Here is a 57671-nt window from a genome sequence, read left to right as displayed (position 1 = left end):
CCACAAGCGTCGGGTTTCCGGGTTGCACCGCTAGGGCCATCAACAAGTCAGAGCCGCTTTCCAAGGCGCGGGCGGTTGCCAGATGCAGGCTTCCCCCGCTGGCTGCGCGGGCGGCCTGAAGATCTTGAACCAATTGGGAGCGCACACTGTCCCGCGGTGCAAGCGCACGGCGCATCCGCCTCGAATGATGGCCAATCTCAATACTCGAAGCGCGCAGCGTTTCCGCTATGCCAACCTGAATCAGCGCCAGCGCAGCATCCAATTCTGCCCGCGTCGCCACGGGTAGGTTTTGCAACCTACCGGATTGAACAAGTACCGACATTCAGCAGAATTCCTTTGGCGAGCCTGGAACCGGGGCTCGCCCTATAGCTTGCAACATATGTTATGAACTCTCTTTCATTTCAATTGGCGGCTCCTTTAGCGTCTTCTCTGGGCACAGCGCGTTTTCCGCAAAGGAACTGACGGCTGCAAATCGATGGGGGGCTTGGGGTGGCGGGATTTGGAGGGCCGCATTGCTTTTGCCCCTCGCCCGCTCCCCCGTGGCGCACAGTACAGGCATCGCGCCCGACATTGCGCCCGAACCTGCAAAGGCACCCGACGGAGATGAAACCTGGTACAAATCAAACCTTGGAAAATCAAAACTCATTGGTTCTCTTTGCAGGCTCATTAAACTGGGCAACTCTCTTAAATGCCTCCATCGCAGTGCTTTCAGGTGCAAAATCTGGCGCCCAACGTCTGAAGTAGCCCCTTCTAACGCCGGTAGTTCAAAAAGCGCGGTCAGCGCGGCCAATCTGCGCTGGCGCAGCTGTGTTTGCCCATTATGAAAAAACCGCATTTTGCAGAGCACCGCAAAGAACAGAGCTGCAAAGACAGAGACCGCCCCCCATCCCGCCAGCTGGCCATATTGTGACAACTTGTCTGGGCCAGCCAATAGCATAGCTGTCGCCCCCATGCCGCAGAGACCGGCTCCAATGACCTTCCAGGCTTTTGGTTTCAGGTCCTGGGTCTGTTGGCCCTTTACCAGATCTTGGGCGAAATCAGATAGATTTCCTTCGTGACAAAACTCATCCAGTTCCGGCCCCAAACTATGTTCATAACGGTCCAGAATGAGCGTCATAGCCTCGAGGTTGGTCTGAAGCCGGTGACAGGTTTCAGCCTCTGCGACGGACACGCGCGCTTGCTGACAGGCCTGAAGCGCGTTTTGCAGCTGTTGAATGCCCTCTCGCGCTTTGGTGAGTTCAGCTCGCGCCAGTTGCATGCGCCTCAGGAGAGATTTTGCCGGAGGTACAAGTGCCAGTATCTCTTCTTTTAGCCGTTCTCTGGGTTTGCGCGAACTTTCGTTCCTGCCTGAATTCCGGATGGAGTACAAAACCGTTGAGATTGCGGCTCTCAAATCCTGGCTACAAAGTCTCGCGTAGCGCAGATGTGACATCCGTAAAGAACTTGGGTTCTGCCCCTTCTTTGGCTCTGCGGGTTCAAGAAAGAAAATGCGACGCGTCTCGACAAGCTGCTTGCAGTATTCACGGTCCCGTTTTCGGATCCTTCTCCCCAGAACCTCTGCCAATCGCCGCGCCGTTGAGACCTCACTGCGCTTGGCCTCGGCCAGTTCCGCCCTGAGCCAGGCCCGTCGCTGCGCGTTCCCACGCGTTTGCTTCAAAAAGCTTAGGCATTCTTCCAGATAGCCACTGCGCAACATGCTCCCACCGGGGCCATATCGCATTGCCGAAAGAAGTTTCGCAATTTCTGGGTCGAAGTAAGAAATACTCATACACCTACCCTCCTTGCGATCCGCTAGATGGGCAGTTTCTACCCGCTGCGGATTTGCCGCAGCAGACCGAAAAAAGCGCTCTGTAGCGCTGGTAGTTTGCCTTCTGGATAGGGACAGCCATCAGGACCCCCGGCTCACCTCATTTGCGTCCCCTTAATGCACTCGAATGCGTTGCCATTGCGCACAACAGGGGCTTTTCGGAAACAGGATGCGCCAGTCGCGTGATTTTTGCGTGATTTCAAAACCCTTCATCGAAAAACTGGAATCTGTAGACTCAGCATAACCAAGGGAGGATGCCGAATGGCCCATGCAAACAGCTCGAACTCGTCCAATAGCTCCAATTCTTCGAATAGCTCAAACTCCTCCAACAGTTCCAATTCCTCAAATAGTTCGATGGAAATGGCACATTCGGGACAGCCCAATTCGATGTTGCTGAGTGCAGCGCTGGATGCGACTGCAAAATCCCTAAACGCTGCCTGGCAGGCCAAAACCAGCGACGATCTGGAATGGATTGCAGCCACGCCGGATCATGTGCTGGATTTTGAACGGCTGAACAGCCGCCACCGCATGTCCCTGATCCAGAGCGCACTCACCGCAGACATTACGGTTGCTGCCAAAAACACAAAAGTGCTGGTCAGTGCCTCGGGCAGCGAAATCGCCAGCATCGAGTTGCACCGCGATGTCAGCGACCCGGCCGTAGCGCAGTTCTGGAATGGCCAGCTGGCCAAGGTCCATAATCGCAAGTGGCACCGGGATGAACGGCTGAGCGAGATTGTGCTTCAACAGACCGACATTCTGAGCTTCATGACTCTGCCCACAAATCTGGGTCCGACCACACATCCCTATACGCTGCTTTACCTGCAAGCAGTTCTGAAAGCGGTCTTTAAGGTCACATCCGAAGTGAAGCGTCATTTTCAACTGGTGCGCCCGGCGGATCTGGCACCTGAGATCAACCCGGTCATCCAGACACCGGCGCATAGTGCCTACCCCTCCGGTCATGCAACAGAGAGTTTCTCACTTGCGGTGGTATTGGAAACGCTTCTTTTTGACGGAGCAAGTACCGAGCTGAAATCCATCGCCGCTCGCATAACCGATAACCGCGCCATTGCAGGGGTGCATTACCCTGCCGATGGCCTGGCAGGTGCAACACTGGGGCTGGCGCTGGCCAGCACGCTTTTGTCGCGGACCTTTGATAAGGCCGGCGGAACCGGTAGCACGATTGAGCCCATCTTTGCCGAGCTGCACCACAGCCTGGATGCGGATGCGGTCACTGCGGGTCCGCAATCTGACGGGACAGTGCAGGTAACCCTTTGTCCGAACTCGGAAATCGAAGATCTCACGGGCGATCTGTTGCGCTTCCCCCACCCCGGCAACCTGAAACCCAACACTGGTGAAGGCCTGCCACAGCAGGCCCTGGCATGGTTGGCAGGTAAGGTCCTGAAAGAATGCGGTCTGGGGTAAAGAGGTGAGCCATGACACTCAAGTTTCAACCTCAAACCGGGGGGCAGGATTTTAGCCCCCTCCCGGAGAATTACCTGCCCGCAGCTTTGCCCTATCTTACCGGACAGCAAAATCTGCCCCCTCTGTTTCTGCTGGCACCTGAGCCGAAGCCGGGCAATTCGAAGCCGCCTGAACCGGTAAAGATCCCTGCAGAGGATCTGGCTGATCCTGCGCGTATGTTGTCCCACACGGAATCCGGTCGTGAAGGGTTTCTTTTGCCCCATGGCGAGCTTTCACAGATGACCCTCAGCAGTTTCGGTCCTGAGGTAGCCAATGGCCCTGTGACCGCTCTCATTGATACCGGCATCGCGTTTTGGAACCCCGCCTTTCGGCTGCCCGATGGCGGCAACCGGATCAAGGAAATCGCTTTTCTCGGTTTGGCTGGTGAGAGCCAGTCCCTCAGCCAAGAGGAGTTCGCCCCCTTTTATGCGCTGGCAGATGGCCCCGGCGGGGAGGCCCGCGTAATCGAGGCCCTTGGCCAGCGCTTTGAGGGCAGCCTCTATGAGGATGGCTTTAAACCCGGTCAGTTCTCTCATGGTACTGCGATGGCAGGCCTTCTGATCGAAGCAGAGGGTGCGGCGCCAGCCCCGCCACCGCTCTTTGCGGTGGAGCTGCCTGCCATAGCCGTTTTTGACCGCTCCGGTGCCAGCCTGCAGGCGGTGCTGCTGCAAGCTATTAAGACCTGCATCCAAGGATTTGAAGGCAGTGGGATTTCGCATCTGAATATCGTGCTGCCCTTTGCATTCCTGGGCGGACCACATGACCGCAGTCACCCTGGTCTGGACTTTCTGCATCAGGCCCTGGAACGGCACAAACCGGGCTTTGAAGTGAAGCTATTTCTCCCTTCAGGAAATCACCGTCAGGATCGCCAGCATGCGCGTTTTCCCGCACTCCAAACCGGATCGGAGCAGGCAATCACCTGGCGGCTGCACCATGGCGATCACAGCAGCAACTCTCTGGATATCTGCTATGCCGCCGAAGACGCCCCGACTCTAGAGTTGCAGGCCCCTGATGGATCTGTTGCGCAACTGAAGCTGACGCCAGGCAGCTATAGCAAAATACTTTTTGGCGACCGGGTAATTGGCGGAGCGCTTTTGCGCAGCACCTCCCAAAATCACCACAGACTCCGGCTGAGCTGTAGCGCCCCTGCCAGCAAAGACCTAACCGCGCCCCGCGTTCCTGCGGGCGATTGGCAAATCACCCTGAGGGCAATCAGTGGTGGCGTGGGAGAAGCCTCTCTGTGGATTCTGCGCGATGACAGCAACCTCCACCTCCTTGGTGAAGACCCGGTGCGCCCATCCGAATTTGTCGACCCCCACCATCGGGAGCGCTTATCCGGGGGTGAAATACCCCTGAAAGATCAGGATCTTAGCGCAATTCGACAGTCGGGAACGGCTTCGACACTCTGCGCAAGCAAACATCTTAGGGTCGTCAGTGTCAAAGCGCTGCATCAGCCCCATCCGGGCGGATCTTGCCGCGACTCCTGGTATAGCGGCCTCCCCCTACCAGACGGGGAAGATCTGCAGGGAGAACTGGTTGATCAGGGATGGGCGGCACCGGGTTTACGCCTGCTGGGCAATGGCAGTGCCCAAAGGTTTCGTGTTTCGGGTAGCTCCTTTGCTACGGCATTGGCTGCGCGAAAAGCTGGGATAGAGCAGAAACAGGCCCTCGCGGCCGCTCCCAGCACTTAAGAGAGCGAGCGGGGTGTGCGCTCTTCCAGCATCCCGCTCGCTCTCAAATCTCTCACATCCTGGCTGCTCGGGGGTGCTACTTGCTAGCTACTCAGAAGACCACTCAACTCGGAAATCATCCCGGTTCGCCGCAGGGTTTCCACCGGGTAGTCTTCCGTCAGCAATTGCGAGAAATCAAAACCTGGTTCCAGGCGACGGAGTTTCGCGGCGAAACTTTGTGCCGCGTCCCAATCCCCCTGCAAAAGGCTGAGTGCCACGAGATAGCGCAGAGGCGGTCGACAACTGGGCCAGCGCAAATGACTTTGCCAAGCAAAATCCCGAGCTTCCTCTAACTGGCCGACCCCTAGGGCTGCGAGACAGGCCTGAATATCCCAGTAATACTTGTTTGGCAGCCCAGCCGCGACAGAGCGCGCGGTTTTGGACAGCTGGTAGGCCTGATCATATTCCGAGCGGAAGAAATGCGCCTGACACAGAGCATTCAACGCATAGGGGTCATCGCCGCAATAGCCATGCGCTTCCTTGGCCAGGTAGAAGCCATAGTCAAAATCGGACCCGAGCTTCATATTAACGATCGACGCCAAAGCAATGACAACAGAATTTGACCGGCTATCAATCAGACTGTCATCCGCCAAGCTCAGCGCTTGCTGAGTCACTTCTGGTGAAAAGTCACCAAATTCAAGTGCTTGGGTCAGTTTTGCAAAGGAGCGCCATGCCGAAACCATGCCATCATTTTCCTCCCCCTGCAGCTTTTCCAGCAGAAGGTCGCCATGATCAATACGGCTGCGGTTGCCGGTGAAAAGCAACTCTGATGCCCGTTGCACCCGCAGACAGCGGGGCAAATCACTCTGTTGCCGTTGTGGCAGCCTATGCGCAATAGCACCTGCAGCCCGCGCTACAAAAGGCGCCAGTTCATTCCGTGTCATCAGCGCCGCCATATCCAGCTCAAGGCTCAGATGGTCAGCCCAAAAGCAGCTCCTGTGCTCCCCGCTCAATAGTCGGAGGTGAATACTCAGCCATCCGCCCAGGGCGTGGGAACGCAATTCGATTGTAGTGCTGAACGCGCTGGTCTCTTCGGCCTGCCCGCTTCCTTCAGTGACAATCTCAATCTCACCCAAAGTCAACAGCCGCTTTGTCAGGAGCATTGAAAGATGCTCCATCGCGAATGCCTCTATTCGGTCGTCAGGTTCGCCCAGGGATTGGATTAGAACCCGCAGGCGCGGCGCGCTTTGAACCGGAGCCGAAGGCTGGATGCGAAACAGCTCTTCCTCTGGTGGGTCCTGCTGGAGCTGCTGGTCCCTGCGCCAATCTTCGAACTCTGGGTCTTTGATCGTCAGGGAACCGCAGAACTCCGCCTCTGGCTGCGGAGGTGTTTGCTGAACCTCCACCTGTGCGGTTTCCAGCCAAATCGAGTTCCGATCCGACCCAACAACATCCGCCGCAGGCCCCAGGCTTTTCCGAAGGTTGGACAAGGCCCGACGCAGACTTCCCTGCGCTTGCGATGTTGTCCTGTCGGACCACAGCCGGTCTTGCAACCACTCACGGGAGCGATGCATCTGCGGCGAAAAGGCCAGCAGAGCAACAAGGCCGCTTTCCTTCATACCTTTGGGCGTGCAGACACCTTCAGCACTTTTCAGCTGAAACATGCCCCAGGGCTGGATCTGAAGTTTACCGGCCATATCTGCATCCTGCCTAGCAATCCCGCCGATTGGCAGGATCGGCGAGAACCGGCACATGCTAGCGTGAAAGCCCGCGCATAACCAAGGTGCAAAATGAGCCTTGGCCGCAACTTATTCCCCGAGTGAGGAGGTTTAACCGATCTGACGCGCTATCATTTGCAGAATGCGTTCCACAGTTTCCGGGTTCAGAACACGGCCCTTCAGCTCGATTCGTGTGGAATCCGCTGCGACCTCTGCACTCAGCGCGCCACCTTTGGGAAGCGGGCGGGCAGGCAGCCGGGTCACCTCTTGTGGTCTCCCCCCACGAGAGCGATCTTTTGGTACGGCTCCCGTTTGCTTAAGAGCCTTGTCGAGCAGTTGCCATTCGCTCTTGGCATCCACTGCTGTCCCCTGCCCCAGGGCATTTCGCAACCGGGCCTGGCCACCATCACGCAGCGCGGTGGCCAGCGCTAAACCCGCTTTTTCGCTCAATCCGGTTGGAAATTGCAACAGATCCCCCAGCGCCTCATGAACCACGGCAAAGCTGCGAACCTTGGACCGCTTCGCCTTAGAGGCCGCAGCAAAAAGAACGTTCACCGCCTCTTCAACCGAAGGGAAGACCCCCTGCCCTGCCGCCAGAACAGCAATGCGTCCACGCTCATAGTGGCTGAGATTGGCGCGCACCTCATTTTCTTCGACCATGGAAACATAGGCCGACTGCCCCGTGTTGCCAGATCGGACAAACGCCGGAATTCGATCTGACCCCTCGCCGCCATTTTGCAGCGCACGATAGGCCTGCAGGCGCCGATAGCCAGAGATCAGGCCATAGCCATCTTCAGTTCGGGTCACTTCGATTGGGGACCGCAGACCATGCTCCCGAATAGAGGAGATCAGTTCCTCCATCGCCTCGGGATCTTCTTTGATGCGGTCACGGCGGATGAAATCCGGGTCGATCTCGGCCAATACGATTTGCTGCGCAACCAGCCCTGCCCCTTCGGCCTCGCGCCAACGCGCCGCATCCCCCTGATCCTGGGCCAGTGCGACCCGGTCGGTGACATTGGTCATGCTATTGAGGCTCGCCGCCTCCGCCGCGACCTGCGCGATAGGCGGAACCGCAGATTTGGTTTCAAAGGGATTGGCCGAGGGTTTCGCGGCGAAACCTTCCTCCAGCTCCTGCAACTCGCTTGCATCCGGGGCGATCAATCTTCTGCGTTTAGCCATCTTGCATCTCTCCCATCTGTGCATCGCGCCACCAGCAGCCGATCAGCACTTCCTTGAACTCCGCATAGGTCCGATCAAAGGCTTCACGACCCCGAACATAGGTATCGCGGTTAAAGTCACGGTAGTCGGCCTCGTAGATCCCATTGACCTGCTCCCCGGCCTGCCCCACCAGCGCGGTGTAATCCTGCCGGTAGGCATTCATGAAATCGCCGAAATAGGCCTGGATCACATTGGCCATATCGGTCTGCTGGCTGGCGTCGAACCGGGTGACAATGGCCCGCACTACATCCCATTCGAACTTAATCTCCGGCAAACCCGCCGCGCGCTGTGCGGCGTTCTCACCGTCCTCGATCGAAGCGAAAGTGGTGTAGAGCATGTCAAAAAACCGCCCGGTGCTGTCGAACTCCAGATATGAGGCTCCAAGTGGCACCAACAGGATATCCGAAGCCGCCAAAGCATTGATCGTCAGATACCCCAGCGCCGGCGGCGTATCGAGAAAGACGATGTCGTACTGATCGAGGATCTTTTCATCCTCAAGGAAATTGGTCAGCCCGTCCCACAGCGGCCAGCTGCGCAGCCCCATGCGCCAAACCGGGATTTGAAACTCGGCCCAATATAGATTCAGCTGGGCCCCGATGAGGTCAATATTGGGCCAGTGGGTTTTCTGGATCACATCCTCGGGCGTTGTCTTCAAGGCCTCCTGTAGGGTTTCATCTAGGGGGATTTCCGGCTGACCCGCTGCTGCGCGCACCAGGTTCTCTTCTGTTACCGCTTTGGCGTAGTCTTTAGCCACCAAGGGAAAGACTGTCTGCCATTCATCCGCAACCTTGCCACCCATGATCGAAGTCATGGAACCCTGGCTGTCGAGGTCGATCACTAGCACCTTGTAACCATCGAGCGCGGCAGACATGGCCAGATGAGCAGCCGTTGAGGTCTTGCCAACACCACCTTTGAAATTCGCGACAGCTACAACCTTGGCCGGTTGACCCTCTGGCCGATAGGGCAGGTATTCTTTGGTGCTCACCCCTTCGCTGGCAAAATGCTGTCGCAGGGTAAGGACCTCTTCGAGGGTAAACCACTTTGACCCACCATCACCTTCGCCCTGTGGCAGGTCAGGGTTTGCCTTGAGCACCCGGCGTAAATGGGCGGGAGCAACAGGGATCAGATATTTGGTGATTTCCCAAGTGGAGAACTTGCGCAGACGCTTCTGCCCATCTGGCGCATAGCCGCGACGCGCCAGATCTTCGCGCCCTTTGCTACAGAAGGCCGCCGCTTTGGCAAAGCGCGCCGTTCCGATAGGATCAGGAAGTTTCTTCGCCGCGACCTCTGGATCGAGGTTAAGATAAGGGGGCAATGAAGAAGGTGGGGATTTGCTCACGGGATATGCCTCGCTTTGGGTGCCTCTGTTCATCCATCGGCATGTTCGCCTTTCCAGCGTATGTCAGGGAAACTAGCGAACATCTGTGGATCAATCCAGCATTTAGATTGGCACAGAGGGGAGAATAGCGTTTTCCAGTAGGTTTCGCGGCGAAACCTGCTTTTTGCGATTGAAATCAAAGAGAATTCGACAGCAACAAGGTTTATTTCTTTTAAGATTTTAGAATCTTTACTCAGGAAATCTGTTGTAAATACAAATGCTTGATCTATGTCGGGTACCTGTTTTCAGTATTAAGGGCACCTGTTTACGGGTTCAAAGGTACCCATGTGCAGGATAAAGGGGGCCAAGGAGCAGGGGGAAAGGTGCCGATTCTCGGGATTGTTGAAACCTCCTCGCTAGGCTCTATACAGCCGGTCTAGGCTCTACCGACCGGCCTTGGGAGTCTTTTGGTCGCCATTGACAACCGTGCTTCAGCGGTGCTCATAGGCGCGTTGAGGTGGGTATCGCAACGCGCGTGAGAATCGCCGATCCTGTATCCGGGTACCTTTAGTGACAATCCTCCAGGAACCCTTGGTGATTGAAAGCTGGGTACCTTTCGGGCAGTATCAAAGAAAAATGCAGGCCCATGTATGAGCGATTCCCAGATTGATATGGACCGGCTGTCAGGTGCGCTGCGCCGGGAGACGGTAAAGAAGAATGTGGCGGCGATCCATATCAGCGGCAAGCTGAGCCTGTTGCAGCGCAAGCTGTCGAATGTGCTCCTGCTCAATGCCTATGACGCGCTGACCTCGGCCCAGAGCCACACCATCGATGCCCGCACCCTGGCGGCCATCGTTGGCTATAACTCCAATGATTTTGACACCCTCCGCAGCAGTCTGCGCGCCCTGGCCGAGACCACTGCCGAATGGGACATGCTGGATGAGCAGGGGCGACAGGAATGGGGGGTTTCTTCGCTGCTGTCCTTTGCCAAGCTCAAGGGCGGGGTCTGCGAATACGGCTATTCTCCGGTCCTGGCGCAAAAGCTGCACGATCCGAAGATCTATGCGCTGATCAATGTCCATATCCAGCGTAATTTCAGTTCCGGCCACGGGCTGGCGCTTTATGAGAACTGCTACCGGTTTGTGCGCACCGGCTCGACCGGCTGGTGGAGCCTGGAAGTGTTCCGCAAGCTGATGGGGGTGGATGGCTCCAGCTACTACGAGAGTTTCAAGCATCTCAACGCCAAGATCATCAAACCCGCCGTGGCTGAGGTGAACAAATGCGCCGATATCGAGATCACACCGGAGTTCCAGAAGAAAGGCCGCTCGGTCACTGACATCCGGTTTAAGATCAAATCCAACCCGCAGATGGCAATGTTCCAGATTGATGACAGCGAAGGGCTGCGCAACCTTCCAGTCTACAAGGCGCTGACGGGGCAGGGGGTCTCTGACCGGCTGGCGCGGCAGTGGATTGCCGAACATGGCGAGGCCTATGTTCAGGAGAAACTCGACTATATGGCGGGGCAGGGGGCGGTGAAAAGCTCGGTTGGTTATCTCTCTGCAGCATTGCGGGAGGACTACCGTCCGACGCAAGCCGCGCCAAAGCCCGTTCCGGAACCCAGCCCGGAGGCACTGGAAGCCGCGCGTCTGCGGGTGGAAGAGCAGCGCCGCGAGGATGAGGCCTTTGCCGCGCGCCAGGCGGAGCGGGCCGGGCGGGCGCGACAGCTGGAAGTTGTCGAGACCTTGGTTTCGCGGCGAAACCCCACCCAGCGCGATGCCGACCGGCAGCTCTTTATGTCCGGCCTTGAAGATGATCTGGAGCGCGAGAATTTCCGCGCCCATGGCTGGCGCTCTGCCTTGAATGCCAGCGCCATTATTGCTTTCTGGCAAGAGCTGGAACCCGAGGCCTTTGAGAACTAGATCACCGGGGTAGGGGAGATGTGCATGATTACAGTGAATGACAGGATGCAAAGCGAATACCGCTACGCGCTTGACGCTCCAGAGGGGGCATCCTTTGATCCTGATTTCCAGCCGTTCCACAGCCCGGCCGAGATGCTGGCGCTTGGGGTTTTCGAAGGCAAATATATGAATGACTGCCGGGAGGAATTCCCGGAGAACTGGTTTGAAAAAGCCAAGCTGTCAGCGGTGGCGGATCCGGAGGTGAATTACTTTGGCATCAAGAGCCGCCAGCCGCTGAGCCATTGGCGCGACAAGGGCTGGATCCACGGGCCAGACCCGCGCGGCTGGTTCCAATGGTATTGCCGGTATTATCTGGGCCGCCGACTGCCGGAGGTGGACCAGATCCAGATCAAACGCTGGCGCGGCTTTGCCCGCCATGCAGGCCAGATCCGCGCCAATTGCCATCCGGGTGACCTCTTCTGCCGCCCTCGTCAGCGCCAGGCGCTGCTGCAATGGGCCTATGATCCCTTTCTCTAACACTGCTGGACAGGGGGCTCAGCCCTTGCCTTGGGGCAGATTGCCGGAGACCTGCGCCGAATAGTAATAGGCAATCGCCTGGGCGCGGTTCTTCACGGAGAGCTTTTCGTAGATGTTCGACAGGTGGAACTTCACCGTATTGGTCGAGATCTGCAGCGCCTTGGAAAGCTCGCGGTTGGACATGCCCTTTGCCAGGGATTCCAGAATGGCGCGCTCCTTGCGCGACAGGCTGTGGATCGGGTCCTGCTGCATCTTGCGCACATCGATAAAAGGAAAGACCATCTTCCCCGCGGCCACGTCGAGGCAGGTCTCCAACAGCCCCTCGGCCTCGCCGGAGCGCGGGGCAAAACCGGCCGCTCCGGCCTGCATCGCCAGCCGCGGCGCGTCGCCATCGGCATCGCCGTAGACCACCAGGCGCGGGGCGTTTTCATGCTCGCGTAGCACTTCGATCAGCTTGGCCGCCCCCAGGACGGGGAGGTTCCAATCGATGATCCCGACCTGAACTGGCACCCGCATCACGATGCCCAGAAACCCCTCCGCAGTGGCCGAAGTGGCGACAAGAGAGAATCGCGGATCCCTCTCGAAGATCTCTGACATTGCAGACAAAACCAGCGGATTGCTGTCAGCCAGCATGATGTCGATCGGGCGGCTTCCTGGATTAACCATTTGTTTTCAAACCTTGAATCGTCAAAAACTACCCATTTGGGTGGGATCATTTTTGGTATACGACTGCATTCTTACCAAATTGGGTAGGTAAACCCCCACCCAATTAGATGTCCAAAAGCAGTAGTAACTTACGTTGTGCGCGGCGGCAAGCTCGGGAAATCTGCCTGTCATCAAGAATTCACCGGGGCATCGGGCCCCGTTCAGCCAAAGGGTCAGCACATGACTGTAGAAATCTTCCCCAGCCTCGAGATCCCCGAGACGCTTGCCGCGGGCCCTGGCCCCGGCAATACCGACCTGCGCGTTTTGCAGGCCTTCTCCGGCGCCGGCGTTGCGGATCACATGCAGCCTGATGTGCTGCGCGGCATGGTCGAGTGCAAATTCATGCTGCGTGACCTCTGGGGCACCAAGAACACCTATACCTACGGGGTCGGGGGCACCGGTTTCTCCGCATTGGATTGCATGTTCAACGCGATCCTGCCCGGCGACAGCGTTGTGGCCTTCCAGAACGGCACCTTCTCTGGCGTTGATGCGCTGACCATCTGCATGAAAGCCGCCACCCGCGAAGAGCTGGCCGCCGATGCGCTGAACCCGCAGGCGGCTTCGGTCACCGTGGTGGATGTGCCCCATGGCACCTCTGTCACCGGCGAGATGGTTGAGGGCGTGCTGGCCGACAAGAAACCTAAATGGGCCTTCATGGCGCATTGGGAAACCGGTTCCGGCCGCATCAACGACATCAAAGGCTTCTCTGATGCCTGCGAAAAGCACGGTGTCATGGGCCTCATCGATGCGGTGTCGTCTCTGGGGATCGAAGATTTCTCGATTGATGACTACCCGGGTGTCGTGGGCTGGGCCTCCTGCCCGCAGAAAGGCGTGCTCTGCCTGCCGCTGACCTATGCGCCGGTCTCTTTCACCGACCGCTACATCGAAACCGTCAAGGCAAACGGCTGCGCATCCTATGTGCACAACCCGATCCTGGAAGCCCGCCACTGGGGCATCATGGATGGTGAAGACGTCGCTGCCGGCGCTTATCACCGCACTCATTCCGGCTATGCGGTTGCCGCCTTCCACGAGGCCCTGCGCATCACCCTGCAGCATGGCCGCGCCCAGAAGGCCCGCGACTATGCCTTCCACGAGCAGGCGCTGCGCGATGCGGTCACTGCCATGGGCTGCGAGGTCACCTCGAACATGACCAGCCTGGTGGTTCTGAACCTGCCCGGCGATCTGGCGGGCCGCGAGAAAGAGCTGGTCGGCAACTGCCGCGCCGTGGGCTTTGGCATCTGGCCGACCCTGTCGGAGCCGGTCCAGGTCCGCATCGGTATCCTGAACCAGATCAACCGCGCCGCCATCACTGACATCGTTAGCCGCTTCGGCAAAGCGATGAACGACCTCGGCGCCGGACTGGATCTGGAGGAGGTCCTGACCGGCCTCGACAATCACTACGACACAGCCCTGGCTGCTGAATAAGACCCGTCCATAGGGAGGAACACCATGGATATCCACGAGTATCAGGCCAAGGAAATTCTGTCGAATTTCGGCGTGGCGGTACCTTCGGGTGCGCTGGCCTATAGCCCCGAACAGGCCGCCTACCGCGCCCGCGAGCTGGGCGGCGAGAAATGGATCGTCAAGGCACAGGTGCATGCCGGCGGCCGCGGCAAGGCCGGCGGCGTCAAGCTCTGCGACAGCGAGGGCGAGATCTACGAGGCCTGCGAGGACATGTTCGGCCGCAAGCTGGTCACCCATCAGACCGGCCCTGAAGGCAAGGGCATCTACCGGGTCTATGTCGAAAGCGCGGTGCCTATCGACCGCGAGATTTACCTCGGCTTTGTGCTGGACCGCTCCAGCCAGCGGGTGATGATCGTCGCCTCCTCCGAAGGCGGCATGGAGATCGAGGAGATCTCTGCCGAGAAACCTGACAGCATCGTGCGCTCCACCGTGGAGCCTGCGGTGGGCCTGCAGGAATTCCAGGCGCGCGAGATCGCCTTCAAGCTGGGTCTGGAGCCGGGCATGGTGCAGCAGATGGTACGCACCCTGCAGGGCTGCTACGCCGCCTTCAGCGAGCTTGATGCCACCATGGTGGAGATCAACCCGCTGGTGATCACCGGCGACAACCGGGTGCTGGCGCTGGATGCCAAGATGAGCTTTGACGACAATGCTCTGTTTCGCCATCCGCAGATCTCAGAGCTGCGCGACAAGAGCCAGGAAGACCCGCGCGAGAGCCGCGCGGCGGACCGCGGCCTGTCCTATGTCGGTCTCGACGGCAATATCGGCTGCATCGTCAATGGCGCCGGCCTTGCCATGGCGACCATGGACACAATCAAGCTAGCCGGCGGCGAGCCTGCCAACTTCCTCGACATCGGCGGCGGTGCTTCGCCCGAGCGCGTGGCCAAGGCCTTCCGCCTGGTACTGTCGGATGACAATGTGCAGGCGATCCTGGTCAATATCTTTGCCGGCATCAACCGCTGCGACTGGGTCGCCGAAGGTGTGGTTCAGGCGCTGCGCGAGCTGGAGATCGACCTGCCGGTGGTGGTCCGCCTTGCGGGCACCAATGTGGAAGAGGGTCAGAAGATTTTGGCCAAATCCGGCTTGCCGGTGATCCGCGCCACCACCCTTATGGAAGCTGCCGAACGCGCCGTTGGCGCCTGGCAAAACGATCTCACCCAAGCGACCAAAGTGAGGGCAGTGAAATGAGCATTCTCCTGGACCGCAGCTCCCGCGTTATCGTGCAGGGCATTACCGGCAAGATCGCCCGGTTCCACACCAAGGATATGATCGAATACGGCACCAATGTTGTCGGCGGCGTTGTCCCCGGCAAGGGCGGCGAGGTGGTCGAAGGCGTGCCGGTCTTCAACACCGTGAAAGAGGCCGTCGAGGCCACCGATGCCGATGCCAGCATCGTCTTTGTGCCGCCGCCCTTTGCGGCTGACAGCATCATGGAAGCCGCAGATGCCGGCATTCGCTACTGCGTCTGCATCACCGACGGTATCCCGGCCCAGGACATGATCCGGGTCAAGCGCTACATGTACCGCTATCCGCGCGACAAGCGCATGGTGCTGACCGGCCCCAACTGCGCCGGCACGATTTCTCCCGGCAAGGCGCTCCTGGGCATCATGCCCGGCCATATCTACCTGCCCGGCAATGTCGGCATCATCGGCCGCTCCGGCACCTTGGGCTATGAGGCGGCGGCGCAGCTGAAGGAATACGGCATTGGTGTCTCCACCTCGGTGGGCATCGGCGGCGACCCGATCAACGGCTCTTCCTTCAAGGACATCCTGCAGTGGTTCGAACAGGACCCGGAGACTGAAGTCATCGCCATGATTGGTGAAATCGGCGGCCCGCAGGAAGCGGAAGCGGCCGATTACATCAAGAACCACGTGACCAAGCCGGTGATTGCCTATGTGGCAGGTCTGACCGCGCCCAAGGGCCGCACCATGGGCCATGCCGGCGCCATCATCTCGGCCTTTGGCGAAAGCGCCTCTGAAAAGGTCGAAATCCTCTCTGCCGCCGGTGTCATCGTGGCAGAGAACCCGGCTGTAATCGGCGAGACCATCGCCCGTGTGATGAAGAAGGCTGCGTGATGTCTGCAAAACCCTCTGTCCTTGTCACCCGGCGCTGGCCTGCCGCTGTCGAAGCGCAGCTGCAGGAGCGCTACAATGTCTCGCTCAACACCGGGGACCAGCCTATGTCCCCGGCAGAGATCCGCGCGGCCCTCAAAAACCATGATGCGGTGCTGCCAACTGTCACCGATAAGATCAGCGCTGAGGCGCTGGACGTCAGCGCTTCCAAGGCGCGCATCCTGGCCAATTACGGCGTCGGCTACAGCCATATCTGCGAGGCTTCGGCCCGCAATCTGGGACTCACCGTCACCAATACGCCGGATGTGCTGTCCGAATGCACTGCCGATCTGGCCATGACGCTTCTGCTCATGGTGGCCCGCAGGGCAGGGGAGGGGGAGCGCGAGGCGCGTGAAGGCCGCTGGACCGGCTGGCGCCCGACCCATCTGGTGGGCACCAAGGTGAGCGGCAAGACCCTCGGCATCATTGGTTACGGGCGCATCGGCCAGGAAATGGCACGCCGGGCACATCACGGCTTTGGCATGGAGATCCTGGTGCAGAACCGCAGCAAGGTGGCACCTGAGGTGCTGGCCCAGTGCAATGCGCGCCAGGTCGACAGCATCGAAGACCTGCTGCCGAAATGCGATTTTGTCTCGCTGCATTGCCCAGGCGGCGCCGAGAACCGTCACCTGATCAACTCGCGGCGGCTGGATCTGATGAAGCAGGATGCCTTCCTGATCAACACCGCCCGCGGTGAGGTGATCGACGAATTCGCCCTGGCGCAATCGCTGATGTTCGACATGATCGGCGGCGCGGCGCTAGATGTCTTTGACGGAGAGCCCCGCATCAATCCAACGCTGAAGCAATGCGATAATCTGGTGATGCTGCCCCACTTGGGCAGTGCCACCCGTGAATCGCGCGAGGCCATGGGCTTCCGGGTGCTCGACAACCTCGAAGATTTCTTTGAGGGCCGCGACCCCCGCGACCGGGTGATCTGAGGCGCAGCTTCCTGCCTTGACCAGAATGCCATCTCCGGCGCCGCTTTTCATGGGCGCTGGACACTCCAAATCTGACTAGAGATTAGCCATGACCATGACACCCCGCGACCTGAAGCCTGCCCGTCAGGACTTTTTCACCCAGCCGCTTTCCGAGCGTGACCCAGAGCTTTTTGGTGCGATCACCAATGAGCTGGGGCGCCAGCGTGATGAGATCGAGCTGATTGCCTCGGAAAACATCGTCTCCGCCGCCGTGATGGAGGCGCAGGGTTCCGTCCTGACCAACAAATATGCCGAAGGCTACCCCGGGCGCCGCTACTATGGCGGCTGCCAGTATGTCGACGTGGCAGAGAACCTGGCCATTGACCGCGCCAAGGAACTCTTTGGTTGTGAGTTTGCCAATGTGCAGCCGAACTCCGGCTCTCAGGCCAACCAGGGTGTGTTCCAAGCGCTGATCCAGCCCGGCGATACCATCCTCGGCATGGACCTCGCCTCCGGCGGCCACCTGACCCATGGCGCGCGCCCAAACCAGTCGGGTAAGTGGTTCAACGCGGTGCATTACGGCGTGCGCGAGGATGACAACCTCATTGACTACGATCAGATCCAGGCCCTGGCCACAGAGCACCAGCCCAAGCTGATCATCGCGGGCGGCTCCGCCATCCCGCGCCAGATCGATTTTGCCAAGTTCCGCGAGATTGCCGACAGCGTTGGCGCCTATTTCATGGTTGATATGGCCCATATCGCCGGTCTCATCGCGGCTGGCGAGCACCCCAGCCCCTTCCCGCATGCCCATGTGGCCACCACCACCACGCATAAGACCCTGCGCGGCCCCCGCGGCGGCATGATCGTCACCAATGACGAGGCGATTGCCAAGAAGGTGAACTCGGCGATCTTCCCCGGCATCCAGGGCGGCCCGCTGATGCATGTGATTGCAGGCAAGGCAGCAGCCTTTGGCGAGGCGCTGAAGCCCGAGTTCAAAGACTACCAGAAGCAGGTGCGCGCCAATGCAGCAGCGCTGGCGGACCAGCTGATCAAGGGCGGTCTGGACATCGTCACCGGCGGCACCGATACCCATGTGATGCTGGTGGACCTGCGCCCCAAGGGCGTGACCGGCAATATCACCGACAAGGCTCTGGGCCGCGCCCATATCACCACCAACAAGAACGGCATCCCGTTTGATCCGGAAAAGCCCACCGTGACCTCGGGCATCCGCCTCGGCACCCCGGCGGGCACCACCCGCGGCTTTGGTGAGGCAGAGTTCCGCCAGATCGCCGATCTGATCGTGGAAGTGGTCGACGGCCTCGCGGCCAATGGCGAAGAGGGCAACGGCGAAGTCGAAGCAGCTGTGCGCGCCAAAGTCGCCAAACTCTGCGCCGAATTCCCCCTCTACCCGAACCTGTAACCCTCAAAAGGAGTCTGAGACATGAGTTTCTTTCCCATCGAACAGGCGCCTGCGCGTCTTAACCGCAGTGAACTCGCCGTGCCCGGCAGCCAGCCCGGCATGTTTGAAAAGGCCGCGCAATCCGACGTGGATGTGATCTTCCTGGATCTGGAAGACGCGGTGGCGCCTGACGAGAAGGAACAGGCGCGCAAGAACATCATTCAGGCGCTGAATGACATCGACTGGGGCAACAAGACCATGTCAGTGCGCATCAACGGGCTGGATACCCATTACATGTACCGCGATGTGGTGGATGTGGTGGAACAGGCCGGCGAGCGCCTGGATCTGATCATGATCCCTAAAGTTGGCACCGCTGCTGACGTCTATGCCGTCGACATGATGGTGACCCAGATCGAAGACGCCAAGGGCCTGAAAAAGCGCATTGGTTTCGAGCACATCATCGAAACCGCGCTGGGGATGCAGAATGTCTCTGAAATTGCTGGTGCCTCCAAGCGCAACGAAAGCCTGCACTTCGGTGTGGCCGACTATGCCGCTTCGACCCGTGCCCGCACCACCATCATTGGCGGCGTGAACAAGGACTACTCGGTCCTGACCGACGCCGCTGCGGATGGCAGCCGTGAGACCCATTGGGGCGACATGTGGCACTATGCGCTGGCGCGCATGGTTGTGGCCGCCCGTGCCAATGGTCTGCGTCCCATCGACGGGCCATTCGGTGATTTCCAGGACCCCGAGGGCTACAAGGCAGCGGCCAAACGCGCGGCGGTTCTGGGCTGCGAAGGCAAATGGGCCATCCACCCCAGCCAGATCGCCCTGGCCAATGAAGTCATGAGTCCCTCGGACGAAGAGGTGACCAAGGCCCACCGCATTCTGGCCGCCATGGCGGAAGCGGAAGCCGCAGGCAAGGGCGCGGTTTCGCTGGATGGCCGGTTGATCGACTATGCTTCGATCCGTCAGGCCGAAGTGCTGGTGGAAAAAGCCCGCCAGATTTCCGGCGCCTAAATCGCCCGCCGTATCGGCGAAACCGCATTGGATAAATTACATCGGGCCGGGAAACTCTCGGCCCGTTTTTCTGCGTGCACCACTGTTTAGTAGGCCCGCCAGCTTCAGTAGTGTTTTGAGCCCTTTGGGCGCACACTGTTTTTGATCCCTTTTAGCAGGGTTTCAGAGGCGGTGATGTCATTTGAAAGATGTTCCAAGGCGTTGCGGGTCACGCCGTCGAAATCCTGTTCCGCGTTCAGTTCCGAGATCCTGGCATCCATATGCGCCAGTCGCTCAGCCAATTTGTCGGCTTGGGTCAGGCCACGCTGGTCAAAGCCATGGGACTGCGCACTCTTCTTGCGCATCTGACGAAGCTCTGAGGCCACGCGGGCGGCAAAGAGTTTGAAGAGATCCGCTTCACTGGTGCGGGGCTGCAGCGCGCCATCATGAAGAATGGCAAAATGCCCAAGCAGTGTACCATCCTCGGCGCGGATGTTTTGCCCGAGGTAGGACACCAGCTTTTGCGATCTGATGCCAGGGTGGTCCGGGAAGCGTTCTGGCAAACCATCGGGGATAAAAACCTGATCGCTGTTTTTCAACAAGTTACAGGGAGAGCCCTCATAGGGGCGCAATTCTCCCATGGCGCCCTGTTCAATGATCCCGTCCTGGCATTTGGACAGCAGGCGGTAGCAGCTGGGATCTTTATCATAGGTCTCGGATACGATGACCCAGCGCACTTTGAGTGCGGCCTGCATCTGTTCACACAAGAGGGCAATTGGGTCATTGCTTCCTTGCTGGTTGTGTCCCAAAGCAAGCGCGCTGAGAATGCGCATGGCGTGCAGTGTTTCCAGCTCGGCGCTGAGACGGAGAAGGAACAAACCTACCGTTTCCGTCAGATGATCGGCCTCCTCCTGGTCGATTTCGCGTCGCCATGCAGCCTGGATCAGGCCAATTGCGGCACCTTCCTTATTGGTCAGGGGGAAGCCGATATAGCTCTGAATATTCTCCTGGACGAACATTTCATCCAGTGGGTAGTCCTTTTGGATACCCCGCAGAAAGGTCTGTTGCCTTGCAGATTTGACCACATCCTGACAGGGTGTGCCACCGGCCTCATATTCCATCTCGCCCAGGGATTTGCTGTCAAAACTGCTGGCCAAGACTCTGATGCATTCTCGCTCCATCACCTTGAGCTCGCCAATTGTCACCAGATCTGCTTCGAAACAATCTGCCAGGATTTCGACAAAGCGTTGCAGAAATTCGAGGCCAGTCGAACAGGAGAGCACCATCAGTTCATCTGATGCGCCTTGGCCGTGTTCGTACTGTTCATTCATCTGCATTTTGCTGCGATCCTCGGAACATTTGCGATCGGTCTACTGTCTATTGCAGCTCACTTATTTTGCCACAGAGCGGTTAACAAAGTTACCTCACCGTAAAAACGCTGCCCTAGATCCCATGCTGCAGGGGGGATTGGTTACAATCAAGTGATAGATAGGGTGGTCGGAAGATGATTTCGAAACCAGATTGAGCCTTGTTGCTATTGGATACACTCTTTTGCTTAGTATCAACTTACTTATGCGCCTTTACCGCGTGTAAAACCTTGCCCGCGGGTTACTTGGTTCAGGAGACAAAAGCGCGGCGGGGGGTAGGTGAAGCAGGGGGTGAAACACGTCATGGGCGTATCACAGTCTTTCTCTACAAGTTTGAATTTGCTTGGGGTGTTGCCGAGCAATAGGTAGAATTGGGGAAGGAAAGCTACGAGGATTAAACCGCTTTATGGACAGTTCCAACGGGTATAGCTGTTTCCCTGGCCACGCTAGCCTGGAGCATTTCAATCATTTGGCCACACCTCTGTGGATCTTTGATGTGGAGCGGCACGGGATTTGGTGGGCTAATCCAGCAGCCATTCAATTCTGGGAGGGCAGGGATCTCCAGGATCTCTTGGAGCGAGATTTCTCCAGCGATAGCGATACGGTACGCCAGCGGCTACGGCAAATTGTGAGGCATTCATCGGGTGATCACAGGTTGCAGGACACCTGGACGCTATATCCCCAAGGTGTTCCCAAAACGGTGCTTCTGTCATTTTTGCCAGTCCTGATCGAAGAGGGCGTAAGTGCCGTTTTGATCGAAGTGAAACAATTCGTCGATCAGTTTGCGGATGAGGAAGCGATTCGTATTCTGGAGGCCGCCCGTGTTTCTGCCTTGATGGTCAGCACCTATTCCTACGAGGGCAAACTCCTGGTGCAAAACCCCGCTGCGCTGTCTTGTTATGGCAAATCCTCAGCTATGCTGAGTTCAAATGATCTGGAAGCGCGCCTGAAAGATCCAGAGGTGGCAAGGGCGCTTTTACAGATCGCAAAGACTGGCAAGACCCTGGATACCGAACAATTGGTCCGCACGCAGCAGGGCAATCGCGTTCATCGCATTCGGGCACGTCGCGGCCGCGACCCGGTGACCGGAGGTTTTGTCACCATCCTGAGTGAAGAAGATGTGACAGAGCAAAATGCCCTGCGCCTCAGGATGGAGGAGCTGAATTCCCAGCTGGAAGCCAAGGTGGAAGAGCGGACAAAGCGATTGCGGGAAAGCGAAGAGCGCTATGCCCTCGCGACGCAAAGTGCCGCGATCTGGGATTGGGACATTGAATCTGACCATCTCTTTCTGTCGCCGGGTTTTGTCTCTTCGCTGGGGTATGAAGCTGCGGATTTCCGCGACGTTCTTGTCGCGAATGGCATTTCCGCGTTTTTGCATCCAGAAGACTTTGGCCCATATCAAGAAGAGTTGGAGCGACATCTGAAGGAACCGGATGTGCCGTTCAACCATGAGCACCGCTTTCGGGCTGTTGACGGCAGCTATCGTTGGTTCGCGGCCCATGGCAAATGTCTGGTCAACAACCAGGGCAGATCGGTGCGATCTGTAGGTCTTTTGACCGATGTGACGGACCGCAAAGAACTGGAGGCAACTCTGTTCGAAGCGCAACGGCTGGAAGCCATCGGACAGTTAACAGGTGGCATTGCCCATGATTTCAACAATCTTCTGACGGTCATTCAGGGCAATGCGGAACTGTTGAAAGTGGCGGAAGATCCAGATCATGAATTGGCGGATGCTATCAAGGAAGCCGCACAGAAGGGGGGCGAACTTACCCGGCAGCTGCTGGCGTTTTCTCGCAAACAACCCCTGCAGCCCGAAGCGGTCAACCTTTCTGAACTGGTTCCGGATCTCGCAGAGGCACTGGATCGCATTTTGGGAGACGGGATCAAGGTGCACTGCACGCAGGATTCAGGCTTGTGGCCGGTTTTTGCGGATTCCTCTCAGTTCGAAAGTGCGCTGTTCAATTTGGCAATGAATGCCCGTGATGCGATGCCAGATGGTGGCAGCATAGAAATTTCTTGTCGCAATCGCATCTGGACGAACGCGGCCAGCAGTGGTGCTGAAACTGGTATCTTAGCGCCTGGAGACTATGTGGAAATTGCGCTAAAGGACACCGGATCCGGAATGAGCGCGGAGAACCTTCAGCGCGCCGTTGAACCTTATTTCACCACCAAAGGTGTTGGTGAGGGCAGCGGATTGGGACTTTCGATGGTATTTGGGTTTTCCCGCCAATCTGGTGGCGACACGCGTATTGAAAGCTGTCCGGGAAAAGGAACCCGGGTTTCTCTTTTCCTGCCACGCTCGCAAGAGAAACCGCGTTTACGCAGTTTACCAAGAACGGTGGAGATCCTGAGGGGCAGCGGCGAGCATGTGCATCTGCTCGAAGATGATAATGCTGTACAGGGCACGCTGCGCGGCATTTTGGAAACGCTGAACTATGAGGTCTCTGCTTCAACCACGGTCTCTGGCGCCTTGCGCAGCATTGGGCGAAACCCAAGGCCGGCACTTGTGCTTGCAGATGTGGTGCTCCCGGGCGGGGACAGTGGTGTCGATCTGGCGCATTTCCTTGAAAACAAACATCCGGAAATCCGCGTGGTACTGATGTCAGGTTTCCCGCAGGCACATCTTGAAGGTACGCAAAAGCCCCTTAGCAATTTCCAATTTCTGCAAAAGCCAATGGAGAAGGCGCATCTGGCGCGGGCCCTGCGCAACGCGCTGGACGGGTAAATTCAGACATCCGCCTTTGGAAAGCTGACCTGGACCTCCAGACCGGGTTCAACGGTCCTGAGTGTGAGGTCCGCCCGGTGCAGATCAGCGATTGCTTGGACCAAGCTGAGGCCCAAACCGCTACCTGGGGTGCTACGACTCCGCTCCAAACGGTAGAGCCTGCGCAAGACATTGACCTGTTCCTTCTGCGGGATCCCGGACCCGTGATCGCGCAGGATCAATTGCGGTTGCCTGCCCCCAAGGAGCGAGAGGTGAATGTCACTGCCTCGTGGTGTATGTCGCAGCGCATTTTCCAGCAGATTGGCCAGCAATTGCCCAATGAGGGTCTTGTCACCGCGCACGAATACCGGTCCTTCCGGCAAGTCCAATTGCAGCCTACGGCCTTCTTCCTCGGCGGCGGGTTCATAGATCTCGGCTATCGTCCGTGCCGTGTCAGCTAGATCCACCGTCTGGAACCGTGCCGCGGGAGAGCCGCCTTCAATCTGAGCAATCTGCAAAAGCGATTGGAAGGTCTGGTCGATGCCCTTGGTTTCCGCCAGGGTCTTAGCAGCGATTTCTTTGGCCTCTGCGGGTAGGCCAGGTATCGCCTGGAGCCTCTCAGCATGGACCGAGACCCGTTGGATAGGGCTTTTGAGGTCATGCGCGATATCGGCAGAGACCTGTTTTAGCGCCATCATCGAGTTTTCCTGCGCCTCTGCCATTCGGTTTACGCTGGTGCTGATCCGGTTCAGATCATCCGTGGCGCCCACTGGGGTAGAGGCTCTGGCGGTTAGGTCCCCTGTGGTGAGGCGCGCTAGGACCTGTTCCAGTTCGGTCAAACGCCGTGCGGAGCGTCGGGCCAGCAGAACCCCGCCCAAAACCGCGATGGCAATGGCGGGTAGCAGGCTGAACAGAAAAACCCGCAGAAAGGTCTCTTGGAGTTTTTCCAGAGGATCCGCGCTTTCTGCCACGGTCATCAGCCCGCCATGGATATGACGGCTGAGCAGCAGAAAGGGCCCCTGGACCGGTGTTGGCTCAGGACCGAGCACAACCAGTCTGAACCCTGCCTCTTGCTGCGTTACTGCAGAATTGCCTGCAATCACGCGACCGTTTGGCAGCCGATAGCTGAGCAAACGCTTCTTTGGGTCGCTTTCAGAGGTCTGCGCGCGCACCAGAACCGCAAGTGCCGAAGCAGAGGGCGTGGCCTGAAACCCCGCCATATCCTGGATGAGGCTCTCTTCAATGGCGCTTTGTTGCGCGGATTTTGCGACGTAATAGGTGATGCCTAGGCTCAGTGCACTGGTCAACAGGAACAGGAGCGACAGCCACAGGGACTGCCGCACAGGGGAAGATCGCAGAAGGCCGCGCAACCTGTCGTTTCGATCAAGCGACAGCAATGCGATACCCCGCGCCGCGCACGGTTTCGATCAGCTCATTGTCAAAGGGCCGGTCCACCTTGGCCCGCAGCCGCGAGATATGGGTCTCCACCACATTGGTCTGGGGATCAAAGGTGATGTCCCAGACCGCCTCCAGCAGCATGGTGCGGGTTTGCACCCGGCCCTTACGCCGCAACAGATGCTCCAAGAGGGTGAATTCCCGCGGCAGGAGGGGGATCTCCTGGCCCGCGCGGGTGACCTTATGCTGGACCAGATCCATTTCCAGATCCCCGACACAGAGCCGGGTTTCCTGTTGCTGAAGCCCCGGACGACGGGCCAGGGCGGCGACGCGGGCGGATAGCTCCCCAAAGGCAAAGGGCTTCACCAAATAGTCATCGGCGCCGGCTTCCAGCCCCTCGATCCGGTCGTTCACCCCGCTCACCGCCGTCAGCATGATCGCGGGGGTGCGATTGCCCGCGCCGCGCAGGGTCTTGATCAGCGAGAGTCCGTCCAGATCCGGCAGCATGCGGTCCAGCACCAGGACGTCGTAGTCCGCAGCCGCAGCCTGCACCAGGCCTTCGCGGCCATTGGCCAAGAGATCCACCGTATGGCCCTCTTCGCGCAGGCCCGCAGCCACATAGGGCCCCGTCGTCTTGTCGTCTTCGACCACCAGTATCTTCACGCAGGCCTCTTTGCTGCTGCCAGTTCCCAATCTGGTCAATATAGGTCTTCCGCGCCGGGAAAACACATTACAGATCTGTATAGGAGATGACAGGCGGCTGAAATCCTTGCGGCCGATCTCTCTTGCATCACTTCATCGCAAGGAAACCTGATATGATCACTCGCACTCCCTCCCGTTCTGCAGTCTTCGGGCTGAGCACCGCCGTTGCCGCAACCGTCTTGCTGTCCCTTGCGCCCGCTCCGGCCCTGGCTGTGCCAGGCAGCGGCGGCTACGCCGATCTGGTCGAAAGCGTCTCGCCTGCAGTTGTCTATGTCGAAGTCACCGGCAAGCGCACCACTAAAGCCGAAGCAGGTGCTAAGCCGCACAAACAGATGTCGCCGGGTGAGGATTTCTTTGAAGAATTCCGCCGCCGCTTTGGCCATCAGATGCCAGGTCAAGGCCAGATGCGGCCGACCAAAGGCGCGGGCTCCGGCTTTGTGATTTCCGAGGAGGGGCTGATCGTCACCAACCACCATGTGGTCAAGGGCGCCGATACCGTCGAGGTGACGCTATCTGACGGCAGCAAACATGCGGCAGAGGTGATCGGGGCCGATCCGCTGACCGATATCGCGCTGCTGCAGATTGAGGCAGGGAAAGACCTGCCGGTGGTGGAGTTCGGCTCTTCCGGGGATCTGCGCGTCGGCGAAGAGGTCATTGCCATGGGCAGCCCCTTTGGCCTCTCGGGCACTGTGACCTCGGGTATCGTCTCGGCCACCTCGCGCAATATCAATGCCGGGCCCTTTGATGACTTCATTCAGACCGATGCCGCGATCAACCGGGGCAACTCCGGCGGGCCCTTGTTCAATGGCGAGGGCGATGTGGTGGGCGTCAACACCGCTATCTTCTCTCCGGATGGCGGTTCGGTCGGCATTGGCTTTGCGGTGCCTTCCGATCTGGTGCGCGATATCGTCGCCGACCTGCAGGATGACGGCCGCATCGACCGGGGCTGGCTGGGCGTACAGATCAAGCCGCTCTCAGAGGATGCTGCCAATGTCCTGGGCCTGGAGGCAGGCAAGGGCGTGGTGATTGAAAGCGTGGTCGCTGACAGCCCGGCGGAAGCCGCGGGACTGAAACCGGGCGACGTGGTTGTCTCCTTTGGCGGCGCCGAGGTGGGTGAGCTGCGCGACCTGACTAAGGCCGTGGCGATGAACAACCCCGAGGAAGAAACCAAAATGGAAATCCTGCGCCGGGGCAAAACCCTGGAGATCGATGTCACCCTGGGCAACCGGGCTGATCAGGAGGCCTGAACAAGGAAGGGCTGCGGCAGGGCAAAAAAGAGCAGCGTCCTGCCCAGCCCCAAGATCTTCCTCAGGCTTTCTGTCGAGGGTTCAGAGCGCGTCCCCGCCCTGAACCCTCGAATGTGTTTGGGCAGGCTAGCTGCGCATGCGGGTGTAGTCTGGATCATAGGGGCAGGGGACAATCACCTCTGCCGGGACCCTCTCGCCGCAGGCGTCCAACTGCAGGGTATTGCCAATTTCCGCCTGCGCCGGATCAACAAAGGCATAGGCGAGGTTGAGCCCGGTGCGATGGCCCCAGTCGCCTGAGGTTACGGTGCCAATGACCTCTTCCCCCAGCATCAGCGAGGCGCCGCCATGGGCGGGCATGCTTGTGCTGGCGATCTTCAGCGTCACCAGCTTTTTGCGCGGGCCGCGCTGCAGGTGCTCCATCAGCGCGGGCTTACCGATGAAATCACCCTTGTCCGGATGCACAAAACGCTCCAGCCCGGTCTCATAGGGGTCGAATTCTGTCAGCAGATCCGCCTTCCAGTGCAGGAAGCCCTTCTCCATCCGCATCGAATCTACCGCGCGGGCTCCGAAAAGCTGCAAGCCATGCTCCTTCCCGGCCTCGCACAGGGCCTGATAGGCGGCATAGAGCGAGGCGTTTGGCACATGGATCTCATAGGCCAGCTCACCGGAGAAGCTGACGCCCAGCACCGTTGCCGGGGCGATGCCGATAAAGCATTCGCGGGCCGAAAGCCAGGGGAAGGCCTGGCGCGACCAGTCACCCCGGGCTGCGCGGGAGAGCACATCGCGCGCCCGGGGGCCGGCCAGGACCAGAATGGTCTGGTCATTGGTCAGGGAACGGATCTGAACATCCTCGCCCGGCTGGATATGCTGGCAGAGCCAGTCCATGTCATGCAGCTCGCTGGCGGCGGCGGAGCCGTACCAGATACGCTCTGGCCCGCGGTCCGAGGCGGGCAGATTGGCCAGGGTCGCTTCACCCTTGACCATGCCATGATGGTTCAAGAGATAGCCAAGGCCGACGCGCCCGGGCTTTTGCGTCACTTTGGTGCAGAACATCCGGCCGAGGAAGCTGTGGCGGTCCGTGCCGGTGATCTCGATGCGGTTGAAGCCATTGACCTCTGCCAGGCCAACGTTTTCCTGCACATTTTTCACTTCGGCGGCGACCAGATCAAAGGCCTCGTCAAATCCGAAGCTGAGGCTGGGGTGGAACTCCGGGCTTGGCTTCAAGTAGTCCATGCGCTCCCAGCCGTTGACCACGGCGAATTCCGCACCCTCGGACGCCAGAATGGGCGTGAGCGGCGTGGTGCGGGCATTGCGGCCTGCCGGACGGTGCTCATGCGGGAAGTGGAAGCGGAACTCGTTCTGATAATCCTCGATGGCCTTCAGGGCGGTGAGTTCCACATTTGTATGCGGGCCGAAGCGGCGGGGGTCGATGCACCAGGTGTCATAGCAGGCCTCGCCATGGACGATCTGCTGCGCCAGGAGCCAACCATGGCCGCCGCCTTCGCCCAGGCCCGCCCGCAGCCCGATGATGCAATAGGCATTGCGCTTGCCCGGAATTGGCCCCACCAGCGGCGCGCCGTCGATGGTATAGGTGATCGGGCCGTTTACCACGGTATGGATCCCGGTCTCCATCAGCGCGGGCATGCGGGCAAAGGCGCCCTCCAGCACATCCGTGACCCTATCCAGATCATCGGGGCAGAGCGCATTGACAAAATTCGGGTCGATCCCGTCCATGCCCCAGGTCTTGCAATCCTGCTCATAGAACCCAACCAGGAGGCCGTTTTTCTCCTGACGACAGTAGTAGTCCGAGATGGGGCAGCGCAGGAGCGGCATCCGGTGGCCGGCCTCCTTGATGGCGGGGATCTCCTCGGTCAGGAAATACTGGTGCTCCATCGAAGCCACGGGGTGATGCACGCCCATCATCGCGGCCACCTCATTCACCCGGTAGCCGCAGGCATTGACCACCACGTCGCAATCGATATCGCCCTTGGCGGTATGCACCGTCCAGGTGTCGTCGGGGTGCTGGGTGAGCCCGGTGACGGGGGTGTTGCGGTAGACCTCGGCACCTGCTTTGCGGGCGCGGCGCGCTAATGCCTGGCACAGTTGTGCGGGGTCGATGTCGCCATCAAAGGGATCCCAAAGCCCGCCCAGGAGGTTCTCGGTTGAGACCAGCGGATGACGGCGGGCACATTCTTCGGCATCGATGACCTCGAAATGCACATCCATGCCCCGCGCCATCGAAGCAAAATGCCGGTAGCCCTGCATCTGCGCCTCGGTATTGGCCAGCCGGATGCCACCGTCGCCGTGGTGGTAATTGATCGGGTAATCCGGGTCATTGGCCAGCTCCTGGTAGAGCTTGATCGAATGGCTTTTGAGACCCACCATGGTCTGGTTCATGCCAAAGTTGGTCACCTGTGCCGCCGAATGCCAGGTGGTGCCGCTGGTCAGTTCATCGCGCTCAACCAGAACCACATCGGCCCAGCCCTCCTGGGTCAGATGATAAAGCGCGGAGCAACCCGCGATTCCGCCACCGATAACAACAGCCCTGGTTCTGGTTTTCATGAATAGTCGCTCCCGCCTGGATATGTCGCATCAAGGGCAGGAAGCGGTGGCTGGGGTCAAATCTTTCGAAAATCTTTCGAAAAATTAGGATGTGCATTTCGAGTATTTGCGGATCCGATTCAAACAAGCCCAGGCGAGAAGTCAGTCGCAGGGATCGAGTTCGAACATCCCGTGCAGCCAGGGCATCATTTCCAGCGCGGGTTTGAGCGCGCGTTTCAGGACCAGATTCTGCAAGGTCTTATGTACGATCTGCTGCGAGGTCTTGGCGCACTCCGGCGTCGCGAACATGGAAAGGTGGCGGGCAAAGCTCTTTTCCGGAAATGGGTGCAGTTTGACCTGCCGGTGGAACCTCTTGGCGCGCATGTAACAGAGCGGAGTGGTAACGGCCCAACCGTTGCCGGAGGCCACCATCGCCATCAGGGTTTGGTTGCTTTCGATTTCGAACCGCTGCGGCAGCGCGATTTTCAGGCGCCGCAGCTGGGTTTCGATCTGGCCGCTGATGATCTCGGCTGTGCTGTAACGCAGGAAGGGCAAATTGGTTTGGCCTGCAAGAAAGTCCTCAGGCTCGAAGGGGGTATTCACTGGCAGAGCCAGCACAAAGGGATCCCGCAGGAAAGGCGTTTCCTGCAGGTCATGCACAGTTTCACCGGGGCGGTTGGCGAGGCCAATATCGATCCGGCGCTTGCGCAGAAGCTCCAGGATATCATGGCTGGCGCGGGTGTGATGGGTAAAGCTGCATTTGGGCATATGAGAGGCCAGATAGACAGCCAGTTCTGGCCCGATCTCACTGTCGAAATCTTCAATCAATCCCAGACGCAATTGCCGCGCCTCATGGAGGTTTCCAGAACTGGCCTCTGCCTGGGCTTTGCGGATCAAACCCAGTGCCTCTTCGATATATTTGAGGAAGATACTGCCGGCAGGGGTCAAAACCATCGGACGTTTCTTGTGATCCAGAAGGCTGACCCCAAGCTGATCTTCCAGCCGGTGCAGATGGTGAGAAACCGTGCTGATGGACAGGCCGGTTTCCCGTGCCACCGCTTGGGCTGACCCCAAGGAGGCCGCGAGCTGGAAAACTTCGAGCCATTTCAGGCTCAGATCTGTGCGCTGCATCTCGCTGTCCTTTGTTCGTCTTTGCCGGGGACCGTCGCTTTTGGGGCAGGTCAGACCGTTGGGGCTGATCGAACTACAGTTTCTAGTATTTCGCAACTGAGGTTCTGAATTGCCCGGCGTAGCGCGTTGAGCGGGTGAAAGACAGAGATTGAGGGGATGGTTGGAGACCTGCTCAAACCGATAGGCGCTTGGCCAAAAAAATGGGCGGCGGAGCTCACTTCTGTAAAGGCAGACCTGGCAAAGGAAGAGCTCAAATGAAGCCAATTGATCTGGAGCGGCCTCCGAATAGTCTCTAGTGCTTTGACCAATCGGCTTGCCATGCTTCGAAGCCTCTTGGGGTTTTGCTCCTGTATTGCCTTTGGTAAATGTTACGTTATAACATACTAAACATCAAAACAGGATTTCAAAATGAACAAAGATACGCGCCTGCCAGTAACAGTACTGTCTGGCTTCCTGGGCGCCGGTAAAACCACCCTTCTCAACAATATTCTCAACAACCGCGAAGGGAAACGCGTGGCGGTCATCGTCAATGACATGTCCGAGGTGAATATAGATGCGGATCTGGTGCGGGCGGATACAGAGCTGAGCCGCACAGATGAAACACTGGTGGAAATGTCTAACGGCTGCATCTGCTGTACTCTGCGCGATGATCTGCTGGAGGAGGTACGCCTCTTGGCCGGAGAGGGGCGCTTTGACTATCTGCTGATCGAATCCACCGGAATTTCTGAACCCCTGCCCGTGGCGACAACATTTGATTTCCGGGACGAGCTTGGCAACAGCCTGTCCGATGTGGCGCGCCTGGATACTATGGTGACGGTGGTAGATGCGGTGAACCTGTTGAACGATTTTTCCTCCCATGACTTTTTACAAGATCGTGGTGAGACCATGGGGGAAGAGGATGATCGAACGCTGGTTCATTTGCTGACGGACCAGATCGAGTTCGCAGATGTGGTCATCCTCAACAAAGTTGCTGATGCGGGCCCTCAGAAGTTGGAGGCAGCACGTCAGATCATCCGCAGCCTCAACGCTGATGCTGAAATTATTGAAGCGAACCACTCAAAAGTTCCGGCAGAGAAGATCCTGAATACCGGGTTGTTTGACTTTGACAAGGCGCATGAGCACCCAATGTGGGCCAAGGAGCTTTATGGTTTTGCCGATCATGTACCCGAGACCGAAGAATACGGTATTGCCTCCTATGTCTACCGCGCGCGCCGCCCCTTTGTACCCGAACGCATTCTTGAAGTCCTCAACGGGGATCTGCCGGGGGTGATCCGCGCCAAGGGGCATTTCTGGATTGCAACCCGGCCGGATTGGGTTGCGGAGTTTTCCTTGGCGGGTGCTTTGTCGGGCATTCAACCCCTGGGGACCTGGTGGGCCGCAGTGCCAGAGGCGCAACGCCCGACACATGACGCGGCGCGTTCTTATATGCAGGCCCATTGGCAGGATCCTTGGGGCGACAGACGGCAGGAGATCGTCTTTATCGGTGCTGGCATTGATTGGCCCAGTCTAAAACAGAAGATGGATCGCTGCCTGGTGCCCACAAGCGTAGCCATCGGCCCTGATACGCTTCCGGATTTTCCAGACCCTTTCCCGATCTGGCGACGCGCGCAAGCCGCAGCCTAAAAAAGGTAGGTTGAGCCGCGACTTTCCCAAGCAGGGTCCAAATCCTGCTTGGGCAGAAGCCAATTGAGAAACCGTCTTATGGGATAGAAGGTTTGATATGCGAGGCAGCAAAACGGGCTAATTGCCGTCCAGCTCCTGCCAGAACTTCTCTAGCCGGGGCTTTTTGTTGTTATGGTCCCGGTAGGCGCGGATCTCAATTTCGCTGTAATATTGCTTGCCCCCAGCCAACACCAGCTCACCGCTCTCCAGCTCTTCTTCGCACATGCGTTGCGGCAACCAACCCAGCCCAAAGCCCTCCAGGATCATTGCCTTTACAGTACTGGAGAGCGCATTCTGGCTGACCTGCAGGATATTGGCGCTGCCAATCCGGCCAGACAGGATCGATTCCACAACAGGTCGAAACACCGAAACACTGCCATAGGCCAAAAGCGGCACCCTTGCCTTGTCATTTTCGCCCAGCCGGAACTGCGGCGAGCCATCCGGATTGGCCTTTGCCACCGGCACCATGATATCGCGGGCGAGGGTCAAAGAAGTATAGGGCGACACGCTGAGCGGCGACAGAAACCCCATAGAAGGATGCCAATAGGAGATGATCACATCGCTCTGGCCCTGCTGCAGCATGATAGAGAACTTTTCAGCGGGCCAGGACACCGAATTCAGATCCAGCGATAGCCCATAGGCCTCAACCAGCGGTAGGATCTCTGCCTTGTAATAGGTTGTATAGATCGACTGCGAGGCAGCAAGTCGGACGATATTCTCATCCTCTGCATCCAACGCCTGGCAACGCTCGATGGTCTCATCCAGGGTGCGCAGCATCACATGGGACTGCTCCAGAAAGATCTCTCCGGCGGTGGTCAGCGAAAGCGGCAGAGTCTCGCGGTTGATCAGCTGCACCCCGACGGCATTCTCCAGCGCCCGGATCCGGCGCGAAAAGGCTGGCTGGCTGACAAAACGCTCCTCCGCGGCGCGGGAGAAATTCCGCGACGACGCCAGAGCGATAAAATCTTTCAGCCAGTTGAATTCCACGTGTTTTTAACCCGTCAAGTTGATCCCTTTGTAAAAGGGCCTGCCATTCAAGGAAAGATCAAGCGATCTCTGTGATACGGTCTTCCTCGACTGCGTGGCAGCTGACAAGACTTCCGTCGGGTTGTTTCTGCGCCATTGGCTTTTCTTCACTGCAGCGCGCATTGGCCATGGGGCAGCGGCTTTGGAAGGGACAGCCCGGCGGCAAGTTGATCGGCGTCGGGATCTCGCCCTTCAGGCGGATGTGATTGGGCCGGTCATCTTTGAGCTGCGGCACCGCCGACAGGAGCGCGCGTGTATAGGGGTGTTTGGGGTTCTCAAACAGGGTGCGGGTCTCTGCCACCTCGCAGACCGATCCCAGATAAAGCACCGCAACCCGGGTGCCGAAATGCTCCACCACGCTTAGGTCGTGGGTGATGAAAAGATAGGTTAGGCCGCGGCTTTCCTTGGCCTCCAGCATCAGGTTCAGGACCTGCGCCTGGATCGAGACATCCAGCGCCGAGATCGGCTCATCGGCGATGATGAATTCAGGGTCCACGGTGAGGGCGCGGGCGATGGCGATGCGCTGGCGCTGGCCGCCGGAGAATTCATGCGGGTAGCGCTTGCTCCAGGCCGGATCCACCCCGACCGAGCGCATCACCTCGACCACCCGGTCCTGCATCTCGCCTTTGGAGTAGCCGGGGTTGTGGAACCGCACCGGCTCTTCCAGGGTCTGCTGGATGGTCATGCGCGGATTGAGCGAGGCATAGGGGTTCTGGAAGATCATCTGGATCTTCTTACGCAGGGGTGCCATGGCCCCGCGCGACAGATTGTCGATGCGGCTGCCGTCATAATGAATCTCGCCATGGGTGGGCTCCAGCAGCCCGGCAACCAGCCGCGCCACGGTGGATTTGCCGCAGCCCGATTCACCCACGACGCAGAGCGCCTCGCCTTTCTGGGCCGAAAGGGAGACATTGTTGACCGCATGCACCGAACGCATCTCGCGGGTCAGCTTGCCGCCGCGCAGCTTCACCGTCTCCAGGAGCCCGTGGTCGAGGTCAAAGCGTTTTTCAAGATTGCGGATGTCCAGCAGCGGACGGGGCAAGGCGGTGCTCATGCCAGTTCCTCCTTGCGGTTGGCCTCAGCCTCGAATTGCAGCCGCTGCACCTCATGGCAGGCCACCTGCACCTGGGCGAACTGGCTCATCGGCGGGATCTGGCTGCGGCAGGTGGCAGTGGCATATTCGCAGCGCGGATTGAACGGGCAGCCTGCAGGGATGCGGCCCAAGGCAGGCATGGTGCCCTGAATCTGCTTCAGCCGCTGACCGGGTTTGGTCTGCTGCGGCAGCGCATTGATCAGCCCCTGGGTATAAGGGTGCTGCGGATCGTTGATGATGGCGCGGGTGCTGCCGGTCTCGATGATGCGGCCGGCATACATCACCATGGTGCGCTCGGTCATCTGGCTGACCACGCCCAGGTCATGGGTGATCAGGATGAGGCTCACCTGATTGGACTGGCACAGCTCCAGCATCAGTTCCATGATATCCGCCTGGATGGTGACATCCAGCGCCGTGGTCGGCTCATCCGCGATGATCAGTTGCGGATCCAGCAGCAGGGCGATGGCGATGATGATGCGCTGGCGCATACCGCCTGAAAGTTCGTGCGGGTATTGTTCCAGCCGCTCTTCGGGGCTGGGGATATAGACCTCGCGCAGCTTCAGGATGGCGATTTGGCGCGCCTCTTCCCGCGACAGCTGACGGTGCGCTCGCAGTGTCTCGACCATTTGCTCGCCAATGGTCAAGACCGGGTTCAGGGTCACCATCGGATCCTGAAAGATCATCGCCATGCGGTTGCCGCGCATATCCTGCAGCGCCCTGGGCTTCATCTGCACCACGTCGTCGCCCTCAAAGAGGATCTCGCCGCTGTCGATATAGCCCGGGCGGCTCAGCAGGTTCATCAGGGCAAAGCCGGTGATCGATTTGCCGGCACCGCTCTCGCCGACGATTCCCAGGCGCTCGCCTTTGGCCAGGTCAAAGGAGATCCCGTTGAGCGCGGTCACGGTCTGCTCGCGCATGGCGAACTTCACGGTCAGGTCACGGACAGAGAGGAGGCTCATCGCAGTCAGCCCTTGTAGAGTTTCGGGTTCAGGACGTCGCGCATCCAGTCGCCCAAAAGGTTGATGACAAGAACCAGCACCACCAGGACAATGCCGGGGATGACGGTGATCCACCAGCTGCCCGAGAAGATATAGTCAAAGCCAGAGGAGATCAGCGAGCCGAGCGAGGGCTGGCTGGGCGGCATGCCGAGCCCCAGGAAGGAGAGTGAGGCCTCTGAGATGATCGCATTGGCCACCTGCACGGTCGAGATGACAAAGATCGGCGACAGCGAGTTGGGCAGGATGTGCCGCACCATGATGCGCATGGGGCCAAAACCCAGCACCCGGGCGCTGTCGACATATTCTTTTTTCTTCTCTGCCAGCACAGTGGCGCGCACGGTGCGGGCATATTGCGGCCATTCGGCGACCCCGATCACCGCCACCAGAAAGAAAATCGCATAGCGGTTGAAGGTCTCGGAGCCGAACAAGGCCTGGGTCACGGCGAGGAAGATGATCGCCACCATCAGGGTCGAAAACGACAGCTGGATATCCGCCAGCCGCATCAAGAGGCTGTCGAGTCGACCGCCGATATAGCCCGCCAACAGGCCGATCGAGATGCCGAGGAAGGCCTGCAGCCCGACTGCACAAAGCCCGATGATGATCGACAGCCGGGTGCCATAGAGGATGGTCGACAGAAGGTCGCGGCCCTGATCATCGGTTCCCAAAAGGAACTCCGGCAGCGCACCCTCGGCCCAGGCTGGCGGGTATTCCGAATTCATGATGTCGATCTGCGCCGGATCATAAGGATTGTAAGGTGCGATCAAAGGCGCCAGGAAAGAGGTCACCGCAATGAACAGAAAGACCGCCATAGAGACCACCGCCACCGGGTTGCGGCGGAAGGAGTAGGCCATATGGGATTGCCAGATCCGGTTCAGGCGGCTTTGGTTCGGGGTTTCGATATAGCTGCTCATCAGATCAGGCCCCCATACGCGCAATGTTCACGGTGGGATTGACCAGCCCGTAGATCAGATCGACGATGGTATTGGTCACCACAAAGATAAAGCCAACCACGATGAGATAGGCCACAATCAGGGGGGTGTCGACGCGGTTCACCGCCTCCAGGAACATGAAACCCATGCCCGGCCACTGAAAGACCGTCTCGGTCAGGATGGTATAGGCCACCATGGTGCCGATCTGCACCCCGCCCACGGTAATGACCGGCAGCAGCGTGTTTTTCAGCGCATGGATAAAGTAGATCCGCCAGGGCGCGATGCCCTTGGCCTTGGCGTAGCGGACATATTCGCTCTGCAGCACCTCCATCATCTCAGCCCGGATCAGGCGCACAAAGAGCGGCAGCATGATTGAGGCCAGGGCGACAGAGGGCAGCAGGATATGCTCCCAGCCGTCCAGCGACAGGAAATTGGTCTCCCAGTAGCCCCAGACATGGACCACATCGCCGCGTCCGAAGGAGGGCAGCCAGCCCCATTCCACCGAGAAGACAAAGATCATCATGATCGCGGTCAGGAAGACCGGCACGGAAATGCCAAGGATCGACAGCGCCATGATCACCCGCGACAGCACCGCATCGGGACGGATTGCGGTATATACCCCCAGGGGCACCGAAAATCCGATGATGATCACCGTGGCGCCCAGCACCAGCTCCAGCGTGGCGGGCAATTTCTTCAGAATGACCTCAAGCGCGGGTTCTTTGAAAAAGTAAGAGGTGCCCAGATCGCCCTGCAGCGCATTGCCGACAAAACGCAGGTACTGGGTGAGGAACGGGTCGTTCAGCCCCAGCTCGTCGCGCAGCTGCTGCCGCACCTCTTCAGAGACGGACTGGCCAACCAGTTCGCGCAGCGGATCGCCGAGATTGCCCTGGATGGCAAAGGCGATCAGCGAAATCGCAAACATCACGGCTACCGCCTGAATGGCTCGCTTCACGAGATAGGCAAACATCTATGGGTCACCCTGGAAATTAAAGCTTGCTGGCCGTTAAGCCATAGAGGGGAAATAGGCGGGCGCAAAGAGCTTTTGCGCCCGCCAGTTGACCGCCTGGGAAGGGGAATTCCCAAGGCGGGAAGCGATTTGATTACTCGCTGACCACCAGGTCACCAAAGTAGGGGAAGTTCAGCGCGTTGACGATCTCGCCCGCATTCATGCCGTCCTTGGCGCCCCAAGCGAGGTTCTGCCAATGCAGCGGGATAAAGGCCGCCTCATCATAGAGGATCCCTTCCAGTTTCTGCAGCGCCTCGGTGCGCTTGGCCACATCGGTCTCGGTATTGGCCGCATCCATCAGCTTGTCCGCGGCCTCATTGCAGAAGCTGCCGGAGTTATACTGGCCGTTGCCGTTGTCGGCATTCGGGCAGGCTGTCAGGAACTGGTGGAAGTTGGCGCTGTCTTCGGTATCCGCGTGCCAGCCGATCATCATCATATCTGCTGCGCGCTCGTCGAAGGTCGGCCAGTACTGCGCCTTGGGCATGGTCTGCAGATCCACAGTGATATTGATCTGGCTCAGCATAGAGGCCACCGCTTGGGCGATCTTGTCGTCGTTCACATAGCGGTTGTTCGGCGCCATCATGGTGACGGAGAAGCCATCGGCATAGCCTGCTTCAGACATCAGCTCCTTGGCGCGGGCCAGATCAAAGCGCGGTGCGTAATCGCCGCTGTAGCCCAGGTAACCCGCAGGGGAAGCCTGGCCTGCCACGGTACCGAAGCCGCGCATGATGCGGTCGACGATGCCCTGGTTGTTGATCGCATAGTCGATCGCCAGGCGCACCTTGGGGTCCTTGAAGGCCTCAACCCGGTTCTGGTTCATCTGGAAAGTGATGATGCGTGTGCCTGGCATGGTGATCAGATTGACGCCGTCCGCACCTTCAACACGCTTCAGGTCGGTGGGCGGCACCGGCGCGATGAAATCCACGTCACCGGACAGCAGGGCCGCAACACGGGTCGGGTCTTCTTTGATCGGCGTCAGGATGATCTCATCCACATTGCCCGCCGAGGCGGTGTCCCAGTAACCGTCATAGCGGTCGAAGACCACTTTCACGCCCTGCTCGCGCTCGGTGACGATAAAGGGGCCGGTGCCGGACATGTTGCGCGAGGCAAAGCTGTCGCCATGCTTGACGATTTCGGATTTGTCTGCGCCCTCAGCGGTGGTGCCGGAGTAATAGGCGCTGTCCATGGCAAAGAGATAGGTCGCCGTGTGCAGAACCAGCGGGAAGGGCTCGGCCGTCTTCAGGTCGATGGTGTGGTCATCCACCACGACAACATCGGTGAAGGGGGCAAAGATGCCCTTGAAGTCGGCGCTCTCCTTGATCCGGTCAAAGGTCCAGTCAACGTCTTTTGCAGTGAAGGCATTGCCCGAGTGGAACTTGATCCCCTTGCGCAGGTGGAAACGCATGGTGGTGGCGTCGACCTGCTCCCAGCTGTCCGCCAGACGGCCTTCGAACTGCAGGTCCTGGGTCCAGCGCACCAGCGGGTCAAAGACCATGTGGCTCAGCTGCAGCGTGCCGCCGGACAGCTGCTCATAGGGATCCAGCGAGACCGGATCCGCGTCATAGGCCACCTTGATGGAGGTCTCCGCAAATGCGCCGGTCGACAGGGCTGCCGCCATGGCAGCCGCAGCGACGCGCGACATCAATTTCTGCATAGTCTTACTCCCTGTTTTTCTATTGCCCAAAGCCTAGGTCTACTAAAGGGAGAGCTGCAAATGCTGGTTTTGCATAGGGTTATGTCACATCCACATAGAGCGGAAAACGAACAATAAGATCCTGTTAAATAATGGAACTTTCTCGAACCAAGCGTTCGGATCCGCCGTGCGCATGGATCTGATCCCGCCCAAAACACTTCCTGACTTTTTTCATCAGCTAAAGAGCTCTAGTGTTTTTTCGAAAGCGCCCTGCGAAGCTGAGCGACGATTCACACCAACATTTACGATTGCAAAAACCGCTCTGATCGAGATTGCTCAAGGGGCTTAGCGACCGTTTGCTGCGGCTCCGTTTTCCAAGTGTTTCGCGAGAATCTAATTGACGACGAAGCCATTCCAGGGCTGCGCAGACAAAGATTGGGCTGCTCGTTGCGTTTTCTAAACATTGCTTGGTTTGGCGCCCTACAACAGCAGGGCAAGCTGCCGATTGTTTTGCTGCCGACGCCCTGATGGGATTTGTCTCACCAAGATTTTTTAGTACTCCCAGGTCAAGGCCGGGTAGGGGGGTTGTTCCCACCCTCGTTTTGGTTTGTTCTGAAGCTCCAAAACTGAAACTTTGAGCAGGCCAAAATGAAACAAATGCCCTGGCTGGCCTTCACCATCGATCGCGGTTCGCGGATCCCGGTTTTTGAACAGATTTGCGATGGAATTCGTATGCGTGCGGTCAAGGGAGATTTGGCGGCAGGAAGCCTGCTGCCCCCAACGCGGGTCTTCGCAACCGAGTTGGGAGTTTCTCGGTCCACGGTTGTCACCGCCTATGAGCAGCTGGTTGCAGAGGGCTATTTGCAGAGCCAGCCGGGCTCTGGTTATCGCCTTTGCCCGGTGGGGGAGGTTGAACTCCCTTCGGAAGCGATGACCCTGCAATCGGTCGCCCCGGAGGAGAAGTCACGCCAGGTGGCCTGTTTTGAGGCGGGGCAGCCGGACATGCGGTTATTCCCCTATCGGCAATGGGCCAAGACAATCGCTCGCATCTGTCGTCGCAACCCTCAGCAGCTTCTGGAAGGGGGGCGGGTATTTGGGAACTTTGAGCTGCGACAGGCGATTGCAGCTCATGTGTCTGAATGGCGCGGGATCGAAGCTGACCCGAACCAAATCATCGTCACTGCGGGGGCAACGGATGCGTTGGAAATTTGCCTGCGGTTTTTGGCCAAACCCGGAGAAGGCATCGGCGTAGAAGATCCAGGCTATTTGCCTTTGCTCCGTTTTGTAAGGGCGCAAGGGCTGAAGCCGATCTATCTCCGGGTGGATGAGCAGGGCGCGACCCTACCGGTGAAAGACAAGCCGCCAAAACTCGTCGCATTGACGCCATCGCATCAGTTCCCACTTGGCGGAGCCATGTCACCGGAGCGCCGTCAAGAGTTTCTCCGCTGGGCTCTGCAAGAGAACGCCTGGATCCTCGAAGACGACTATGACAGTGAGTTCCGCTATGCCGGCCGACCCATCCCGGCGCTTGCGGGTTTTGATCGTTTGAACCGAACGATTTACATAGGCAGCTTATCCAAGATTTTTTCAAACGCGCTGCGCCTTGGCTATGCCATCGTGCCGCAAGAACTCTTGGAGGGGTTCCAGGGATCGATGCGAGCTAGCGGGTTAAAGGCGAGCATTATGCCGCAGCAGCCTCTGGCGGAATTTATCACCTCCGGTGAGTTTTATCGCCACCTTCGACGGGTGCGTCGGATCTATGGGGAGCGGCGAAAATATCTTCTGTCGCGGCTGGCTGAGGATTTTGCCGATTTTGGTGTGGTCCGTGATACGCAGGCCGGAATGCAACTGGTTTTCCACCTTAAGGAAGCCTTTGATGATCGCAGCCTGACCAGGCTTGCCACAGACAGGGGCCTCCGTCTTCAAGCTCTGTCAGAACACGCCGAAGAAGCCCCTGGCTGCAATGGCCTAATCCTGGGGTTTTGTGCCTTTAGCGAGGAAGAAATGGAGCCAGCTCTTGCGGTGCTGAAGTCTTGTTTGGAAGAGAACAGGGACCAGGTGACGAATAGCGCAAGGAGTTAGAGCGTTCCCGCGTGAGAGGGGACTGTGGTTTCGAAGGTCTCTTACAGCGTCTTTTGCATCAGGATCAGGTCAAGCCATTGGCCCCATTTGCGACCCGTTTCGGGCATGCGTCCTATGTTAATAAAGCCGAGGGCAGCATGAAAACTGACTGCCTCCGGATTGGCGCTGCTGATGCCTGCCACAAGGACATGAACATTTTCAGCCCTGGCTTCCTCTGCGAGCTGCTCGATCAAAGCGCGCCCTAGGCCAGATCCTCTGGCTGTGGGGGCTAGGTGAATCGTATGCTCTTTGGTGTGCTTGTAACCGGGCCCCTGACGGAACGGACCATACGAGGCGTAGCCGACAACGCAGCCTGCCTGCTCGGCCACCAGATAGTGGGTGTCATCCGCATTGATGCTTGCCGCGATTTCACTCTCAATCTTCTCAGTGGTTGTGAATGTCACCAGTGTCTTCCGGATCGCTTCATTCAAGATCCCGGTAATTGCTGCTACGTCATCCTTGTTCGCTGGTCGAATTGTTGTCGTCATCTGTGCCCTCATGTCGGCTGAAGCCGTCAGGCTTACCCGCCCTAAAACAGAGGGCGGTTTGTGGCGAATAGCAATATCAAACCGCGTAGTAACTGTGTGTTTAGAAGTGAGGCAATTGTGGAGACCAGCCGTCTAAACTAGACGCATGTTCTTTAGGCAGTAGCGCCTTCAAAGCGGGCAATTTGAATCCCGGCATGGCTGAGGGTTTGCTTGATGGCTTTGGCAGCCGCCAGGGCGCTAGAGGTATCCCCGTGTAAGCAAATTGTATCTAGGCGACAGGACAGGCGTCTGCCATCCACGGCAACAATGGCCTCTTCTCGCAGCATTTGCAGAACCCGCGCGGCAATCTCTTCCGCATCATGCAGCACAGCGCCGGGCTCACTGCGCGGCAGCAGGCTGCCATCGGGCAGATAGGCCCGGTCGGCAAAAATTTCCAGTGCTGCGGGGCAGCCGAGTTCGCGCACCGCGTCTTCCTGTGCGGTGCCAGCCATGGCCATGATGATCAGATCCGGTGCCGTGTCGAGCGCTGCTGTATAGCAGGTCTGCGCCATCGCCCGGTCCCGCGCCGCCATATTGGCCAGGGCGCCGTGCAGCTTCAGATGCCGCAGCCTGCCGCCGGAGGTCCGCGCCAAGGCCTGGGCCGCGCCGGTCTGATAGGCGACAAGATTGGCGAGGCTTGCTGCTGGCAGATGCATCTCACGGCGCCCGAATCCCTGCAGATCGGCAAAACCGGGGTGGGCGCCGAGGCCCACGCCCCGCGACACAGCTTCCCGCATTGTGGCCGCCATGACATCCGGGTCGCCGGCATGAAACCCGCAGGCGATATTGGCAGAGGAAACCAGATCCAGGAGGCCCGCGTCATCGCCCATCTGCCAGGCGCCAAAGCCTTCGCCCATATCGGCATTGAGGTCGATAGTGGTGATCATGACCTGTTCCTTTCTAGATCATCGCCGGCGGTCATGCCGCTGATAAGCTGATAGGCCAGCAGATCAGAGATCGTGCCCGGATCGCGGATCAGCGGGCGCAGGGCCTTTGGCAGCTCTGCCCGGCGGGCGGCCGCGCGGGCCTCGATCTCTGCCGCCTCCTCCAGGGTGACAAAGTGAAACCGGAAAGCGGCGCCGGGGCGGGCCTGGGCCACCTTTGGCAGGTCGCTGGGCAGCACCGTGCCGATGCGGGGATAGCCGCCCATGGTCTGGCAATCGCTTAGCAAAACAAAGGGTGTGCCATCGCCGGTGATCTGTACATCTCCGGGCACGATCACTTCCGAGAGGACCTTGAGGCCCTTGGCGGAGCCAAGATCCACCTGATCCGAAGTAAGCCCCGCGCCCATGCGGTTGCCGCGCCTATCGCGCCGGAACAGGGCGCTTTCAAAACCCGCGATCTGCTCCGGGCTGAACAGGCAGGTTTGCGGCCCGCGCAGAATATTGAGGGTGCCGCCGTCAAAGCGTTCCTCCGGCTGCAGCCGAAGGCCAGTGGTTTTTGTGCCCTGATCGGGACCCGCTGGAAGCCGGGTACCAGGTTGCAGGATTTGACCCAAACCAGCCCCGGCATGGCTGCTGCGCGAGCCAAGTTGCTGTTCTGTTTCAATGCCGCCGCCGATATGCAGATAGCCGTAGCTGCCCCGGGTGCAGCCGCCGATCTTCAACCGGGTGCCGCGTGGCAGCAGGTGGCTGGCATTCCAGACCAGCGGCGTGCCTTCGATACTGGCCTGCATCGGCGCGCCGGTCAGGGCAATGCGCAGGTCCTCGCTGGCTTCGAATAGGCCGCCGGCACCGGCCATCTCCAGCGCCGCGCAACAAGGATCCTGTCCCAGCAGCGCCGCGCCCTCCGCCAGGGCCAGCGTATCGGCGGCCCCGCCGCGCGAGACCCCTTGGGCCAGGAACCCAGCGCGTCCTGCGTCCTGCAGGGAGACGCCAGGCGTGGCACTATTGACTATGAGTTCAGCCATCAGCGGATCACCTCGAACCGGGCGCCGCCGTCAGGATCCTGCTGCAGGCGGGGCAGGGCCTGTTCCTCCAAGGGTTCAAAGCGGATCTCATCGCCGGGGCGCAGGAGGAAGGGATCCTGGCCCAAGGGTCGGAACAGTTGGAAGGCAGTCTGCGCCACATGCCGCCAGCCGGTGGGGGTTGGCATCGGAAACAGAACCAGCTGGCGGATGGCGACCGCCAGGGCGCCAGCCGGGATTTGCCGTGTCAGTTCTGTCTGGCGCGGGATGTCCCATTCCGGTGCAAGCTCCCCCAGATAGGGCTGGCCAGGGGCAAAGCCGATGGTCTGAATCCGCACCGGGCGCTCTGTCAGCGAGGCGATGGCCTCTTGCGGCGTGAACCCGGCGGCCGCAGCGGCCTCACCCAGCTGCGGCGCGGCGGTGTCGCCAAAGACGGCGGGCACATGCCATAGTCTGCGGCCGCGCGGCAAAGGCGCCTGATACCAGTCCTGCCGCGCCAGCAGATCCTGTAGCAGCGCGCGGATTTCTGCATGCCCCTGTCGCAAGGGGTCAAAACGCAGATAGGCCGAGACCAGCGAGGCAGAGCTTTCACGGGCGGAGGGCCAGCTTTCACGCTCCAGCGCGTCGCGGAAGGCAAGGGCGGCGCGGTTGGCGGCTTCAGTCAGATGCTCGCCAAAACTGACGAGAAACCCGTCAAAGCCAAGCGCAGATATCCGGGGCCAGTCCGGGGAGAGGGCCATAGTACCGATCCTTCCTGATCGTTGGAGTGTTAGTAGAACAGCGCAGGCAGCCAGAGCGCGAGGCCCGGGAAGGCCAGGAGCAGCCCCAGCATGACAAACATGGTCAGCACGAAGGGCAGCGCGCCCTTCATCACATCCATCATCGGCCCAGTCTTGCGCAGCCCCTGCACCACATAAAGGTTGATGCCGATGGGTGGCGTGATCAACGCGGTCTCCAGGAGCACCATCAAAAGGATGCCGAACCAGACCGGATCAAAGCCGAGCGCTACCACGATCGGTGTAACCAGCGGCGCCATGGTTAGCAGCATTGAAAGCGTCTCCATGAAGCAGCCGATGAGGATCATGATCAGCACGATCATCAGCATGGTCTGCACCGGTGGCCAGCCAAGGCCGGTGACAAAATCGGTCAGCGCCTGGGTGAGGCCGATGATCGAGAGGACAAAGTTCAGGAAGACCGCGGCGATGATAATCAGCATGATCATGGCGGTGGTGCGCATTGTGCCCTCGATGGCTTCGCGCATCATTGCGATGGAGAATTTGCCGTTGAACACCGCCAGCCCCATGGCCGCAACCACACCCAGGGAGGCGGCCTCGGTAGGAGTGGCAAGACCTGCATAGATCGAGCCGACAACCACCAGGAAGATGCCCAGGGGCGGCACCAGCGCGGGCAGGGCCTGAAAACGCTCGGCCCAGGTATAGCTCAGCCGTTCGCCGCCCCAGCTAGGCCGCAGCAGGCACATGACCACAACAGTCAGAATAAAGAGCGCGGCCAGCAGGAAGCCGGGCAGGAAGCCCGCCAGATAGAGCTCGGGCACCGAGGTATTGGTCAAGAGCCCATAGAGAATGAGGTTGATCGAGGGCGGGATCAGAATGCCGAGTGTGCCGCCGGCCGCAATGGTGCCCAAGAACAGAGGCTCATTATAGCCGCGCTTCTTGATCTGCGGGATGGCAACGGTGCCGATGGTAGCGGCTGTGGCCACCGAAGAACCGGAAGTGGCGGCAAAGAGCGCCGAGGAGCCGATATTGGAGTGCATCAGGCCGCCAGGAAGCCAGCCCAGCCATTTGACGATACCGTCATACATTTTCTCGGTGATGCCCGCGCGCAAGAGGATTTCCCCCAGCATTACAAACATCGGAATTGCCACCAGCAGGAAATCGGTGCTGGTCTGCCAGGCCATATCAGAGATGGCGCGGTGCAGCGGCATCGGGCTTTCGCTCCACTGCAAGATCAGGCCAAGCCAGCCCAGCGAGGCGGCGATGGGAACCGCCAGGCCGATCAGCGCCAGCAGGATAAGAAGGGTCTTCAGCAGCATGGGTCAGGCGCTCTCGTCTTCGATTTGTTCGTCAATGGTTTTCACACCGATTAGGTCCTGCACGCCGGCCTGGTTGCCTTCGATCCAGCGCTTCACTGCCACCAACCCCACCAAGAGGCCCGAGGCGACAAAGAGGATCCAGCCAATGAGCCAGGGGATCTGCGGCAGAGCCAGCGGCACCCGCAGGGGCGTGATCGAGCGCGAGCCGTGCTGCAGGGAATCCGCCACCATGCCCCAGACCATCAGCGTGACGATGGCGGCAAAGCCCACGAGCAGCAGCAGCCCGAACATATTGATCAGCGGATGCAGGGCGCGGGGCAGCACGTTCATCAGGGCATCGACCCGGATATGGGCGCGTTCAAACAGGGCAAAGCTGAAGGCAAAAGCCGTGGCGACGCCAAAGGCATAGCCAGAGATTTCATCCGCGCCCCCCAGCGAGACATTGAAGATCTTGCGCAAGAGCACTTCTAAGGTGACCAGAAAGGCCGAGAACACGATCAATGTGCCGCCCGCCCAGGTGAGCCAGAGGCTCAGCTTGCGGGAGTGTTTCAGCAGGGTTTCAAGCATGGCGGGGCCTCTCGGCGGCAAGGGTTGCAGCAAAAATGGGCAGCATGAGGATGCAAAAAAGGGCGGCCCGATCCAGTGAGACCGCCCAAGTTCAGGGAGAGATCAGTTGGCCTTGGCGCTGAGGCCCAGGACCTTACCGACGGTGTTGTTCCAATTCTCGGCGCAATCGGCACCGCAGCGTTCGGCCCAGCGGGCCAGAACAACATCGGTGGCGATCTGATCGCGGATCGCGAGATCAGCATCCGTTGGCTGCACCAGCTTCATGCCGCCTTTTTCGCCAATGGCGCAGTCGCCGCCGGTGATGCAGGCGATGGCCACGTCATCCTCGGTGGCGGTCTCGGCCCACATGCGTTCGTTCAGGGCAGCGATTTCACCTTGCATCAGTTCCTGCTGGGCGGCGGACATGGAATTCCACTTGTCCATATTCATGGCGCCAAAGGCGAGGCCCCAGCCAACGCGCAGCGTATAGGCATGGGTCGCGACCTGCTGCCAATTGGCGGTATAGGCCGACATGGTGCCGGTGATGCCGCAGTCCACCACGCCTTTTTCCAGCGCCGGGATCACTTCCGAGAAGGGCACGGTCACCGAGGTGCCGCCCGCCCCTTCGACAAAGTCACCCAGAGTGGTGGCATAGACCCGGATCTTCTTGCCCTTCAGATCCTCGATGCCGTTCACTTCGGCATTGCACCATAGTGTCTGGCTCGGGAAGGGGTAGAGCATCAGCAGTTTAGCGTTGTAGATTTCGGCAAAGGCCTTCTCCATGGTGGGGTAATAGGCCTCGGCCACTTGGCGCTGCGTGGTGATATCCTGGGTGACAGAGGACAGATCGGCGCCCTCGAAGATGGCGTTTTCCGCCGCCACATAGCCCGGCAGGCCAAAGGCAAAGTCAAAGACGCCGTTCTTCACCAGGCGCATGATCTCAAAGCCCTTGAGGCCGAGGCCCGACTGGCTTTGGATCTCACCCACGATGCTGCCGCCGGAGGCCTCTGCCAGGCGCTCGTTGAAGAAGGGGCCTTCGTGTTTCTGATAGTTGGTCAGGCTGGACCAGGTGCCCACGGCCTTGAGCACAACTGGGTTGTCGGCCAGGGCCGCGCTGGCTGTCAGCGATAGCGAGGCTGCCAGAGCGGCGGCCAGTTTTGCAGTCTGTTTCATGTTCTTCTCCCTAGAAAGTTCTCAAGTCCGGTAGTCGGGTATTTCGGCGCTTTCGCTGACATCGGTGATCAGCATGTAGCCGGGTTTATGGGTGATGCAGATTGGCAACCTGGCGGTTTCCAGCGCAGCCTGGGGCGTTACTCCGCAGGCCCAGAACACCGGCACTTCGCCTGCGCCCACCGGCGCCGGGTCGCCCCAGTCGGGGCGGGCGATGTCCTCAATGCCGATCTCTGCCGGGTCGCCCCAGTGCAGCGGCGCGCCATGGGCCAGCGGGTAGCGGCGGGAAATCTCAGCGACTTCCGCGACCCGCGCCTCGGGCACCGCCCGCATGCTGACCACCGTGGGGCCGGAGAAGACCCCGGCCGGGGTGGTTGCGATGCTGCTGCGGAACATCGGCACCGTGGCGTTCTGCTCGATATGCCAAAGGTTCAGCCCGGCGCGCTGCAGCGCGTGCTCAAAAGTGAAGGAGCAGCCAAGCGCGAAGGCGACAAAATCATCCTGCCAGAGCGCTGATATGTCGGCGACCTCCTCCGCCAGCACACCATCGCGGTAGACATTAAAAGCGGGCACATCGCTGCGGATGTCGATATCGGCGCCCAGCGTGTGCATCATCGGATTGCCGGTGTCCGAAACCCCGGTCAGCGGGCAGGGCTTGGGGTTGCGCTGGCAAAACCGCATGAAGTCCAGCGCATACTCCTGCGGCATGATCGCCAGATTGGCTTGCAACAGGCCCTGGCCCAGCCCGGCGGTATGGCCCTGGTAGGCGCCCGAGCGGATCGCATCGCGCTGTACATCGATCGAATTGTTTTTGAGTGTCTGATAGTCGTTGTTCACCGGGTTCCCTCCGCTTGGCGCTTAGGGTCACGGGAACGTCACATAAAATCAAATCGATTGTTTTTGGTCTGATTGATCAGATATTTTTATCAGAGGAGTAGCGCAGTGCCACCTCCCGGGCCAGCTCAGCGGCGGTTTGAGCCACATGGCTTTTGGGCTCGCTCAGGTAGGAAGCAGTGAATTGCAGCGGGCTTGGCACCCAGCCTGGGTCGAACTCCTGGATTTTTCCGGCGGCGGCGATGTCTTTGCCCAGAACTCGGGGCAGGGCGGCCACGCCCAGATCCGCCTCGACCAGCCGGAAACAGGCCGACAGCGACGAGGAGGGAAAGATTGAAACCTCGGGACCGACCTGCTCAAACAGCCTCTCTTTCAGCTCGCGGAAAGGGCGGGTATTGCGCGCATAGGTAAGGACTGGGCGCTTCAGATAATCTGCGGGATCTGCCTCTTCCAGAGCGGTGGCAGCGGCATACCAGCTCAGCGGAAACCGGGGTAAATCAATGTTATTTACCGAATATTCCGAAACCGGCCCCAAGAGGATCGCCAGATCAATTTCGCCATCCAGAAGGCCTGCGCGCAGGTTTAGAGAGATATCGACGTTGAATTCGATCTCCAGCAGGGGGAAGCGGCTGTGCAGAGCGGCAACCAGATCCGGCAACCAGCACTGCGCGATGGTCTCCGAGACGCCAAGGCGCAGCCGTCCCTCGATGCCTTCAGGGTCGACCACATCCTTTTCCACCAGCTGCATCAGCTGTTCGAATTTCTCCGCATGGGCCAGTAGCAGCTCGCCGCGTTTGGTCAGCCTCATGCCGCGCGAGGTGCGGTCAAAGAGCTCGCAGGCGAGGCTCTCCTCCAGGTTCTTGATCCGGGCAGTGACAGCAGGTTGAGTCAGGTTCAGCGCCACCGCTGCTTTGCGTACCCCGTCGAGGCGGACCACATGAAGGAAGGCCCGCAGCTGTTCCATATTGATTCTCATCATGCCTGTTTGTTGCATGATGGTGCGAAAAATGCACCGGAATGCCGCGTAATCTTGCCTGGCAAGTTGGGGTAATGGTTCCCGCTTTTTTGGGCGGGAAAACAAACTGAAGACAAAGAAGGCCCGCAGCTCTCACTGCGGGCCTTGATGTTTCTGGGGAACGCTTCAGTCCGCGTCAGAAAGTATTGATATTGTCCTCAAGGCCACTCAGCGTGCTGAGGTTGGAGAGGGTCAGGACATCGCCATTGCCAAAGTCAAAGACCACCTGACCATTCACCACCGAGCCATAGGTGGAGAGGATATTGGCGGCAGAGGTCTCGCCTCCGGTCAGGCTGGTTGAGAGCAGCAGGAAGTCGCGATGCTCCTCGAAATCATTGATCTCATCATTGTCATAGCCGGTGTTGAAGACAAAGGTGTCGCGCAGGGTGCCGCCACGCAGGAGGTCATCCCCCGCGCCGCCGTCCAGGCGGTCGACCCCCTGATTGCCCTGCAGCGTATCATTGCCATCGCCGCCGCGCAGGCTGTCATCGCCGGTGCCGCCAAAGAGTTGGTCATTCCCCGCCCCACCTGACTGCACATCCGAGCCGAAGTTGCCATAAAGCGTGTCATTGCCGTCATTGCCAAAAAGCACATCCCAGGCAGATCCGCCGGAGAGCCAATCGTCGTCACCACCCCCATTGAGCGTATCATCGCCTTGGCTGCCATAAATGCTGTCATTGCCGTCATTGCCGTTCAGCAGATCCCAGCCGGAACGGCCGTGGATGGTGTCATTGCCCGCATCGCCATTGACAAAATCCACCCCGTCACCGGCGCTGATATAATCGTTGCCGGCGCCGCCATAGAGCGTATCCAGCGAGGTATTGCCAAAGAGACGGTCATCGCCATCGCCACCATAAAGCGTGTCATCGCCGGTGCCGCCAGTCAGGCTGTCATTGCCGATATCGCCGCGCAAGCTATCGCGACCAGAGCCGCCAAAGAGACTATCATTACCCGAGCCGCCGTTCAGGAGGTCCGCGCCCGCACCACCGTCGAGTCTGTCGTCACCTGCTTCACCGGCTATGGTATCTGCCCCGCCGAGACCGAAGAGGTAATCTGCATTCGCTGACCCGGAAAGTGCTTCGGACTGTTCAGTGCCCTCGGTTCCTTGGTTTAAAGCTGCGGTAAACAGAGTGAAGCCGCGATCACCCTGATCTCCATTCAGCCAGATCGCACGTACGGTTCCATCTTCACCTGCTGAAAGGACAATCCCCGCACTGACATCTAGAGGGCCGTCACTTAGGATGGCTTCTTCACCAACCCTATTCCCCTGCGCATCGAATTCTTGGTACCGAACTTCATATTCTCTGCTGGAAACTTGATGTACCCAAGCGACAATGAAACCCCCGTCTGGCAGTGATGCGACAGAACTAGATTGCTGATCTTGGCGTGTAGTAGAGTTTACCCTGAATTCATTGGTGGCAGCTGTTCCGTCAGCGTTATAGATACGCGCATAAACGCCATTTCCAGAGCTGTCCTGAAAATAGCTGGTCCAGGAAATGATATAGCGTCCATCTGAAAGCTCTGTGATTTCAGGGTCTCTTTGTGAAAAAAGGGTATACTGATTGACGCGTATTTCATTGCTGCGCGCAGTACCGTCCGCATTGTACCCCCGCATCATTACAGCATAGCTACTGCCGTCCACGTTTCGAGATTGCCATGTCACAACAAAACCACCATCCTGTAGTGACGTCACTTCACCGAAGGACTGGAAACTCGATGTTGTCTGATTGACGCGCTGAACCCCGCCTACTGGTGTGCCATTTGCGTCGGTGAGTTGAAAGTAGACCCCATAGAGGCTGCCATCCAGCCCGAGGTTAGTAAAAACAGTTGCCGCTCCTCCTGCTGAGAGCGCGCTGGAGCTCGGCGCTACAGAGCTGTTGGCGGCACTATGGAATACCACTTGGCTCTCTCCGAGGGGAGTGCCATCTGGAGAAAAGACCCGGCCGCTGATGGGCACTCTGGAGGAGGTACTCAAATCTGTGTAGGTGACAAAAATGTTGCCATTTTCCAGCTCAACAACTGCAGGGCGGTTCGCATCTTGCCCTGGTGTCGTAACCCGAACTGGATCTCCTTCAGGCTGACCGGACGCGTCCAGCAGAGAGAGCCATATCGCTTCATTGCTTTCTTCGGTCCAAACAACTGCGGTGCGACCACCTGCAAGCCCTGTCAGTGACGGGTAAAAAGTATCAACTGTAGTTCCTGTGAGAGCCAGTGGAGAAGTAACGAAGGTCGAGGCTTGAGGCATGGTATCTTTTTTTGAAAATTTGACTAAATCCTAGCGAGTATTAGCCATATGGGCTTCCACAAAGCAAGAGCTGCATAAAATTGATCCAAAGTCATCAGGTCCAATAGAGTTGGGGTTGGACCACTGGCATGTGGCAAATGGTATTGTACGGTCCAGGACCCAGCGGAGCTTAAGTCTCCCTGGTGTTGGCTTAGCCAGCGGGTGTTGAAATTTTCAACCCTTGCCAGTCGAGCCAAAGCCGCCAGAGCCGCGTTCAGTCGCTGTAAGTTCACGCACTTCGATCACCTCAGGCTTAAGAACCGGTGCAATCACTGCTTGGGCAAAACGATCGCCATGGTTCAGTACAACCGGATCCCCCCCGAGCAGATAAAGGCCCACGTAGATAATGCCACGGTAGTCCTCATCAATTGTTGCGGGACTATTGGGGATGATGATCTGCTGTTTCAGGGCCATGCTGGAGCGGGGGCGGATCTGCATTTCGGTACTCTCGGGCAGTTCGACACTTAGCCCTGTAGAGATCATGACGACCTCGCCTGGCTCCAAAGTCAGCGACCCATCGGGCAGAAAGGCACGTAGGTCCATGCCTGCAGCGCCGGCCGTGGCATAGCCTGGAAGGGGGAGGTCATTGCCTTCAACTCGCATAAATTTAACGGTGTCGGTCATGATGTGTCCTCTTACCTCATATCTCGCATTGGCGACCTGTTGGACGCTGCGAAGCCGCTGGGTGTAGGTACCATGAGCATTGGGAAACTAAAATCCCTGTCTGGTCAGTGCATGTTTTTGAGTAGTCCTGCGGCTGGGATCCGAGGTGGTCAGGGGGATTCCGAATTGCATTCGTTTTGTGCCTGACATTAAGGTCGCCGGATGATCGAACTCAGAGATTTACAGCTGCTCACCGCTTTGGCGCGGCACCAGCATTTTGCCAAAGCCGCTAAGGATTGCGGCATGTCGCAGCCCGCATTTTCAATGCGTATCCGCAACCTTGAGGAAAAGCTGGGCATCTCGATTGTGCGGCGCGGCAACCGTTTTCAGGGATTGACCGGCGAGGGTGAGATGATTGTGCGGCGCGCGCGCAGCATTCTGGATGATGCCAAGGCGCTGGATCAGGAGATTGCAGCGTCGCGAGGTGAGGTGACCGGCACCCTGATGCTGGGGGTGGTCCCGACCGCCACGGCCTTTGCTGCTCAGGTGGTGAACCGACTGCATGAGATTCATCCACGAATGCTGGTGCATATCGATGTCACCACTTCGATGGCTATCCAGCAGAGGATCCTGGATGGGACCATTGATGCGGGTGTCACCTATTCCGACAGTGTCCCACCTGGTTTGGTCTCCATCACCGACCTCTATCAGGAGCGTTATGTCCTATTGGCCCCCGAACCCATGGTCGCGCGTTTCAAAGATCATATTAGTTGGCAAGAGGCCGCTGAACTGCCGTTGAGTCTGCTCGAGCCGGGAATGCAGAACCGGCGGATCCTGGATCGGATTTTTGCAGAATTGGAGCTGAAGCCTGAGGTGATGTCCGAATCCAGTGGCTTTATGTCCGCGATGATCATGGCGCGCGAGGGCGCGGTGGCGACGATTCTGCCACAGGCTCTGGCAGATGCCTTAGGCGTTATCGAAGGCACCACGGCGCTGCCTTTGGTAGGTGAGGAGGAGGCCAATCTTCATGAACGCCCGATCTGTCTAGCGACTCTGCAGCGCAACCCGGAACTTACAACTGTGAGCTCGCTCAAACGCGTGGTTGCCGCCTTTGCGCAATAAGTTTTCGTTATTGCGCATTCCGTACAAGTGATTTGACGATATGATTTCCTGATGACATGTGCCTGTCAAAAGCACGTGCGAATTTTTGGAGGTCATTGTGGCACCACTGGACAATAGCAAGGGCGTGTGGAAATCCGGCAAGGGCAAGGGGCGCAAAACCCCCAAGGGCCGCCAGCTGGACGACCAGGCGCATAGCGAGGTTCTGGAACTTCTGGGCGATCGGCCCCGCAACCGGGATCTGCTGATCGAGTTTTTGCATCTGATTCAGGATGCTTACGGGCATCTGAGTGCCGCGCATATCCGTGCGCTGGCTGAAGAGCTGCGCACCGGTCAGGCAGAAATCTATGAGGTTGCGAGCTTTTATGCCCATTTCGATGTGGTGCGTGAGGGCGAGACCGCTCCGCCCGCACTGACCATCCGGGTCTGCGATTCTCTTTCCTGTGAACTGGCAGGCGCCGAACAGCTGCAAAAAGCGCTGGAAGACGGTCTGGACGCCTCACAAGTGCGTGTCCTGCGCGCGCCCTGCATGGGCCGCTGCGACACCGCGCCGGTGCTGGAAATCGGCCACAACCATATCGACCACGCCACAGTCGAAAAGGTCGAAGCGGCGATTGCGGCGGATGACACCCACGCGCATGTGCCAGAATATGAAACTTTCGCCGCTTATGAAGGTGAAGGCGGCTATGCGACGCTGAAAGACCTGCGCGCAAATGGCGACTGGGAAGCGGTTCAGGCGAAGGTCAAAGAGGCTGGTCTGCGCGGTCTCGGCGGCGCGGGCTTCCCATCCGGCACCAAATGGGGCTTTGTGCGCGCCAACGAAGGCGCGCGTTACCTGGCCGTCAATGGCGACGAAGGCGAGCCCGGTACTTTCAAGGACCGCTACTACCTGGAGCGCACCCCGCATGTCTTCCTTGAAGGCATGCTGATGGCGGCCTGGGCGGTCGAGGCCGAGAAGGCCTTTATCTATATGCGCGACGAATACCCGGCGGTGCTGAAGATCCTCGCAACCGAAATTAAGGCACTGGAAGCGGCAGGCATCGTCGAGGAAGGCTATATCGATCTGCGCCGTGGCGCTGGCGCTTATATCTGCGGCGAAGAAAGCGCGATGATCGAATCGATCGAAGGCAAGCGCGGTGAGCCGCGCCACCGTCCGCCCTTTGTGGCGCAGGTGGGTGTCTTTGGTCGTCCGACCTTGGTCCACAACGTCGAGACTCTCTATTGGGTCTGCAAGATCAACCGCGAAGGCCCCGAGTGCCTGAACTCGGTTGAGAAGAATGGCCGCAAGGGGCTGCGCAGCTATTCGGTCTCGGGCCGGGTGAAGAATCCGGGCGTGCATTTGCTGCCCGCCGGGTCCACCATCACCGACATCATCGAGGCCTGCGGCGGTATGCTCGATGGCCATGCCTTCAAGGCCTATCAGCCGGGCGGCCCCTCCTCGGGTCTGCTGCCTGCGTCGATGAATGACGTGCCGCTCGACTTTGATACGCTGCAACCGCATGGCACCTTTATCGGTTCCGCTGCCGTGGTGGTCCTATCCGATCAGGACTCGGCCCGTGATGCGGCGCTAAACATGCTGCGCTTCTTCGAAGACGAAAGCTGCGGCCAGTGCACCCCCTGCCGGGTGGGCTGCGAGAAAGCTGTGAAGCTGATGAGCGAGAAGAAGTGGGATCAGGGCCTCTTGGAAGAGCTGAGCACCGCGATGGTCGATGCCTCGATCTGCGGCCTCGGCCAGGCAGCGCCGAACCCGATCCGCCTGACCATGAAACACTTCCCGGATGAGGTGTGAAATGCAGAGCGTTAGTGAAATGAACCGCCCGGCGGCAACGCCGGGCAGCGCCCGACCCGCCCCCATGGGGCGGGCGCTATGCACCCACCCCTCGGGCCGGTCGCTGCCCTCGATGCTGAAAACGGAGGTCTGAGCCATGAGCAATCTCGTTACATTTACCCTCGACGGGAAAGAGGTCACCGCAGAGGCAGGCCTGACCATCTGGGAAGTCGCCAATGGCCGTGGGCTGAAAATCCCGCATCTCTGCCACAAGCCGCAGCCGGGCTACCGCCCCGACGGCAACTGCCGCGCCTGCATGGTTGAGATCGAAGGCGAGCGCACCCTGGCAGCCTCCTGTATCCGTGAACCGAGCGAAGGCATGGTCGTCACCACCAACAATACGCGCGCAACCAGCGCCCGTAAGATGGTGATGGAGCTCCTGGTTGCTGACCAGCCCAAACAGGAAGAGGCGCGCGATAAGTCCTCGCACTTGTGGGATATGGCAGAGCTCAACGGGGTTTCGGAGTCACGCTTCCCCAAGCTGGAAGAAGGCCGTATCCCGCTCTTGGACGACAGCCATGTCGCCATGAAGGTGAACCTGGACGCCTGCATCTCCTGCAACCTCTGTGTTCGCGCCTGCCGCGAAGTTCAGGTCAATGACGTGATCGGCATGGCAGGCCGCGGCCATGATGCCTATCCGGTTTTTGATATTTCCGACCCCATGGGGCAATCCTCTTGTGTGGCCTGCGGCGAATGCGTCCAGGCCTGCCCGACCGGGGCGCTGATGCCTGCATCCATCATGGATGAGAAACAGGTTGGCGACAGCAAGGACTATGATTCCGAAACCGAAAGCGTCTGCCCCTTCTGCGGCGTCGGCTGTAAGGTCTCGCTCAAGGTCAAGGATGGCGTGGTCAAACATGTCGAGGGTATCAACGGCCCGGCCAACGAAGGCCGCCTCTGTGTCAAAGGCCGCTTTGGTTTCGACTATATCCACCACCCGCACCGCCTGACCAAACCGCTGATCCGCCGCGACGACGCACCCGCCAAGGGCCTGAACGTCGATCCGGGCAATCTCTCGACCCATTTCCGTGAAGCGACCTGGGAAGAGGCGATGGATCTGGCGGGCAAAGAGCTGATGCGCCTGCGCGATGCGGATCCCAAATCGGTTGCGGGCTTTGGCTCGGCGAAATGCACCAACGAAGAGGCTTACCTTTTCCAGAAGTTCATCCGCCAGGGCTTCAAGCATAACAACGTCGACCACTGCACCCGCCTGTGCCACGCATCTTCGGTTGCGGCGCTGATCGAAAACGTGGGTTCCGGCGCTGTGACCGCGACCTTCAACGAGATCGAAAACGCCGATGTGGCCATCGTGATCGGCTCCAACCCGATCGAGAACCACCCGGTGGCGGCGACCTACTTCAAGCAGTTCACCAAGCGCGGCGGCAAGCTCATTGTAATGGATCCGCGCGGCGTGGGCTTGCGCCGCTTTGCAACCGAAATGGTGCAGTTCCGCCCTGGCGCCGACGTGTCGATGCTGAACGCAATCATGAGCGTGATTGTCGAAGAAGGCCTGTACGACCAGGCCTACATCGACAAGTACACCGAGAACTGGGAAGCGGAGAAAGAGCATCTGGCCCAGTTCACACCAGAGAAGATGTCAGAGATCTGCGGCATCTCACCAGAGCAGTTGCGCCGGGTTGCGCGCACTTTTGCAAATGGCAAAGCGGGCTTGATCTTCTGGGGCATGGGGGTGTCTCAGCACATCCACGGCACTGATAATTCTCGCTGCCTGATTTCGCTCGCTCTGATGACTGGCAACGTGGGCAAGCCGGGTGCGGGTCTTCACCCGTTGCGCGGCCAGAACAACGTGCAGGGTGCCTCTGATGCGGGCCTCATCCCGATGTTCCTGCCGGACTATCAGACCGTGACCTCGGATGATGTCCGCAAGAGCTTCACCGATGTCTGGGGCGGCGGCGACTTCTCGAACGAGAAGGGCCTCACCGTGACAGAGATCGTGGATCAGGCCTATGCCGGCAACATCAAGGGCATGTACATCCAGGGTGAAAACCCGGCGATGTCCGACCCGGATGCCGATCATGCGCGCGACGCTTTTGCCAAGCTGGAACTGATGATCGTTCAGGACATCTTCCTGACCGAAACGGCGAACTATGCCGACATCATCCTTCCAGCCTCGGCGCTCTATGAGAAGAACGGCACCGTCTCCAATACCAACCGTCAGGTGCAGCGGGTGCGTCCTGCCGTGGCGCCTCCGGGTGAGGCACGCGAAGACTGGAAAGTCACCGTTGAGCTGGCACAGCGTATCGGGTTGCCGTGGAGGTACGATGATGTCAGCGAAGTCTTTGCCGAGATGAAGCTGAACATGAAGTCGCTGAACAACATCACTTGGGAGCGTCTGGAAACTGAGACCATTACCTATCCGTCGCTGCATGAGACCGATCCCGGTCAAGCGATTGTGTTTGGTGACGGCTTCCCCCGCCCCGAGGGCCGGGCGCGCTTCACGCCTGCTTCGGTAATCGCACCGGATGAGGCTCCGGATTCAGATTATCCAATGATCATGACCACCGGGCGCCAGTTGGAGCATTGGCACACCGGGTCGATGACGCGCCGGTCCAAGGTTCTGGATGCGGTCGAGCCGGAAGCGAACTGCTCGCTCAACCCGCGCACCTTGAAGCTGATGGGTATCGAGCCGGGCGAGATGATCCGGCTGTCGACCCGCCGCGGCTCGATCGAGATCATGGCGCGTGCTGACCGGGCGATTGCCGAGGATATGGTCTTTGTGCCGTTTGCCTATGTGGAGGCTGCCGCCAACATCCTGACCAACCCGGCGTTGGACCCCTACGGCAAAATCCCCGAGTTCAAGTTCTCAGCGGTGAAGGTCGAAAAGATCGAAGGCCAGATCGCAGCCGAATAAGGCGGTCAGGTTCAGGAGGTTTTTGGGGGGGCTCGGTTAAACCCGGCAATGCCACAGAGATCTTTGCAACCTCCAACGTTGATGGCGCTCTTGTCGGTGGCGCCAGCCTAAAGGCTGCAGACTTTTCTCCGATCATCCAG

46 protein-coding genes and 1 pseudogene (1 of these 47 running past the window's edge) are annotated in these 57671 nt (G+C 59.0%); 19 read left to right on the top strand and 28 right to left on the bottom strand.

Going from position 1 to position 57671, the window contains the following annotated elements; genetic code table 11:
* Together RSK20926_RS16130 and RSK20926_RS16125 are read right to left on the bottom strand one after the other, a co-directional pair.
* Positions 1–322, bottom strand: partial view of a hypothetical protein gene (locus RSK20926_RS16130; protein ID WP_157133156.1) — the 5' portion only. It extends 401 nt beyond the left edge of the window; the window shows 322 of its 723 coding nt (coding positions 1–322); the start codon lies at positions 320–322; its stop codon lies beyond the left edge, outside the window.
* Between the two features lie 60 nt (positions 323–382).
* The gene (locus RSK20926_RS16125; RefSeq protein WP_037255408.1) at positions 383–1768 is read right to left on the bottom strand and encodes a hypothetical protein; all 1386 of its coding nucleotides are present in this window, start codon (positions 1766–1768) and stop codon (positions 383–385) included.
* A 399-nt stretch (positions 1769–2167) separates the two neighbouring features.
* On the opposite strand from RSK20926_RS16125, the gene RSK20926_RS22180 reads away from it, so the two are divergent.
* Both RSK20926_RS22180 and RSK20926_RS16115 read left to right on the top strand, forming a co-directional pair.
* Positions 2168–3229 (top strand): phosphatase PAP2 family protein, encoded by a 1062-nt coding sequence (locus RSK20926_RS22180; protein ID WP_157133155.1) that lies wholly within the window; start codon positions 2168–2170, stop codon positions 3227–3229.
* An 11-nt stretch (positions 3230–3240) separates the two neighbouring features.
* A complete protein-coding gene (locus RSK20926_RS16115; RefSeq protein WP_008208313.1) occupies positions 3241–4959 on the top strand; it encodes a hypothetical protein in 1719 nt (572 codons plus the stop codon).
* A gap of 83 nt (positions 4960–5042) precedes the next feature.
* On the opposite strand, the gene RSK20926_RS16110 is transcribed toward RSK20926_RS16115, so the two are convergent.
* The 3 genes from RSK20926_RS16110 to RSK20926_RS16100 all read right to left on the bottom strand — a co-directional run bounded on the left by RSK20926_RS16110 (position 5043) and on the right by RSK20926_RS16100 (position 9246).
* Positions 5043–6692 (bottom strand): AfsR/SARP family transcriptional regulator, encoded by a 1650-nt coding sequence (locus RSK20926_RS16110; RefSeq protein WP_008208311.1) that lies wholly within the window; start codon positions 6690–6692, stop codon positions 5043–5045.
* Between the two features lie 75 nt (positions 6693–6767).
* Positions 6768–7835 (bottom strand): ParB/RepB/Spo0J family partition protein, encoded by a 1068-nt coding sequence (locus RSK20926_RS16105; RefSeq protein WP_008208310.1) that lies wholly within the window; start codon positions 7833–7835, stop codon positions 6768–6770.
* Positions 7828–9246, bottom strand: coding sequence for an AAA family ATPase (locus RSK20926_RS16100; protein WP_008208308.1), 1419 nt, complete (start codon positions 9244–9246; stop codon positions 7828–7830). The genes RSK20926_RS16105 and RSK20926_RS16100 overlap by 8 nt, the downstream gene beginning before the upstream one ends.
* Before the next feature lie 596 nt (positions 9247–9842).
* Between RSK20926_RS16100 and RSK20926_RS16095 the strand changes: the two genes are divergently transcribed.
* Together RSK20926_RS16095 and RSK20926_RS16090 are read left to right on the top strand one after the other, a co-directional pair.
* The gene (locus RSK20926_RS16095) at positions 9843–11111 is read left to right on the top strand and encodes a replication initiation protein (protein WP_008208306.1); all 1269 of its coding nucleotides are present in this window, start codon (positions 9843–9845) and stop codon (positions 11109–11111) included.
* Between the two features lie 24 nt (positions 11112–11135).
* On the top strand, positions 11136–11627 hold the full coding sequence (locus RSK20926_RS16090; protein WP_232281917.1) for a hypothetical protein: 492 nt from the start codon (positions 11136–11138) through the stop codon (positions 11625–11627).
* Between the two features lie 18 nt (positions 11628–11645).
* On the opposite strand, the gene RSK20926_RS16085 is transcribed toward RSK20926_RS16090, so the two are convergent.
* Positions 11646–12293 carry a response regulator transcription factor gene (locus RSK20926_RS16085; RefSeq protein ID WP_008208303.1) on the bottom strand — a complete coding sequence of 216 codons (648 nt, stop codon included), beginning with the start codon at positions 12291–12293 and terminating at the stop codon, positions 11646–11648.
* Positions 12294–12512: 219 nt separating this feature from the next.
* Here RSK20926_RS16085 and RSK20926_RS16080 point away from each other — a divergent pair, with 219 nt between their 5' ends.
* From RSK20926_RS16080 to RSK20926_RS16055, 6 genes are all read left to right on the top strand, one after another.
* Positions 12513–13757, top strand: coding sequence for an aminotransferase class V-fold PLP-dependent enzyme (locus RSK20926_RS16080; RefSeq protein ID WP_037255405.1), 1245 nt, complete (start codon positions 12513–12515; stop codon positions 13755–13757).
* Positions 13758–13781: 24 nt separating this feature from the next.
* Entirely contained in the window at positions 13782–14981 is a 1200-nt protein-coding gene (locus RSK20926_RS16075; protein ID WP_008208299.1) for a malate--CoA ligase subunit beta, read from the top strand.
* Positions 14978–15868, top strand: a complete 891-nt coding sequence (gene sucD, locus RSK20926_RS16070) for a succinate--CoA ligase subunit alpha (RefSeq protein ID WP_008208297.1) — start codon at positions 14978–14980, stop codon at positions 15866–15868. The genes RSK20926_RS16075 and sucD overlap by 4 nt, the downstream gene beginning before the upstream one ends.
* Positions 15868–16842, top strand: a complete 975-nt coding sequence (locus RSK20926_RS16065) for a 2-hydroxyacid dehydrogenase (RefSeq protein WP_008208295.1) — start codon at positions 15868–15870, stop codon at positions 16840–16842. The genes sucD and RSK20926_RS16065 overlap by 1 nt, the downstream gene beginning before the upstream one ends.
* Positions 16843–16930: 88 nt before the next feature.
* Positions 16931–18241, top strand: a complete 1311-nt coding sequence (gene glyA, locus RSK20926_RS16060) for a serine hydroxymethyltransferase (RefSeq protein ID WP_008208293.1) — start codon at positions 16931–16933, stop codon at positions 18239–18241.
* 21 nt (positions 18242–18262) lie between these two features.
* Complete coding sequence (locus RSK20926_RS16055; protein ID WP_008208292.1) at positions 18263–19240, top strand: HpcH/HpaI aldolase/citrate lyase family protein; 978 nt, start codon at positions 18263–18265, stop codon at positions 19238–19240.
* A 104-nt stretch (positions 19241–19344) separates the two neighbouring features.
* Here the strand turns inward: RSK20926_RS16055 and RSK20926_RS16050 are convergent, their stop codons facing one another.
* Positions 19345–20556, bottom strand: coding sequence for a hypothetical protein (locus tag RSK20926_RS16050; RefSeq protein WP_008208290.1), 1212 nt, complete (start codon positions 20554–20556; stop codon positions 19345–19347).
* Positions 20557–20992: 436 nt separating this feature from the next.
* Here RSK20926_RS16050 and RSK20926_RS16045 point away from each other — a divergent pair, with 436 nt between their 5' ends.
* Positions 20993–23311 (top strand): PAS domain-containing hybrid sensor histidine kinase/response regulator, encoded by a 2319-nt coding sequence (locus RSK20926_RS16045; protein WP_008208288.1) that lies wholly within the window; start codon positions 20993–20995, stop codon positions 23309–23311.
* Positions 23312–23313: 2 nt separating this feature from the next.
* Here the strand turns inward: RSK20926_RS16045 and RSK20926_RS16040 are convergent, their stop codons facing one another.
* Both RSK20926_RS16040 and RSK20926_RS16035 read right to left on the bottom strand, forming a co-directional pair.
* Positions 23314–24633 (bottom strand): sensor histidine kinase, encoded by a 1320-nt coding sequence (locus tag RSK20926_RS16040; protein ID WP_232281916.1) that lies wholly within the window; start codon positions 24631–24633, stop codon positions 23314–23316.
* 40 nt (positions 24634–24673) lie between these two features.
* Positions 24674–25348 carry a winged helix-turn-helix domain-containing protein gene (locus RSK20926_RS16035; RefSeq protein ID WP_037255400.1) on the bottom strand — a complete coding sequence of 225 codons (675 nt, stop codon included), beginning with the start codon at positions 25346–25348 and terminating at the stop codon, positions 24674–24676.
* A gap of 152 nt (positions 25349–25500) precedes the next feature.
* On the opposite strand from RSK20926_RS16035, the gene RSK20926_RS16030 reads away from it, so the two are divergent.
* Entirely contained in the window at positions 25501–26634 is a 1134-nt protein-coding gene (locus RSK20926_RS16030; RefSeq protein ID WP_008208285.1) for a trypsin-like peptidase domain-containing protein, read from the top strand.
* 126 nt (positions 26635–26760) lie between these two features.
* Here the strand turns inward: RSK20926_RS16030 and RSK20926_RS16025 are convergent, their stop codons facing one another.
* Positions 26761–29196, bottom strand: a complete 2436-nt coding sequence (locus RSK20926_RS16025) for a GcvT family protein (RefSeq protein ID WP_008208284.1) — start codon at positions 29194–29196, stop codon at positions 26761–26763.
* 141 nt (positions 29197–29337) lie between these two features.
* Entirely contained in the window at positions 29338–30306 is a 969-nt protein-coding gene (locus RSK20926_RS16020) for a LysR family transcriptional regulator (RefSeq protein ID WP_008208281.1), read from the bottom strand.
* A gap of 408 nt (positions 30307–30714) precedes the next feature.
* Between RSK20926_RS16020 and RSK20926_RS16015 the strand changes: the two genes are divergently transcribed.
* Complete coding sequence (locus tag RSK20926_RS16015; protein ID WP_008208278.1) at positions 30715–31929, top strand: GTP-binding protein; 1215 nt, start codon at positions 30715–30717, stop codon at positions 31927–31929.
* Positions 31930–32046: 117 nt separating this feature from the next.
* Here RSK20926_RS16015 and RSK20926_RS16010 read toward each other — a convergent pair whose 3' ends face one another.
* The 6 genes from RSK20926_RS16010 to RSK20926_RS15985 all read right to left on the bottom strand — a co-directional run bounded on the left by RSK20926_RS16010 (position 32047) and on the right by RSK20926_RS15985 (position 38674).
* Positions 32047–32955, bottom strand: coding sequence for a LysR family transcriptional regulator (locus RSK20926_RS16010; RefSeq protein WP_008208277.1), 909 nt, complete (start codon positions 32953–32955; stop codon positions 32047–32049).
* 58 nt (positions 32956–33013) lie between these two features.
* On the bottom strand, positions 33014–34048 hold the full coding sequence (locus RSK20926_RS16005) for an ABC transporter ATP-binding protein (protein ID WP_008208275.1): 1035 nt from the start codon (positions 34046–34048) through the stop codon (positions 33014–33016).
* Complete coding sequence (locus tag RSK20926_RS16000) at positions 34045–35046, bottom strand: ABC transporter ATP-binding protein (protein WP_008208273.1); 1002 nt, start codon at positions 35044–35046, stop codon at positions 34045–34047. Before RSK20926_RS16000 ends, RSK20926_RS16005 begins: the two co-directional genes overlap by 4 nt.
* 5 nt (positions 35047–35051) lie before the next feature.
* Complete coding sequence (locus RSK20926_RS15995) at positions 35052–35996, bottom strand: ABC transporter permease (protein ID WP_008208270.1); 945 nt, start codon at positions 35994–35996, stop codon at positions 35052–35054.
* 4 nt (positions 35997–36000) lie between these two features.
* A complete protein-coding gene (locus tag RSK20926_RS15990; protein WP_008208268.1) occupies positions 36001–36981 on the bottom strand; it encodes an ABC transporter permease in 981 nt (326 codons plus the stop codon).
* Positions 36982–37114: 133 nt separating this feature from the next.
* Positions 37115–38674 (bottom strand): ABC transporter substrate-binding protein, encoded by a 1560-nt coding sequence (locus tag RSK20926_RS15985; RefSeq protein WP_008208265.1) that lies wholly within the window; start codon positions 38672–38674, stop codon positions 37115–37117.
* A 627-nt stretch (positions 38675–39301) separates the two neighbouring features.
* On the opposite strand from RSK20926_RS15985, the gene pdxR reads away from it, so the two are divergent.
* The gene (gene pdxR, locus RSK20926_RS15980) at positions 39302–40735 is read left to right on the top strand and encodes a MocR-like pyridoxine biosynthesis transcription factor PdxR (RefSeq protein WP_008208264.1); all 1434 of its coding nucleotides are present in this window, start codon (positions 39302–39304) and stop codon (positions 40733–40735) included.
* Positions 40736–40776: 41 nt separating this feature from the next.
* On the opposite strand, the gene RSK20926_RS15975 is transcribed toward pdxR, so the two are convergent.
* The 11 genes from RSK20926_RS15975 to dut form a co-directional block, all read right to left on the bottom strand.
* The gene (locus RSK20926_RS15975) at positions 40777–41262 is read right to left on the bottom strand and encodes a GNAT family N-acetyltransferase (protein WP_008208263.1); all 486 of its coding nucleotides are present in this window, start codon (positions 41260–41262) and stop codon (positions 40777–40779) included.
* A gap of 152 nt (positions 41263–41414) precedes the next feature.
* A complete protein-coding gene (locus tag RSK20926_RS15970; RefSeq protein ID WP_008208262.1) occupies positions 41415–42188 on the bottom strand; it encodes a LamB/YcsF family protein in 774 nt (257 codons plus the stop codon).
* Positions 42185–43210: a biotin-dependent carboxyltransferase family protein gene (locus RSK20926_RS15965; RefSeq protein ID WP_008208261.1), complete on the bottom strand. Its 1026-nt coding sequence runs from the start codon at positions 43208–43210 to the stop codon at positions 42185–42187. The genes RSK20926_RS15970 and RSK20926_RS15965 overlap by 4 nt, the downstream gene beginning before the upstream one ends.
* Positions 43210–43947 carry a 5-oxoprolinase subunit B family protein gene (locus tag RSK20926_RS15960; protein WP_008208260.1) on the bottom strand — a complete coding sequence of 246 codons (738 nt, stop codon included), beginning with the start codon at positions 43945–43947 and terminating at the stop codon, positions 43210–43212. The genes RSK20926_RS15965 and RSK20926_RS15960 overlap by 1 nt, the downstream gene beginning before the upstream one ends.
* Before the next feature lie 29 nt (positions 43948–43976).
* On the bottom strand, positions 43977–45260 hold the full coding sequence (locus RSK20926_RS15955) for a TRAP transporter large permease (protein WP_008208259.1): 1284 nt from the start codon (positions 45258–45260) through the stop codon (positions 43977–43979).
* A 3-nt stretch (positions 45261–45263) separates the two neighbouring features.
* Positions 45264–45827 (bottom strand): TRAP transporter small permease subunit, encoded by a 564-nt coding sequence (locus tag RSK20926_RS15950; protein ID WP_008208258.1) that lies wholly within the window; start codon positions 45825–45827, stop codon positions 45264–45266.
* A 102-nt stretch (positions 45828–45929) separates the two neighbouring features.
* Positions 45930–46979 (bottom strand): TRAP transporter substrate-binding protein, encoded by a 1050-nt coding sequence (locus RSK20926_RS15945; protein ID WP_008208254.1) that lies wholly within the window; start codon positions 46977–46979, stop codon positions 45930–45932.
* Positions 46980–47000: 21 nt separating this feature from the next.
* Positions 47001–47813, bottom strand: coding sequence for a putative hydro-lyase (locus RSK20926_RS15940; protein WP_008208252.1), 813 nt, complete (start codon positions 47811–47813; stop codon positions 47001–47003).
* Positions 47814–47889: 76 nt separating this feature from the next.
* Entirely contained in the window at positions 47890–48789 is a 900-nt protein-coding gene (locus RSK20926_RS15935; RefSeq protein WP_008208249.1) for a LysR family transcriptional regulator, read from the bottom strand.
* A gap of 172 nt (positions 48790–48961) precedes the next feature.
* Entirely contained in the window at positions 48962–51070 is a 2109-nt protein-coding gene (locus RSK20926_RS22175) for a calcium-binding protein (RefSeq protein WP_008208246.1), read from the bottom strand.
* A gap of 213 nt (positions 51071–51283) precedes the next feature.
* Positions 51284–51733 (bottom strand): dUTP diphosphatase, encoded by a 450-nt coding sequence (dut, locus tag RSK20926_RS15925; RefSeq protein ID WP_008208244.1) that lies wholly within the window; start codon positions 51731–51733, stop codon positions 51284–51286.
* Positions 51734–51934: 201 nt separating this feature from the next.
* On the opposite strand from dut, the gene RSK20926_RS15920 reads away from it, so the two are divergent.
* From RSK20926_RS15920 to RSK20926_RS22565, 5 genes and pseudogenes are all read left to right on the top strand, one after another.
* A complete protein-coding gene (locus RSK20926_RS15920) occupies positions 51935–52834 on the top strand; it encodes a LysR family transcriptional regulator (RefSeq protein ID WP_008208241.1) in 900 nt (299 codons plus the stop codon).
* Positions 52835–52931: 97 nt separating this feature from the next.
* Positions 52932–54620: an NAD(P)H-dependent oxidoreductase subunit E gene (locus RSK20926_RS15915; protein WP_037255450.1), complete on the top strand. Its 1689-nt coding sequence runs from the start codon at positions 52932–52934 to the stop codon at positions 54618–54620.
* A gap of 1 nt (position 54621) precedes the next feature.
* Positions 54622–54753 (top strand): hypothetical protein, encoded by a 132-nt coding sequence (locus RSK20926_RS23365; protein WP_269724419.1) that lies wholly within the window; start codon positions 54622–54624, stop codon positions 54751–54753.
* A gap of 3 nt (positions 54754–54756) precedes the next feature.
* Positions 54757–57531: a formate dehydrogenase subunit alpha gene (fdhF, locus tag RSK20926_RS15910; RefSeq protein WP_008208237.1), complete on the top strand. Its 2775-nt coding sequence runs from the start codon at positions 54757–54759 to the stop codon at positions 57529–57531.
* A gap of 23 nt (positions 57532–57554) precedes the next feature.
* Positions 57555–57671, top strand: a pseudogene (locus RSK20926_RS22565) (triose-phosphate isomerase); the annotation flags it as partial.

This window comes from Roseobacter sp. SK209-2-6, from assembly GCF_000169455.1.
Lineage (GTDB): Bacteria > Pseudomonadota > Alphaproteobacteria > Rhodobacterales > Rhodobacteraceae > Pseudophaeobacter.
Note: the sequence above shows the minus strand (reverse complement) of the source record. Positions and strands in the feature narration are given on the sequence as shown.

Coding starts and splice junctions, on each gene's coding strand:
- RSK20926_RS16125 (WP_037255408.1), bottom strand. CDS start 1,768: ATGAGTATTTCTTACTTCGACCCAGAAATTGCGAAACTTCTTTCGGCA.
- RSK20926_RS22180 (WP_157133155.1), top strand. CDS start 2,168: ATGGCACATTCGGGACAGCCCAATTCGATGTTGCTGAGTGCAGCGCTG.
- RSK20926_RS16115 (WP_008208313.1), top strand. CDS start 3,241: ATGACACTCAAGTTTCAACCTCAAACCGGGGGGCAGGATTTTAGCCCC.
- RSK20926_RS16110 (WP_008208311.1), bottom strand. CDS start 6,692: ATGTGCCGGTTCTCGCCGATCCTGCCAATCGGCGGGATTGCTAGGCAG.
- RSK20926_RS16105 (WP_008208310.1), bottom strand. CDS start 7,835: ATGGCTAAACGCAGAAGATTGATCGCCCCGGATGCAAGCGAGTTGCAG.
- RSK20926_RS16100 (WP_008208308.1), bottom strand. CDS start 9,246: ATGAACAGAGGCACCCAAAGCGAGGCATATCCCGTGAGCAAATCCCCA.
- RSK20926_RS16095 (WP_008208306.1), top strand. CDS start 9,843: ATGAGCGATTCCCAGATTGATATGGACCGGCTGTCAGGTGCGCTGCGC.
- RSK20926_RS16090 (WP_232281917.1), top strand. CDS start 11,136: ATGATTACAGTGAATGACAGGATGCAAAGCGAATACCGCTACGCGCTT.
- RSK20926_RS16085 (WP_008208303.1), bottom strand. CDS start 12,293: ATGGTTAATCCAGGAAGCCGCCCGATCGACATCATGCTGGCTGACAGC.
- RSK20926_RS16080 (WP_037255405.1), top strand. CDS start 12,513: ATGACTGTAGAAATCTTCCCCAGCCTCGAGATCCCCGAGACGCTTGCC.
- RSK20926_RS16075 (WP_008208299.1), top strand. CDS start 13,782: ATGGATATCCACGAGTATCAGGCCAAGGAAATTCTGTCGAATTTCGGC.
- sucD (WP_008208297.1), top strand. CDS start 14,978: ATGAGCATTCTCCTGGACCGCAGCTCCCGCGTTATCGTGCAGGGCATT.
- RSK20926_RS16065 (WP_008208295.1), top strand. CDS start 15,868: ATGTCTGCAAAACCCTCTGTCCTTGTCACCCGGCGCTGGCCTGCCGCT.
- glyA (WP_008208293.1), top strand. CDS start 16,931: ATGACCATGACACCCCGCGACCTGAAGCCTGCCCGTCAGGACTTTTTC.
- RSK20926_RS16055 (WP_008208292.1), top strand. CDS start 18,263: ATGAGTTTCTTTCCCATCGAACAGGCGCCTGCGCGTCTTAACCGCAGT.
- RSK20926_RS16050 (WP_008208290.1), bottom strand. CDS start 20,556: ATGCAGATGAATGAACAGTACGAACACGGCCAAGGCGCATCAGATGAA.
- RSK20926_RS16045 (WP_008208288.1), top strand. CDS start 20,993: ATGGACAGTTCCAACGGGTATAGCTGTTTCCCTGGCCACGCTAGCCTG.
- RSK20926_RS16030 (WP_008208285.1), top strand. CDS start 25,501: ATGATCACTCGCACTCCCTCCCGTTCTGCAGTCTTCGGGCTGAGCACC.
- RSK20926_RS16025 (WP_008208284.1), bottom strand. CDS start 29,196: ATGAAAACCAGAACCAGGGCTGTTGTTATCGGTGGCGGAATCGCGGGT.
- RSK20926_RS16020 (WP_008208281.1), bottom strand. CDS start 30,306: ATGCAGCGCACAGATCTGAGCCTGAAATGGCTCGAAGTTTTCCAGCTC.
- RSK20926_RS16015 (WP_008208278.1), top strand. CDS start 30,715: ATGAACAAAGATACGCGCCTGCCAGTAACAGTACTGTCTGGCTTCCTG.
- RSK20926_RS16005 (WP_008208275.1), bottom strand. CDS start 34,048: ATGAGCACCGCCTTGCCCCGTCCGCTGCTGGACATCCGCAATCTTGAA.
- RSK20926_RS16000 (WP_008208273.1), bottom strand. CDS start 35,046: ATGAGCCTCCTCTCTGTCCGTGACCTGACCGTGAAGTTCGCCATGCGC.
- RSK20926_RS15995 (WP_008208270.1), bottom strand. CDS start 35,996: ATGAGCAGCTATATCGAAACCCCGAACCAAAGCCGCCTGAACCGGATC.
- RSK20926_RS15990 (WP_008208268.1), bottom strand. CDS start 36,981: ATGTTTGCCTATCTCGTGAAGCGAGCCATTCAGGCGGTAGCCGTGATG.
- RSK20926_RS15985 (WP_008208265.1), bottom strand. CDS start 38,674: ATGCAGAAATTGATGTCGCGCGTCGCTGCGGCTGCCATGGCGGCAGCC.
- pdxR (WP_008208264.1), top strand. CDS start 39,302: ATGAAACAAATGCCCTGGCTGGCCTTCACCATCGATCGCGGTTCGCGG.
- RSK20926_RS15975 (WP_008208263.1), bottom strand. CDS start 41,262: ATGACGACAACAATTCGACCAGCGAACAAGGATGACGTAGCAGCAATT.
- RSK20926_RS15970 (WP_008208262.1), bottom strand. CDS start 42,188: ATGATCACCACTATCGACCTCAATGCCGATATGGGCGAAGGCTTTGGC.
- RSK20926_RS15965 (WP_008208261.1), bottom strand. CDS start 43,210: ATGGCTGAACTCATAGTCAATAGTGCCACGCCTGGCGTCTCCCTGCAG.
- RSK20926_RS15960 (WP_008208260.1), bottom strand. CDS start 43,947: ATGGCCCTCTCCCCGGACTGGCCCCGGATATCTGCGCTTGGCTTTGAC.
- RSK20926_RS15955 (WP_008208259.1), bottom strand. CDS start 45,260: ATGCTGCTGAAGACCCTTCTTATCCTGCTGGCGCTGATCGGCCTGGCG.
- RSK20926_RS15950 (WP_008208258.1), bottom strand. CDS start 45,827: ATGCTTGAAACCCTGCTGAAACACTCCCGCAAGCTGAGCCTCTGGCTC.
- RSK20926_RS15945 (WP_008208254.1), bottom strand. CDS start 46,979: ATGAAACAGACTGCAAAACTGGCCGCCGCTCTGGCAGCCTCGCTATCG.
- RSK20926_RS15935 (WP_008208249.1), bottom strand. CDS start 48,789: ATGATGAGAATCAATATGGAACAGCTGCGGGCCTTCCTTCATGTGGTC.
- RSK20926_RS22175 (WP_008208246.1), bottom strand. CDS start 51,070: ATGCCTCAAGCCTCGACCTTCGTTACTTCTCCACTGGCTCTCACAGGA.
- dut (WP_008208244.1), bottom strand. CDS start 51,733: ATGACCGACACCGTTAAATTTATGCGAGTTGAAGGCAATGACCTCCCC.
- RSK20926_RS15920 (WP_008208241.1), top strand. CDS start 51,935: ATGATCGAACTCAGAGATTTACAGCTGCTCACCGCTTTGGCGCGGCAC.
- RSK20926_RS23365 (WP_269724419.1), top strand. CDS start 54,622: ATGCAGAGCGTTAGTGAAATGAACCGCCCGGCGGCAACGCCGGGCAGC.
- fdhF (WP_008208237.1), top strand. CDS start 54,757: ATGAGCAATCTCGTTACATTTACCCTCGACGGGAAAGAGGTCACCGCA.